Source organism: Aquidulcibacter paucihalophilus (assembly GCF_002105465.1).
Taxonomy (GTDB): Bacteria; Pseudomonadota; Alphaproteobacteria; order Caulobacterales; family Aquidulcibacteraceae; genus Aquidulcibacter; species Aquidulcibacter paucihalophilus.
On record NZ_NCSQ01000073.1, the window covers coordinates 1 to 41,281 of the forward strand.

Genomic DNA, 41,281 nt, shown 5'->3' on the forward strand with positions numbered 1-41,281 from the left:
AACTAACTGATTTGGGAATCCACTTTGTCCACACGGCCTAGCTGCCTTGCGAAACCATGCTTCAGCGGCCACATTATCCCTAGGTAAGCCGTCACCATTCTTATACATAGCACCTAGACTATACTGCGCCTCTGCGAAGCCTTTTTCAGCTGCCGACCTAAACAGAGATTCGGCTTTGGCAAAATTCTGCGTTACGCCGTTCCCACTATAATATGCTCCCCCCAAATTGGTTTGGGCGGCAGGGTAGCCTTGTGCGGCTGCATTTTGAAACCAAACCAACGCAATTGCGTAGTCCCGCTTCACACCAATGCCGCCTGCATACATAGCCCCTAAATTGTTTTGACCTCGTGGATTGCCCTGTTTGGCGGCTGCAGAATACCACTTAACAGCGGTTGTATAGTTCTGTGAAACGCCTTCACCTCTATCGTACAGCAGGCCCAATGCTGCTTGCGCCTCAGCGTTACCCTTCTCGGCCAACTCGTTGAGTGCTTTGTATGCTGTCTCGAAATCCGCATCTTCGTAAGCTTTTAATGCTTGCGCTAGGGACAGCGACCCTCTCATTTTGGCATTCGAGTTCTGTGTGTCTGGCGCTGCGACGGCAAACCCACTGCCGAGAGAAAGTGCAAAGAATAACATTAAGCAACGTATTGATTTCCAAAAAGACTTCATAACTCTAGGGATCATAAGTGAATCCTATTCGATTAGGAGCTCAAATCAAGGGAAGTAGCAAATGCTCAGATTGGAATGCCTGCAGCGTGTAGGAACAATTGCTAGCAACAGTTCTGGCTCCTTGCAAGTTAGGTGGTTCTTCGATTCAACCAATTCATCGGCGCGCCATCTCCGTCAAAACCCAATCAGCCGCAGCTTGGGCTTTACTTGCAGCCACCAAGAGCGACGATGGATTATCGCTGAGGGCTTTGAGCCAGCCATCGATATAGGCTGCGTGATCTTCAAGGTGGTCAGCGGGCAGGCCAATATGCGCGCCAATGAATGCGCTGGCAAGCTCTGCTACGAGCTCTTCCAAAGCATAGCCTGCATCACCAAAGCGGGTCTGACCAAAGTCACGATTGAGGCGTGTCTCATGACGCGAAGCATGGGCGGTCTCATGAGCGAGCGTTGCCCAATATTGGGTGCCATCGCGAAACGCCTCGCGGAGGGGCATTTGGATATAGTCAGCGGCCTTGGAATAGAAGGCCAGATTCCCACCATGGCGAAGGGTAACGGGGATGCGGGAAAAGAGAGACGCCCAACGGGTTTCATCTTCGCTGGTAGTGATTGGCGTGCGCGGAACAGGCAGTGTTTCAGGAGCCGGATAGAAAGTTTCTGGCAGACCTTCGATTTGCTCGGCATTGAAGACGGTATAGCCGCGCAAGATACGCCGAAATTCACCAGTCTCTTCGCCTTTGGCACCCTTGGCGTTGGGAGCCCGCGAGGGCGATCCATCACCATCTGACTTATCGCCTACTTCGGCATAATAGACCACAAAGGATCCACGCTCACCTTTGCGAACGCAGGCTTTCATGGCTAAGGCTTGCTTGAAGGTGAACCAATGGCGGGCTTTGAAGCCGCACTCCAACGACGCAGCCCAAAGCGCGACGATGTTCATCCCGCGGTAAGGCGTGCCGCATGACCGCAAGGGCAAGACCAAAACCTCAGACGGTGCAATATCATCCCAAGGCTTGATCCAAGGGCGTACGCCACGCTCCAGCAGCGCGGTGATCTGAGCCGTCACGCGCTCGTGCGGCGTCAGGCTGGCTTCATCTGAGGGAGATTTGTAACGATAAGAGCGGGCAGCATGTGCCATGGCGGAGGTCTCCGCCGATGGAAATGTGCGTCACGCGACACTCACCATAAGCTCGCGCCGCAACCATCGGCCGAGATCAACAAACCGCACCCACGCCAGCACGCCCGCACCCCGGTGGTCTCAACTTGTCCAAACCGGGGCGGAAGCGACAGCGGACGACCAAACGGTTGCGGGTGGGCTGGTGCGGGTGCAGGGATTTTGGGCCGATGGGGGCGCAGGCTTGCAGACAACTTCGCAAGTCCGCTAGATGCACCACACGCGCATCAGATGTAAGGTTTTTGGCCAATTGATCAACCTAGTCCAAAAAATCAATCAATAGTTGTAGAGGGGTTTCACAATCGAGTTTTGTGAATTTGATATTTAACGGGGAAACGAAACAATGACAAAAGCTAAGAAAAATCTACGAAAGAAAATATGTCAATTTCTTATTATTTTATCGGGGCTGACACTGTGGGCTTTCCATCTCTACTATACTAATTTCTTAGCAAATTTATCGTGGCCCCTGTATGATAACTCGAAAGCAAACGTCGCTATGTTTGGAACATTGCAAATGGCAATAATCAGTTATTACCTTGCAGGTGTACCGCACAAAGGCAAGGCTGCCTCAATAGATGGGCATTTTTGGGCTCAAGTTGCGCTTGCCGGCATTTCGATATTTTTTGTATTTCAAAGCACGGTTGCTTTTTTCAGAGGGCCGCTCGGAATTGAGCCTATCAACTGGGAGTCGAAAATCGCACAGGAACGTTTTGAGGTTGAGAATAGCTTGAGTGATGCTAGGTCTAAGCTGGCATATGCCTCGAATCCGCAATCAAAGGCTACAAATGATATCCGGGAAGATATAGTGTACTTACAAGTTCAAGCTGAACGCCTCAATCGTATTGAGCAAATTGAAAGCCGATTTATTTCTGATCGGCTTGTTGATAGGTCCGAGAAAGGTTTTCGGGTGAGCAGTCAGGAGCGCTATTCGCCATTAATGTTATTAGCGAGTTTCCATTTGTGCTTGTTGCTTTACCGACGCCTTAGATTTGATGAGATTAAATTTGGATCCTCAGAAAGTCAGTCGCCATCGCCCAATTGAAGGGGATTAGCCCAAGGGGATCGCACACTTAACTCCAAGCTCGCAAAAGCTTCGCGCCAGTCGCCCAGCGCGCAGCCATATTGATCAAATCGCGGCAAACCCGACTACTTCGCCGCAATCCCCGCAACGCCCAAATCGGGCGCAACAGCCTCAGCCGCAACAAGCGCCTCCAGCCCTTCCTCGGTCACCTCATAGGCAGGGTCACCCTCTGGATCGGTCACGTCCACCAATCCAGTCATGGCAATCACGCTGGGCAACCAGCCAGCCCCATCGAGCGTCTGCGCCGCCATCAGCGCCAGCTCATCCTTGCGCTTAGATCCAAGCATCGCCTCAAACGCCGCACGATCCTTAGCCGTTGGCAGTTCCGAAACCGCAGGACTTTCCATGATCGCACCTGCGATCTGAGGTTTGTTTAGCCCCATGAAGAAATCCGAGGTTGGTGCCCACCATTTGGTCATGTCGACTTGGAGGCGCGTGGCGAGGGTATCGGCAACTTCTTGCTTGCGACGACAAATGGGTGTGTTGCCGCTGTGACTGAGATCGAGCGTCGAAGCGACTAGGAGTGCTTGGGTTTGAAGCAAAACCTCTGGTCCTCGGGCCAAGCACCATTCAAACCAACTTTCTTCGTAGAGGTCCAATGCTTTCAAGGTTTCACGCTTGGAGGCGAGGGTTTCTGCATCTGAGTAGGTATGACACACAAAGGCATGAATGCTCATACCGACAGGGCCTGTCATCGCCATGAAGTGACACCCCAATGCATAGACCGACAAAGCCAAGGCCACATCGGGTGCTTGGGACAAATGTGCCCGAATGGCGCGGGTGCGGGCGGCAGTCAGCTCGTTCAGCGTCTTTTGGGTGAAGCCTGAGACGCTGCTGGCGGGCAGAGGATCATCATCTTCCCAAGGTGGACGTTCATCGGTGCTGGCCGTTGGGGCAGGCACTTCTGAGCCAGTTTCGTCTTCCGGGCTGATGTCCTCTACAGGCGTGGCCTCATCATCACTTTGACCTGCTACACGCACACTGCCTGCTGAAGGATCAATGACGATAACTGTTACACCATCGGGTAAGGGTTGGATTGTGCAGGGTGCTGCTGTTGGTGAAGTGCCTTCAACGGTCTCTGCCTCCAGCCGCTCTTTTTCGCGACGGCGATCAGCTTCGGCTTTGGCCTTGTCTTGGGCGCGGCGGGCGTCAATGCGATTGATCTTGCGCTGATCGGCAGGTGTGACCACGCCAATGGTGGTGACGGCTTTACCATCATGATCGACACTGATCACACAGCCCGCCAAGGGCAATTTCTCGGGGTCCCAGGCCTGACAGGCGCTGACCAAGGCGGCGATGCTGGCTTGCAGATTTGGGATGTCTTCATGATCGGGCTTCTCGGTGCGCAATCCTTCCAGCCGACTGGTCAACTCAGCATGTTCAACCCGTTCTGCGTCCGTGGGTTCACGCCAGTCGGGGCGCAGGCGGTTGATATGCCCACCATCCATCCGGCCATGACCTAGATTGACATTAACCCAACCCCAGCCAAACTCGATCAACGGGCGTTGCAGCTCTTCAAGCTTTTCAGTCGCCAAGCGATTGAGCAAATCAGGGCTATCGAGGAATACCAATTCATCTTCAAACAGATCACGCCGCACAATCCCGCCAGCGGCCTCATAGGGGGCAATCCCGACAAACTTGGCCAATCGGTCATTGGCACGCACAGCCCCTTGGGTGAGGTATGACCGCACGGCATAGGCATTCATCACCGGCTTGGGCATGATGTTAAAGACACTGTCCTGGCGATCATGCTCGCCGACCAAACAGAAGGCGCGTGCAGCATCGAGTGACAATTCGCCTTTTCGGAAGGCTGTCTTCAACAAAGGGGATAAAGCCGACAAAGCCAAGCGTTGCTGTACATGCCGGATGCTGGTGCCAAAGCGGGCCGCAATCGCGTCTTCCAGAAGGCCAGAGGCGGCCAAACGGCCGAAGGCTTCGACTTCATCAAGAGGATGCATGGCCACACGCTGGACATTCTCAGCCAACGAGGTTTCCTCCGCAATTTCGGCGGGGACAATAGAGCAGGGAACCGCAAAGTCAGCGGGGATAACTTTGCGCTTGGCGAGCAGCTTCAAGGCAGCCAACCTGCGACCACCAGCCGACACCTGATATTTGCCATCGCCAACTTCAACGACGGCGAGGCCCTGCAACAGGCCATGGGTCTCAATGGAAGCGGCAAGCTCTTCAACGGCTACTTTCTTGTCAATACGACGTGCATTGAGGGGGGAGGGAGCCAACTTGGAAAGGGGTATGGATTGAACGTGAGACATGATGATACTCCAATAAAATGGAGGTTCTGGTGTGGACCATCCAACACCAGAGCCGCCTGCGCGGCATCGTCTCACCCGCCCACGCCGCACCCAGCCCGCAAGGGCGCAGAGGCGTCAGCCGTCCCTTGCTGGCGCATGGCGGACGGGGGCATTTGCGTTGGGCGCGCAGGCGGGGTGGGAGGCAATGGGGGCCTGCCTCGATTAGATGGAGAGCGGCTTTCCGGACTAGCCCTGAACGGACATTCCTGTGTCTTGGAAAGAACCTCGGAATCTACGATTGGTGGTGAATCAGGAAGATTGCGGAAAGAGGATAGTCCGCTTTTGGTGTTTTCTTTCGGAAAGCTGCCTTTAATAGTCTTAAAAAACATCGCAGTCGGACTTGCCATGACAACTGACCTGAGCCCCGATTGGTCCGTCATTGCAAAGGAGAGTCCATCGAGCTGTGCTCTGCTAGCTGAAACTTGGACCATTTGAATTAGAGTTTTTAGCGTAATTTTCCTTGGCTGGACGAGGAGGTTTGGCATGAAAGCATCGAAGTTCACGGACGCCCAGAAAGGGTTCGTTGTGAAGCAAGGCGAGGACGGAACGGCCGTCGCGGAGATCTGACGCAAAGCAGGGATCAGCTAGGCAACATACTTCAACTGGAAGAAGTGTTTTGCGGGTCTTATGCCGTCTGAAATACGTAAGGTGCGAGAGCTGGAAGATGAAGATAATCGGCTGAAGATGAACGTAAACGATGGTCCAAATTGACAAAAGATATATACTCGCAAAGGTCTACTGCTGCCCATCAAGGAGCGCTTAAGCCACCAAAAACTGAGACTGAAGCCGCAAAACGGGCAGTTGTTCGTTTACAAGCTGAAGACATGATAGTTCAGCTGATTGGAATTTTGTCAGAAAGGTTTCCGGATTGGACTGAACTTGAGCTCGGCATGAGCAGTGCGAGCACCATCAGGGCTGACAATGAACATTGGGCAGTGTTTAGGTGCACCCTGGGCGGACCGGGAAATGCGCAAACGCGCGCAGGCGGTGACGCAGACAAAATACTAATATCGTAATTGATTGATAACATGTTTGATGTTAGTGAATGAAAATGACGTTATCGAATGATCCCGATACCCAGATGAGGGGCCCGAACTTGCCATTGGTCGCCGCCGTCAATGACTATGTTCAATCTGTTCTCAAAGCGGACTTGCAACTTCGCCCGCTGAACGATGGTGAAAAACTGCCGCTCTTTCTGAAGCAGCAGTTTGAATTGGTTGAAGGTTTTTATGTAGATCGACCGCTCATCTTGGCGGTTCAGCAAGGCGTGGGGTCGTCAGCGCCTTCGGCTCTACGCAAGCACCTCGCCCAAATCGAGCGGCTCCTTGGAAGGTCGGTCGTCCTTGTTCAGTCGAATATGACGGCCTTCCAGCGCGCAGCACATATTGAAGCCGGACAACCTTTCATCGTGCCTGGAAAGCAATTGTTCATGCCCCACCTTGGCGTAGCCTTGACCGAACGGTTTTCGAGGAAAGCTATTCGACAGTTGGATACACTGACACCTGCTGCGCAATTGACATTGTTCACTTTATTGACTGGTGCGGACCATCAAGAAGCAACACCGAGCCAACTCGCCAAGGGCTTAGGCTACACGGCCATGAGTATGGGTCGTGCGGTTGATGAATTGGCGATCTTGGGTTTGGTGGAGACCAAACGGCAGGGCCGCGAGAAACGCGTCAATCTTGCCGGTCAAAAGCAAGAGATATGGGAGAATGCTCAAGCGCTTCTTGTCTCACCTGTCCGTTCATCCCATTTCGTGCGCTGGCTTTGCCCGCCCCCAAGGCTCAATCTCGGCGGTCTATCGGCTTTGGCAGCCCATAGTGATCTGATGGATGCAAGGCTCCAGACTTTTGCGATCGACGGCCGGCATTGGGCAGTTTTCAAGTCTAATGGCACCGTCGAGACCGTCGCGACGGATTATGAAGCTGACGCCCAACTGGATGTTTGGCACTATTCGCCCGCAAAGATCGAGCGAGAGGATCACAGCTTCCTTTTGTCGATCTATGCCCAATTCAAGGATGACCCAGATGAACGCGTCTCATTGGCTGCACAGTCTTTGATCGAAGGGCTTTGGGCATGAGAGGGTTAGACCTATTTCAGGAGCGGTTTGCGGCATTTGGGGATTCCTATGCCCTGATTGGTGGGGCCGCCTGTCACTTGATATTCGAGGATCTTGGCTTGGCTTTTCGTGCCACAAAGGATCTTGATATCGTGCTGTGTGCTCAGGTGGTCGATGCAGAATTTGCTAAAGCCTTATGGGCGTTTATTCAAGACGGCGGCTATGAGATCAGGCAGCGCGCGGACGGAAAGCCGACCTATTATCGGTTCGCAAAGCCAGCCAACGCCGACTTTCCCTACATGTTGGAGATTTTTGCGCGTCCGCCAGCGACTTTGGACTTAGTCCCAAATCAAACAATCATCCCTGTACCCATAGAAGACGGGCAATACAGCCTTTCAGCCATCCTGCTTGATGAAGATTATTTTGGTTTATTGCGCGGCATGATCCGTCGGATCGATGGAGTCTCTGTTCTGGATGAGTATGCCCTGATCCCATTCAAAGCGAAGGCTTGGATGGAATTGGCTGATCGTCGCGATGCAGGTGAAGCCATCGACAATCGTAATATTGTCAAACACCTACACGACGTGTTTCGCTTAATGGCAGTGCTTGTTCCGGGGCGCAGATTGATCCTGCCAGAGCAAATCAGAAACGACATCGCTGTCTTCTGTGATCGGATAAACCGCCAAGCGGCTATGAACCCTCGTGATTTTGGTTTGGCGCTGAATCTTCAAGATTCGGTAGCTTTGCTTGAGCAAGTCTATTCCATCCGTACTTAGAAACTCCGCCCTACACTCAAGCCCCGCCGACCCATCTTCGGTGTCGGCGAGAGCGGTTGGGGCGGCGGATAAAGGACGCGCGTAGGAGAAGGCCGATTGGCCTTAGGGACCGAGGGGCCGCGCCGCGCCAAGTCCCATGGCTTCCAGTGAGAGTGCGCGTGTTAGAAAGTCCGTCGTGACAGACTTACCAATCGACTGCCGCCGAGTGCTTTATGCTGAGAACTTGTGTCCAAAAATGCAGTGCATCGGTGGCGATTGATGGGTGCCCCATGATTGGGGCTTTCTGGGACTGCATGTCTGCAAGCATCTAAATGCAACCTTTTTGACGCGCGAGTTTGGCAATTGCGCTGATAGGTCGCTTCTCAACAAAATGCTGATCCCGCTCAACAGGCAAACCCAAGCGCCCGCGTACTGATAATATCTCAGATAGCGACACACTACCCAACTCAGGGCAACCTAAGCCCAAATCGCATAGCCCGAAGGCTATATCCTCATTGTCAGGATCGATCTCTGTAAGAAGCCAAGTTGCATTGGCATCGGGTGTAAACAGCTTGACGACTGGGACTGGATCAATGTCCTCACCCGCACCAGACCTTGCGCCATTTGCCAAGAGTTTTGCGCGAAGATGAGCGGGAAAAAGTGTACTTGGCATGACAGCCTCCTTGAGGAACGCCACGCACCATGCGGGCGAACCTGAAAGCTGCCGCCAGACGCAAGAGTGCCGCTGTCAACGCCACGAGCGAAGCGAGGGCTTGACGGCAAACTGCGTCTGGCACCCTCAAACCCATCGTCCGCAATGGGCGGGGCAAAAGCGATACGTCGTCCCGGTCTCCGACAAGCGCAACCGCTAGTATATGAGCGCGCATAAGTTGGTTAACTGGACATTGTCAGATCGACAAGGAACAAGTTCGCTCTCAAACTTCAAGCATGAATTCTGTGTCATTTTGCTTCAGTCAGTGGCTCTGTCCTGAATACCATGGTTAGTGCCAAAGCAAGCGACACAATCATAAGTTATTGATTTATAACATTAAATATGCTAATCTTGTGCCGCCTATCTCAGGCTGCAGGCCAATATTCTGAATGGCACGATCTATGCTGGAGATCATTTACTGCGGTGAGTCCGCGTCAAGCGGTCCTGCCGCGTCATCCTTACGACGGTCACTTTGTGTGCGCGTCGGTATTGGGGGACAGGGGTATGGGAATTCGCACGCGGATTGCATGTCTTGGGGTTGGAGCCTTGGTTGGCCTGTCAGCCGGGACCCAGTTTGTCGCCGCCCATTACGATTATCACCGCGCTCTGGGCTGGGGCCTAGAGATTGGCGGTGGTGTCAAATTGTATCCAGTCTGGGACATCTTGCTCTGGTCGAAACAATGGTCCGCGAGCCCAAATCATGGCCCAGTCATGCGGGCAGGGGCAGCACTCATACTATTAGGTATAGCGCTTGGTGGCATGCTGGTACGGTTGTTCGATCAGGGCAACGGTGCGCTCGGGCAGACCAACGATGCCATCGGCGTGAAGGTCAATTACCGCCATCGCGCACGCGGATGGGGCGATCCCAAAGCGCTAATCAAGGCAGGGCTAACGGGCTTGGAAGGCGTTGTCCTTGGCCGCATCAATCGGCCAGGCCTGCGCGATTTCTTTCTTGCACCAAGACTTCTTACCAGCCCCGATATGCGCCCTGCTCTGGTGACGGGAGGCACACGCTCGGGCAAAGGGCGTGGGATCGTCGTGCCAACTCTGCTGACCTGGAATTGGTCGACGATTGTGTTTGATCCCAAGGGCGAACTCTGGGCGACAACGGCGGGGTTTCGCAGCCGATTGGGACCAGCGCTTTTTTTCAATCCGCTGCATCCGGCCACCGCGAGGTTTAACCCCCTGGCCGAAATTGGTACCGGGGATCGCGCCATCTCCGACGTGCAAAAGCTTGTCGCCATCCTTGCCGAACCGGGGAGTGCGTCTGGCCATCAAGATTTCTGGGACAAGCAGGGTTCCGAGATGCTCTCGGCGCTCATCCTCCACACGCTTTACACTGAGATACCGGAGAATAAGTCGTTGATCGGCGTCAAGCGCCTGAGCGCTGACCTTGATGCAACTGCCAAGGCCATGGCGACCACGCTGCATCGGCGCGACCACGCAGGGACTGCAATCACGGACCCCTATATTGCCGATGTGGCGAGCGCCTATCTTTCAGCCCATGAGCGTGGCCGCAAGAGCGTCCAGATGACCGTGAGGTCCTATTTGTCGTGGGTTGCGGGCACAGAGGTCGAGCGAGCACTATCAGCCAGCGACTTTCGTCTTAGCGATCTTATGTGTGCACGCGCACCAGTCAGTCTTTATGTGCAGATTGCACCGTCTGATCTCAAAGCACTTCAGCCTCTGGTGCGGATGTTCTTCCATCTGGCATCGAGTGCGTTCACAACGCATCTAGAGACCGATAGCGACGGTCGGCCCAAGGAAAATGCGCTTCTGCTGGCACTCGATGAGTTTCCACTTCTGGGTAAGGTCAGCTTCTTTGAAGATGTGGTGCGCCTATCGGCGGGCTATGGCATCAAATGCCTGTTTGTAGCCCAAAGCTTGAACGACATCGCCCGGATTTATGGGCAGTTGAACGGCTTTCTGGATAACACGCACATCTATGTGGCCTTTGCTGCACTTGACCCGCTAACGCGCGAGAAGGTCTCCAAGTTGACCGGGCTTGTGACGGATACGCGTGTGAGTGCCAGCTTACCCCATCATTTCGCTGAAAAAGGTGGCAGCCGCACGATTGCTGAAGTCGAGCGTTCCCTGATGGACCCATCGGAAGTGGGCGCACTACCCGACAACGAACAACTGGTCTTCATTGCTGGTCACCGGCCTTACCGCCTGACCAAGCTTCAATATGACAAGGTCGAGTGGATGGCAGAGCGTGCGGCCAGTAAACCGCATAATCAGGCCCAACAGCTTCAAACCCCCGAACGGCCAGTTCATCCTTGGATGGACATAAAGCCTGCTGGCTTTGGCGATCCGCAAGTGGCGATGACTTTTGAAGAGCGCGCTGAGGCCCGCCGTGTTGAAGTTCAGGGCGAACATGAAGCCGCCATGAAGCGCGCCAAGGCCGAAAAATCCTGGCTACGCCAAACTGAACTCAATCTAGAAGCGAGGTTGGATGAAGGGTCAGTCTCGACACCCCAGCAGGAACCGGCACCTGATGTGATCGTCCAATTGCCTGTGGCTGAGGCAGAACCAAAGCCCGAGGCTGAAGCCGCGAATGCTGACCCGGTAGTGCCTGAAGAGAGCGCTGCCAACACCAATGCCCGCAACATCTTGAAACTCTTGCACGAGGGGGATTTCTGACATGGGAGCCAAACCAAGGCCAATTGCCAAACCTAAGCCCGGCCCGACACGCATCCAAATTTATCTGGCGCGTGAAGAGGTTGGAGCCGCACTCGAACGCGAAGCCAAAGCGCGAAATATGAGCTTAAGCCAGGCGGCGTCAGCCATCCTTGAACGGGGACTGCGTGGGAAGGTCGAGGCCGATGCCGACAACCGTTTGCTGGCATTGGAGCGGCGGGTGGCAGAGCAGGGGCGCACAACAGGGCGCGACCTGATTATCATTGAAGAAATGCTATTCATCGCACTGCGTACATTGTTCTCGCGTATTCCTGAAAGTCCTGAAGAGCGTGATCCTGCTTACAGGGGATCGGTGGATGTGCTGATGAGCCATGCCATCAATGAAGTTGCCGAACGCTTGCGCCTGACGCGGCTGGGTCGGGAAATCACCAATACCGGCGAACCAGCCAGTATCAGGGCAGCGGCAGACGCTAAGGAATTGGAAAGTACCAAAGCTCACCCCGCCAATGATCTGACCGACGAACGTGTCGTCCCAAACTCAGATAGTGAAGGGGTCTAAACCATGGCCAAGCTCGGTGATCATCCCATCATCGCCGAGCGTCGTCTTGAAGCGCTGCGCCATGCACTCGGTGCCACCGCTTTGGCGGCCTTGGTCGATCCTGATGTGGTGGAAATTCTCGCCAATCCCGATGGGCAATTGATCCTCGACACAATTGGCGGCGGACGCCAGCTAACCGGCGAGACCCTGAGCCCCGAAGCCCGCGACCGAGTCATTCGCCTGATTGCCGATTATGTCGGTGAACCGGTGCTACCCGAAGACCCAAGACTCTCTGGTGTTTTGCCGCAAACCGGCGAGCGTTTCCAAGGTGTGCTGCCGCCAGTCAGTCGTGCCCCAGCCTTTTCGATTCGCAAAAGGCCTGCCCGCATCTTCACCTTGGACGATTATCAAGCCCAAGGCATTCTTAGCCAAGAGCAGAAGCAACTGATTGAAACTGCGGCAACAGAACGCAAGAACATCCTGATTTCAGGCGGCACATCGTCCGGCAAAACGACATTGGCCAATGCCATTCTAGCGTTGCCCGCCTTTGCCGACACCCGCACGATCTTGATCGAAGATACGCCCGAGCTGCAATGCTCGGCCTGGGATCAAGTTGCACTTCTAACCCGTCGGACGCCCAAACTGATCGGCGTGGTTGATCTAGTGCGTGATAGTCTGCGCCTTCGCCCGGACCGGATCGTTGTCGGTGAAATGCGCGATGGGGCCGCAGCGCTTGAAACGCTCAAAGCCTGGAACACCGGCCATCCAGGGGGCCTTTCCACCATTCATGCCAATAGCGCGCACGATGCCCTTTTGCGCCTTGAAGACCTGACCTGTGAGGTTGCGACGAATATTCCCCGGCGCGCCATTGGTCAGGCAATTGATCTTGTAATCCATATCGCCCGAACCCGCGAAGGTCGGCGTGTGGAGGACCTCATACATGTTACTGGAGACAAGGATGGTGGCTATCTAACACGCGCTTATGGGTAAATCTGACCATATCTTGCGCACTTGAAACCGCACTGGCGCCACTACGCGCCCGCCCAACCGGACCCTGATTTCAGAGGCCCGGCGAGGCCATGTGGGCCAAAGCGATTAACCATCTAAGTAACTAATATAATACATTTTTCTTCCTTAAGTTGGCATGCCATCTGCATACTTATCCACAGGGGCACTTAGAGTCCCAGAATGGAGCAAACCGATGCAGAGAGGCACTTTTTCCCGTCAGACCATCCTGACCTCACTTGCAACTGGCGCTGCTTTGGCGCTGGCATCTACCCCGGCCTTTGCTGGTGGGTCTGGCATGCCGTGGGAGGGACCACTCCAACAAATCGTCGACAGTTTTACTGGTCCTGTGGCCCAGGCAGGCGGGGTGATCGCCGTGACCATCTTTGGGCTCGGCGTTGCGTTTTCTGAATCAGGTTCAGGCCTGCGACGCGGCGTCTCGATCCTGTTCGGGGTGGCGATCGCCTTTGCAGCCGCGAGCTTCTTCATGGGCTTCTTTGGCTTTGGCGGTGGAGCAACCATCGGCTGAGACCATGATTTGAGACAAAAGGGGGCAGCACCATGAGTGCTTTTCATCCCGATCGGCCCGAAGGCTTTGAACTGCCCTTGGCCGGATCACTCACCCAACCTATCCTGATGGCAGGTCTGCCGCGGGAGTATGCGATACTGATGGGTACACTCGCTCTGGTGCTGGGACTTGCACTCAAGCTTTGGTGGCTCGGCCTCATCTGGTGGGGTGTGGCGCACGCGCTTGGTCTTTGGTTTGCCAAAGCCGACGCCCAGTTTTTGGATGTCCTCCGGCGTCATCTGAGCTTGCCCGGACATCTTGGGGCCTGAGCCCTCATCCATCCAACTCATTTGCAAATCCAACAGCCACGTGGGCCGTGCCCTCAGGAGTGAAATCCCATGCGCTTTCTTGACGAGTTCCGCACCAAACCCATCACACTGGCCGATCATCTGCCGTGGGCGGCACTGGTTGCCCCCGGCGTGATCCTGAACAAAGATGGCAGCTTCAGTGCTTGCGTGAAGTTTCGTGGGCCGGATCTGGAAAGCTCGACTCCTGAAGAGCTGATGGCTGTGCGCGCCCGGCTCAACAATATGTTGAAGCGCTTGGGAACCGGCTGGTGCCTGCATATGGAAGCCCGCCGCAGAGTGGCTGACTCCTATCCGGATCAACAGCCTGAGAACGCCGTCGGCTGGCTTGTGGATCAGGAACGCAAGGCGCTGTTCGAACAGGCCGGTGCTGCCTTCGAGACCGATCATGTCGCGACGTTGACCTGGCTGCCACCAGCCGATGATACCCGTAAGGCCGAGACCTTCCTGTTTGAGAACCGCGTCGCCAATAATCGCGACTGGCGCGAGACTTTGGCACTCTTTCAGCGCGAGATCGGCATTTTGGTCGATCTGATGGCCGACGCATTGCCGGAAGCGCGATTGATGTCGGATCAAGATACGCTGACCTATCTGCATCAATGCATCAGCCCCAAGCAACATCAAATCAAGGTCCCAGAAACCCCGGTATTTCTCGATGCCCAATTGGCTGATTGCCCGCTTGAAGGCGGGATCGCCCCTAAGCTTGGCGATCAGCATCTTCGTGTCGTCGGTATCCGCAGCTTTCCAGCCAAGACCTTGCCGGGGCTTCTCGATGCGCTGGGCCAGTTGCCCTTCACCTATCGCTGGGTTGGTCGCTGGATTGCGCTCGACAAGGCAGGCGCTGAGAGCGAGCTCTTGCGCTTGCGCAAGCGCTGGTTTGCCAAGCGCAAAGGCATTGGTACGCTCATGCGCGAAGCTATCACCAAGGAAGATGTGCCGCTGGTTGATACTGATGCAGCCGCCAAGACCGATGAATGCGACGGCGCACTAGAAGCCCTTGGCGCTGAAGTCTGCGCTTTTGGCTGGCTGACGTTGACCGTGACCGTCATGGACGCCACCGAAGGACGCGCATACGAGAAAGCCCGTGCGGTGGAAGCCGCGCTTAATGCGCAAGGGTTCGTCGCGCGTACCGAGGATCTGAATGCCGTCGAAGCCTGGCTCGGATCGATCCCCGGCGAACCCTATGCCGATGTGCGCCGCCCCATGCTCTCAACACTAAACTTGTGCGATCTTCTGCCCATCTCGGCTGTCTGGGCAGGCCCCACGCGCGACACACATCTGGATGGTCCGCCATTGCTGATCGCAGAGACATCCGGTGCGACGCCGTTTCGCTTGAACATACATGTCGGCGACGTCGGCCACACGATGATTGTAGGGCCAACCGGGGCAGGCAAGTCGGCACTTTTGGCTTTCATGGCGCTGCAATGGCTGCGCTACCCCAATGCCCGGATCATCTTTTTCGACAAGGGCCGCTCTGCGCGTGCCGTGACCCATTGCGCCGGTGGGCGCTGGCATGCGCTCGGACCTGACGGGGCTTTTGCGCTTCAACCGCTGGCCCGGATCGACGAGACTGCCGAACGGGCGTGGGCTGCTGAATGGATCGCTGAAACCGTCGCTGCTGCTGGCGTCCAAATCACACCCAAGCACCGCGAAGAAATCTGGGCTGCCCTTGGAAGCCTTGGCGAGGCGCCGCGTAATCAGCGTACGCTCTCGATCTTCTCAGCGCTGTGCCAAGCCCGCGATATCACAGCTGCGCTTGAGCCCTTCACGCTCAAGGGCCCACACGGCTGTTTGCTGGATGCCGATCAGGCTCCGAGCACATTGAGTTTCTTTGAGACCTTCGAGACCGAAGAGCTGATGGCAACACCTAGTGCCATTGGGCCGGTTCTGACCGCACTCTTCCATGAGATTGAGCGTGGCTTTGATGGATCGCCCACCATGCTGGTGCTGGATGAAGCCTGGCTGTTCCTAGGCGAGACAGGCTTTGCCGCCAAGATCCGTGAATGGCTGAAGACCCTGCGCAAGAAGAATGTGGCTGTGGTGTTTGCGACCCAGAGCCTTGATGATGTGGTGCGCTCACCCATTGCCACCACGCTCATTGAGAGCTGCCCGACACAGATTTTCCTGCCCAACCCGCGCGCGCTCGAACCAGCTTCGGCTGATCTCTATCGTCTGTTCGGTCTCAACAAGCGCCAACTCGAACTTTTGGCATTCGCCGCACCCAAGCGCTCCTACTACATTCGCCAGTCCCGTGGCCGACGCATGTTTCATCTGCGTCTCATGGGCGCGGCTTTGGCGGTGTGCGGAGCGTCCAGTCCAGAGGATCAGAAGCTGATCGAGCAGGTGCTGGCAACATTGCCACCTCATCACGATCCTGATGCTTTTGCCCGCGCATTCCTTGAAACCAAAGGCCTCGCGGGCGTGGGTGATCTCTTCGATGCGCTGTCTGATGTCGCGCATGCGGCCAATGACCAGAGCGCCCCTCCGTCCAATGATTTCACTTCACCCTTGCTGGAAGGACTGTATCATGCCGGCCAATAATCTGAAATCTCGCCTCGTTTGTGCCGTCTCGGCGCTGACCTTATTGACGCTTGGCACAGCACTTGTCGTGCCAAAAGAGGCTGCGGCCATCGTGGTCTATGACCCCACCAACCACATCCAGAATGTGCTGACGGCTGCTCGCGCGCTGGAGCAAATCCACATCCAGACCGAGCAATTGACTGCACAAATCCGGTCACTCGCGCAAAGCCCCTATGATCATGCCGCTCAAATTGGCGATGCCATGCGGGCGCTCAACGAGCTTAACGCCCAAGCCCGCGGGCTGGCATCCACGGTGCGCGGTTTGGACCGTCAGTTTGAGGATTTGTATCCAGGAAATCTGAATGCCCGCACGGCCATGCGACGTTTGGAAGCCGCGTCTCGCCGGATCGAAATGTCACGCCAGACAGCGCAGGATTTGGCACGCACGGCGGCTTCGGTTGAATCGGCAAGAAACGGGCGAAGCGCTCGGATGGCTGGAGCCATTGCGGCATCGCGTGCCGCTGAAGGCGAGACTGGTGCCATTCAGTCGTCGGTTCAAGCCTTGGGTGTCTTGTCGGAACAGCTGGAAGGCCTGCAAACCCTGATGGCCGCGCAATCACGATTGGCCGCCCAGGAAGCAGCCCAGCGTGCCCAAGACCGCGAAGAGGCGATCGCCGCGCGACGCCGAAACTGGGGCCGCACCGCAGCTCCGCCGCCACCTCCTCGCTTCAATCCCTTACCCAACGCCCGCAATTAGCCGCGCGCCTAAAGGAGCCTTGCCATGGCTGTCTCATCGGAAACTGCAAATGATCTGATGTCGGTGTTTTCCAACACTGTTACGGCAGGCTTTGCGAGCCTAGTCGGTCCCGTGAACGGCATCTTTGGCCTGATGATTGCGCTTGTTGTAGCGCTGACAGGCATTCAATGGGCGGTCAGTTCCAACCGCGATGCACTAGCAGGGGCCTTTTCTAAGATCCTGCTGATCGGGGCTTTTGCCTATATCATCAATGATTGGCAGGGCCTGAGCGAGACGATCTTTGCTGGCTTCATGCAGATTGGCTTGCAAGCTGGTGGCGGGGCCATTGGAGCTGACGACTTCCTCAATCCCGGCGCGGTGATGGAGACCGGCTGGGGCATTGTCAAAGCCATTGGCGATGCGCCCACTGTCACCGAAAACCCGATGGATGTGATCGGCAATCTGGTCGATGCGATCATCATCGGCATCTCTATGCTCGGCATCATGATCGCGTTTACGATCCTCGCCCTCCAGATCATTTTGACTTTGCTTGAGTTCAAAATCGTCACCTTGGGCGGCTTTATTCTGCTGCCATTCGGCATCTTCTCCAAAACCAGCTTCATGGCCGAGCGCCCACTTGGTTATGTGGTCGCGGCAGGCTTGAAGGTTCTGGCCCTCGCAATTGTGGTGTCTGGCGCTCAAACGGTGTTCGCTCAGCTGATCCCAAGCCCAGAGCCTGACATCTATGAAGCGCTGACCATCCTAACCGCTTCGATCATTCTGGCTATGTTGGCTATCTTCGCCCCCAATCTGGCCGCAGCCCTTGTTTCTGGTGGTCCAGCTCTGGGCGCAGGTGCCCTCAGTGTCGGTGGCCTCGCCGTTGGTGCAGCGGGTGGTGCGGCCATTGCTGGAACGATGGCAGCAGGCGGTGCCGCCGCTGGTGCCGCCGTAAAGATTGCATCATCCTCCAGAGCGGCTGCGGGCGCGGGTACTGGGAGGCAGCCAAGCGGGCCTGGACCTTCTGGGTCTGGACCTTCTGGCTCTGCGGCTGGGGCAAGTGTTGGACCGCGCGGTCCTTCGAGTGGTGGCGGTTCGTCCAATCAAAGCGCCTCTTCACAGAACAACGCATCATCAAATTTTGCGGCTCAAACAGCGAACAAAAGCGGGACTAAGGCTTCCACTTCAAATTCCGGCTCAACCTCCAGCCAAATGACGACCAATGAAGGATTGGCTTCGCAAAAGTCGGCTGGACAATCTGAATTATCCGGAAACACCGGACAGTTGGGCATGGGCGGGAATGCGTCGCCAAGCCAATCGTCTGCTCAAAGCTCAACAAGCGCTTCCAAAGCCGCCATGCCGAATGAGACTGGCTCTCTAAGTGGCGGAACCTCTGGAGGAAGCGGAAGCGAAGGGGCAGCCCCTGCGTCTGGCGCGTCACAATCAAACGGTTCGGGAATCACCACTCCAAGTACCGCTTTGGGCGACGCCCCGCGTTACTACCGTTTCCCAGCCTACAGCCCGCAACAAAAGGCAGCCAAAGCCCGCGCCTTCAACGCGTATTTCGCGGCCAATACCGCCCGCCAACTCATGCCGGCCAATGAAAACACCGGCACGCTCAACCCATCCATTCGTGAGGAGGACTGATATTCATGCATCCATTCTTCAAACCTAAGCCTGCTGGCAAACAAGCGCTCTCGGCCACACCGATTGCCACGCCCTATCATCGCGCTGGTCAAGTCTGGGATGACCGTATGGGCCTCACCCTGTCTCATGCCCGCCACTGGCGCAATATGGCATTTGGAACGCTTCTTTTTGCGGGCTTCCTCGGAGCAGGCTGGTGGGCACAAGCCCAGCGCTCGGTGGTCAAGCCCTTCATCGTCGAGGTTTCGACTTGGGGTCAGACCCAGAAGATTACGGCACTTGATCAGAGATATCGCCCAAATGAGGCCCAAGTTTCTTTCGCTTTGTCGCGTTGGATCGCAGACGTGCGCGGCAAAAGCATTGATCCGGTTCTGATCCGTCAGAACTTCATGCGGGCCTATGATTTTACAACACCGAAAAGTGCTGCCTACCTCAATAGCTGGGCGCAGGAAAATGATCCCTTCGCCAATGCAGGCCGCGAGGCTGTAGCTGTCTCGGTGCTCAATGTTGTGCCACGCTCGGAGAAGACCTTCGACATCCAGTGGCGCGAAGAGAAATTCACCAATGGCATGAGTTCAGGTGCGCAGCGTTGGCGCGCACTTGTCACTGTTCGCTTTGAGCCACCGCGCTCTGAAGCCGATCTTATGAAAAACCCACTTGGCATCAAAATTGAGGATTTATCATGGACGCTCGACGCACAATGATCGCGCCCAAGGCTGCTTGCATGGCAGGCAGTCTGGCGCTTCTCCTGACTACGGCCATTCCTGTGATGGTCTTCCCAAATGCCGCTGACGCACAAGTGCGCCAAACTCAAGCACGCCAGACCCAAGCGTCAGCTTCGACCCGCACATCTTCAGCGCGCCGGGCAAATTCGCCAACACGGCGCGCGGCAAGCCAAACTAGACGGGCGACTACACCGGCTCGCGCGGTCTCACCATCCGGAAATGATGGGGCGACCAGTCCAGCAAGCGGTCCAGCCGCCATTCGTGTGGCCAACGCCGAGGCGCTGGCACCCTCCCGCGCGGATGGTTTCGTCAATGCAGCCCAAGTGTTTAGCTTTGAGCAAGGCCGGGTTTATGAAGTTTGGACAGCGCCGATGCGGATTACCGCGCTGACCCTTGAGCCCGGTGAACGCATCATCAACAAGGCTGCCGGTGATACCGAACGCTGGATGATTGGCGATACGACATCTGGTGAAGGCAATACCCAACAAAGTCAGATCCTGATCAAGCCGTTCCGGGCTGGAATCGCCACCAATATGGTAATTGCGACCAACCGGCGCATGTATCTGTTGTCGCTGCGGTCAGGCGAGAGCACTGACGCGTTTAATGCGGTCGTAACCTGGACCTACGCCAATACATTGCCCAATGGATCAACGCAGGCCGGGAAGACTGACGGCACTACAAATCTGCCAGTACTGCCCGCCGCACAAACAGTCGATATCGCGAAGCTGAACCAGAATTACCGTATTCGGGCGGGATGGAGCAGGCCTGCCTGGACGCCCGTTTCAGTGAGCGATGATGGTCGCCAGACCTTTATTACCTTCCCCGATAGCCTTGGCTCTACAGAAGCCCCACCTTTGTTCGTAATGGGCGAGAATGGCGAGGCGCAACTCACCAACTGGCGCAAGCAAGGGTCGGTCTATGTCGTTGATCGTCTGTTTGATCGCGCTGAATTGCGTCTTGGTGGCGATCATCCCCGCGTCGTCCGCATTGAACGCAAAGGGGATCGCTCATGACGATGGCTGATACCCCAGAAGTGAGCCCCGAGGCACTGCCGCCGCCGCTCACTGGCGGCCGTGCACTCAATGCGCGCACGGCACCCAAGCCTGCGCAGCAGATCAATAAGAAATCGGTCCGCACGGTCTTTATAGTTAGTGCCGGTGTGCTGTCTCTGGCCTTTGTTTATGCTTTCGTCGTCTCGCCAGCGGTGCGTGCAGAGGCCCGCGCCAAACAGGCTGAACAGAACCAGCGCACACCGCCAGGGTCTGTTCGACCCGCCGATGTGCTTTCCGAGGGGCCAGTCAGTTACGCTGAGCTTACCAAGGCATCCGAGGATCTGCCGGAAGAGGCGTTACCTACAAACACACCTCCACCCGGCCCCATTGCCTCAGGGCGTGCCCATGCACCACGTGTAATGGTGCAAAGCGCGCCGCGCGAACCGCGCGGCCGATCTGAACTGGAAAAAGCCCAACGCTCAGGCCTGTTCTTTGAAGGTGGCGCATCGGGGCAAATGGCGGCAACTGTAACACCAGCACCAGCGTCGACTGGCCCAGCACGCATTCAAAGGCGCGAGGATTATGAGGCAGTTTATGGTGATCGCGTCGTTCTCGCCCCTCTGTCGGCTTATGAACTCAAGGCAGGCACGGTTATTCCAGCGGCTTTGCTGACAGCGGTTGATACCGAACGCGAAGGCCGGGTCTTGGCCAGTGTCACCGAGAATGTCTTTGATACGGTCACAGGCCGATATCTCTTGATCCCCCAAGGTGCCAGGTTGATCGGACGTTTTGATGGTGAGCAGACTTACGGCGAACGACGCGCTTTCCTGACCTGGGAGCGCCTGCTTTTCCCTGATGGTCGGTCCATCACCTTGAACCGTGAGCCCGGTATCGACAGCCAAGGCGCAGGCGGCGTTCAAGGCCGAGTTGACCGGCGTATTCCCCAAGTACTAACCGCAACACTGTTTGCCGGGGCAATAACCACTTTGGGCGAAGTTGCCCGCCGTGATGGAAAAGACAGAAACAACAACAGCATAGTTGGCGATATCGGCGACGCTGCTGCCGCTGAGGCTGCCCGTGTCGGAGGCCGCATGATTGACCGCGAACTCGACGTCAAACCAACCATCCGGGTCCGCCAAGGCACGCGCGTGCAGGTCTTGCTGACCCGTGATCTCATTTTGGAGCCAGCCCAATGAATACGAGTGCTCTCCTTCACCTTGTGATCGCCAATGCGCTTTTAGCGTCAGCACCAGCCTTGCCAGAATTGGTGGCTAACCCGCCTGCCATCGTCAATGAGACGATCTCGATGCAGAAAGGGCTTTATGTCCGTACTGGCGGGGTTGGCGATCTCAAGCACGGCGACATTGTCGCGATGCCGATGAACCAGAATGCGAAAGATTATCTGGCCGGGCGGCTTGGCTATCCAGCCGACATCATGCTCCTCAAACGCGTGGCGGCTTTGCCCGGCGAGACCGTTTGCCGAGAGGCAGATACAGTCACCGTGCCTGGTCGCACAGTCCATGCTGACCGACGCGACGGCCAGGGCACCTTGCTGCCGTTCTGGGTCGGCTGCCACACCCTTTTGCCGACCGAAGTTTTTCTTCTAGGCGATCACCCGTCCAGCTTTGATAGCCGCTATTTCGGCCCTGTGCTGAAACGCGACCTGACTGGAACCTATCAGGAGGTTATCTCATGGTAAGCCGAAACGTCATTCTCGCGATAAGTCTACTCGCCACTCCCGCACTAGCAACGAAAGCATTCGCCGATCCGCCTGACTGGACCCAAGCAGGGGGCGGTCTTTTCATCGAACCCGGTATGGCTGTTGATCGCGCGCCGATGGTTCAACAGGCCAGCATGCCGCCTCAAACTCTACCACGCGTCGTACAGCAAGCCGGGCCTGCCAGTCCGCGCCAAAGGCCAAATCCTGCTTCTCAACCAGAATTTGATCCAATCGTGATCGATACTGTTCTCGATTATGGCGAAGTCCGCCTTCTGCCATCTAAACAGCCCCTTGATGCACTGATCTCGCAAATTGCTGGTGAAACGGGCCTCGATCCAAAGCTTCTCCACGCGCTGGTGATCGTCGAAAGTGCCTATGATCCCGGTGCAGTCAGTCCTGTTGGTGCCCGTGGCCTCACCCAACTGATGCCGGGTACCGCCCGCGAACTGGGCGTCACCGACTCCTTTGATATCGTGCAAAACCTTCGTGGTGGAGCCCGTTATCTCGCCATCCAAATTGGTCGGTTCGGCGATCTGCGCTTGGCATTGGCCGCCTACAACAGCGGCCCAGGACGCGTTGCACGCCTTGGTCGCGTTCCTGATATCGCCGAAACACAAGGCTATGTCCGCGATGCCGTAGATTGCTATCTCGCACTTTCTGCGGGTCGCGGCATTCGCCATCGCCATCAGTGCCGCACATCAGGAGGGAGGTAAATCCATGGCCAAACGCAAACCCGAACCAGCCCACTCCGCCCAAATGGATATGTTTGGCGGTTGGACGACAGAAAGAACTGAACCGACGTTGTCGGTAGATCTGCCACCGCCCGAACCAGAGCCGGTTGAAGCGGCGAATGATCAGGTTGCTAACTCCGAACCGGCTGCCAACGACGGTTTGATTGCTGAAGTCGAGCTGAAAGACGAAGCATCGACAAATGAGCCCGCAGTGTCGCTTGCGCCGACAATTGTTCCTGTAACGCTTTCAAATGGTTGGGAAAACGACGAATGGTGGACCACTGCTATGGTTTGCGCCTACTTGAAACTCGGACGAAAGGCCATTTGGGAGCGAACCCGAAACCCCGCAATTGGCTTCCCCCAACCCACACACTTTGGGAGCGCACGCCACCGTTGGCGGGCGGGAGAGGTGAAAGCTTGGGCGGATAGTCATTGAACAGCCGCTTTGACGAGTTTCCCCAAATAACTTTCCGCCCCATCATCCATAAACAGCACATTGCGAGCCTCCAGGTCGGCCTTGGAGGCTGCATCGGGCACATTGAGCAGGCTCTTGTATGGGGTTCGCGAGACGATGAAAGCATTCAAGGTCAGGAGCGGATCGGCCAGTTTTTCTTCAATGACTTTAATCTCCTTGTAGAGGCCAAGCTTCGGATCGTTCAGGTTCATGTGGAGGATGCCCTTTGGATCGACGAGCGAGAGCCACTGACGCCCAGAGGCTTCATCAATCAGCCACAAGAGAAAGTCCGGATAAAAATTGCCTGCCGTGGCAAAGCCAAGGCCCTTGGCTTTGGTGTCGGCGTTACGCAACAGGAATAAGGACTTGCCTGCCAAAGCAGCCTTGCCGTTTGGCGAGGCCGTGAACGCTTCTAGGTCGCGGACGAATTGCACTTCACTGTCCGCTCCTAAGCCAAGCGGACGCAATTTGAAGGGTAGATTGGCTTTCCCGTCTTCCAGCGCGAACAAAGGCTGAAATACATGGGCACCAAGGCAAACGGTAATCAAGCCATTTCCAGTCCCCTTTTTAGAGGCTTCAGTCAGCGCGCCCTTCGAAATCAGTGCCTGTAGGGTCCTTAGGCGTGTTTCGTACTCTCTTCCTGCATCGTCGGCAGGCAGCTCGAACTGGTAGACTGGAAGCATCGATCCATGATCGTCGCCGACATAGTCGACATCATAGAATTGCCCTTCATAGGCGGCCTTCAGCGCCGCATAGAAGCGGTCGGTATAGTCTTTGAGAAGCTGGATCAGCGTGGCCTGCTGGCCCAGAATTGAAGCAATCGATATCGCTTCGACTGCATCTGAAGGCGCATAAAGGGTGTACCAATCCTGGGATCCGGTCGCAAAAGCCATCAAGCGATCTTGCGTCAGGCGCAAATTGCTGAGGCTTTTGGTGATCTTGTGATCCTGAACAGCCAGAAAAATCCTGTCCCAATCGAACAGGGCCATTGCTGCGGGCTTCAACTTGGCCGTCTTGCGTGCATCAGGCTCCACTGAACCACTGCGGCCCGTCGTGCTGATTGCTTCGATTTTCGGATAGAGATCTAGCGTTACATGGATTGGCTTGATTTTGGCCACAACGTCAACTGGCACTTCAAACAGCCAAGGTGAGCGCTTGCGTTTGAAGCCCTCCTTCTGGCTGTCCTTGTAGCCGTCCTTGAGTTTGAGGGTCTTCAGCCGCAGGTTTTTGGGTAGGGTTGATGTCGTTTTGAAGTCCAGCTCGATGATCTCATCGCTGGGCGTGATGCCTTCCTCGATCAGGTATTCCCTGAACGTCGCCATATAATCGGCCTTCACGCCGAAGATATTGAGCGTTTCGAGACGTTCCAGATGGCATCCCGCCGGGCGTTCCCTTGGGAGGGAGCGTTTGAGCGACATACCCTGTCCCTTCAGGCGCACGCCGCGACCAAAGAGCTGTATGATCTGACTGCCTTCCCCTGAGCCCATGTTGAGCAAGCCCATGGTGGACACCCGCCAACTGGACCAGCCTTCAGTGAATTTGCGCGAGCCGATCAACACATTGAGCTTGCTGTCTTTGGCGTTGATCGTGCCAAACAGGCCAGCGCCAAATTCGTCGGTTTCAGTGTCGAAATCTTCGCCACCTTCGGCTTCTTTGAAGAAGCCTGCATCATCGCCAATATTGATCAGGCCGAACGCCTCTCCAGACCCTACGCGCAAGGCCAACTCGCCTTTGCTGGCGCGCATATTGACCAGTTTCAGGCGAGCGCGGTCTTGCACGTTAAACAAGCGCGAGAGGATGTCAGCATAGATCGCAGCCCCGGATCCCGCATTCATCAAGGGTGTGAAGCGGCCTTGGAACACATCGCGGCCCTTACCGTCCAACAAACGGGCTTCATCCTTCTGGAGCGATTCAATCCATGCAATGGCTTGATCGGGCTTGTTGAGGAACAGCGCAAGACGGCGGACGACTTCGAGTACGTCACTGCTTTCCCCAGACACGGTATTGCCGACAAACACCCAGAGTGGCTTTTCAATGCCAAACGGTGCGATCTTGTCCCCGCCGCGATCCCACAGCCAGAGTTGCTGGTAGAAGCTGAGCAGGCAAGCGGTGAAGTATAGGTCGCCATGGGTGTCGAAGCCTGCCTTGTCCATATTCAGGATCAGGCTTTCCTTGCCATAGCCATCAGCATAAAAATATTTGTAGCTATAGTCGATTAGAACGGCTTTGGCATAGGCTTCGCGGATCCCTTCAATTCGGGCGCGGTCGCGTTCAAGTGAGGTCAGGGCCAAAGTGCTACGTTCGTCCTGCGTCAATTGCTTCCATGAGCGTTGATACTTGCGCTTGGCCTTGGCGCTGAGAATTTCGGCTTCCGCTTTCTCGACGGTCGCGCCTTTAGCCACTGACTGCGAGAATGTCGCGCTATATTCAAAAGCGAAGCCACCTTTAACTAGCGCGGCGCGGCGGCTCATCCACTGGCCTCCGGCTGTACCAGCGCCGCGATGCCCTTCATCGACCAGCACGAGATTGTGGCCTTCAAAGGCGGCAGTGGCTACGGTTTTGTCGCCCATCTCATCGCCCAGCTTGGTGATCTCGATCACATCGACCACGCCTTTGAACAGCTTTCCCGAGTTCTTGTCGAAAGCGCGTGCGGCCATGCCAGACAGTGTGAGCTCCTCGATGTGCTGGCGTGAGAGACCTTCGTTGGGCGTGAGAAGGATGATGCGGTCTGGGAAGCGGTTAGGGTGGCCCGCTTGTAAATAGTGCAGATATTGCTTGATATTGACGTGTAACAACAAGGTCTTGCCGCTGCCCGTCGCGTTCCAGAAGGCCAGCTTGCCCAAATCGTCGCCAACATAGTCGCGGAAAGGTTCAGAACCATCTTCGGCGCGATAGAGCGCCATGGTGGCATTCAAGGCATCCAGCAGAGCCTGTTGCTTGTTGAAATACCAGTCCAGATAGATTTCGGTGAAGAGGAGCGAGAGGTATTGGAAGTATTTCATGGTCAGCACAGCGCCATCCTTGGCGTTGCGCTTCATAGTAATTGCGCTCCAGTGCTCGACGATATTGAGGTCATAGCGGCGCAGATCCTTGGCCTCAATCACATTGGGATCGAACAGGCCACGGGTGATCTCTTGGAAGAAGCGGGTCTGCCCGTCTTCATCAATGCCTTCGTGACGGTCTTCGCCCAATCGGTCCTTTAGCGCGCTCAGGCTTGTCACGTTGAATAGCGACAGCATCCAGCGGTTTAGCACCAATTCCTGATGGAAGGTGCGCTTCTTATTGGGCGGTTTACTTGCCGCAGCCATCAGACGTCCGCCACGTCGAACATAGCAGATAAGAAGGCGGGCTCAATCTGGCGGAGTTTGACGGTGAGGCTGTCGCCGCCTTCGCTCGCGTTGCGTTCGAGGACGCTGGGGAGGGTGTGATCGCCGTTGATATAGATCACGTCATATTCGCGGTCGCCGGGGTTGATGGCGAGGCGGTCGCAGAGCTTTTGCAGGCCTTCGTAATCCACCTTGTCGCAATCACGCCAGAGGATCAAAGCGCGCTCACCGCTGGGCAAGGTGCCTTCAACGGTCACGAAGCCTTGCTTCCATTGCATGTCGATGGATTTGACGGTCAGGCCGATCAGATAATTGAAGGTCTCGACCAGATCGACGTTTTGCTCGGCCCAGGCACCAGCGCTGTCCACCGCGATCTTCAGGCGATAGTCAAAGGGCTTTTTGAAGTCTTCGACGGAGAGGAGTGAGCCACGGCTTTCCACGTCCAGCATATAGGCCATCAGATAGGCGTCATGTTCCTTGGGCGGCAGCGCGTTTAACAGGTCGTTTTGGGCTGGCGCACGGGCCAGGTTGAGATTGTTGAGCGTATCCTCATAGCTTTCCAGCTTCAGGACTTTGAACGCATGGCTGATGCCGGTGGCAGGTGCAGTGGGTTTGCCTGCCTTCCAGTCGGCTGAGTAAACTACCTTCTGCATGCGTGGTTTAATGACGGTGTCGAAGTAGGGGCCTTGTTCAACCAACACATACTTACGCATACCGTTGTCAGCCCTATTCAGGTTGATGACAGCGTGACCTGTCGTTCCGGAACCGGCGAAAAAATCCAAAGAAACTGAGTAACGATTGGAGCCGCCACCAATGTAAACGGCGTCAGTTACCGCAAAAATGGATTTAGGGTACGAAAAGCTCTTGCCCTCAAAATACTGTTTCAGTAAGTTTGACCCGTGTTCCGTTGAGGAATGCTTGGCATCCGCCCAAGTCGATACGGAAACGACACCATCTTCATTCGGGCGCCGCCGATAATAAACGTAGTCTTTTCCTGAACGATCCTTACGAACTGCCAGCTGCTTCAAGGAGGTCATAACCGTATCCCCTTCCCACCGCCAAGTCTTCTGATCTCCTTCATCATTATCTGGGTAGACAACCAACTCGTCTGAGCTTGGCAACTCGAGAATGGACCAAGCGTTATCTTCTTCAGACCACTCCATCTTAGGAACCCGAATTTTATCTCCGGCCAGATAAATAGGGTAGTATAGCTTCGTACGATCCTTACGGTCTGAATTAGAGCCCTCTCTTCGCAAGTTACGCCATTCGAAAGGCCCAAGCTCATCCATTTGGTTGAAGCGCGCCTTTTGAGCATCTGTAGGGGGCAGGCGCCCGATAGAGGACCTTTCGGAGCGCCCAACCGCAATCATGTATTCGTGAGATACTGAGTAACCAGTCTTTGTTGGTCGTCCTGAGGGGTTTGAACGCACCGCAAACGTGCCTAATAATTTCTCGAAGACTTCCTCTGCAAGGAAACTCAACTCTCGGAATTGGGCGTCGTCTATAGCGGCTAGAAGAACGCCGTTGTCTTTCAACATCGACTTCCCGACCCGAAGTCTAGAATCTAATAGTGACACCCAACTAGATGATTTATAGCCGTTTTTGTAGTCGATGGAAGACGCTGAAGTATTATAAGGAGGATCGATATAAATGCAATCTACAGTATCCCGATACCTTTCCTCCAATAACATCAGCGCCTGAAAATTATCGCCATGCACCAGAAGCCCGTCCATCTGGGCATCCAGATTGTCGATGCTCTTTAACAAGTCCGCACGGAACGTGTCGTCAAATAGGCTGGTGTCTACCATCATGAAGCGACCGGCTTTCAAGTCCTCTGCACTACCTGGCTTGGCGCTATCGCGTAGACCAAGATCATGCCAGGCGGCCCATTGGGCCGGATTGGCGGCGATGGCGGGATAAAGCGCCTCTGGCACGCGGTCCAAGGTCACGCACCAGTGCGATGACACCACAAACTTCTTTTTCAGCCACAGCTTCTTCAGAAAATCCTCGATGCTGGCCAGAAAAGTGATCAGATCCTGCGCAATGGCGCGCAAGGTCTGGATCATCACCAGATTTTTTTCGATTGCGGCAAACGCTGTGACATCTTGGATATCATCAAGGTTCATCACCTCATTCTTGATGTAAAAATCCAGTTCGCGCCTTAGGAATGTGCCCAAATCCTTGTGGATGAAATAATCCGCGCTGTTCTTCTGGGTGTAGGTTGCCAGATGCTTTTCCAGCAAGGTGCGGGTGGGGTTCTTGTCGGTCGGCATCCGGGCTTTCAAGTCCAGCCAGCGGGCTTGCACGGCTTCATCACCAAGCACTTCGGTGACGGCCTCACTCACCAGCACATCCTGCTTGGTTTTGGCTGGCACGACCACATAATCAAACCGGATCACCAAATCGCCATTTTCCTCGGCGACAGGAAGGATGGTCTCCTCAATGGTCTCACCATCCTCATCAGTGCGGGAAACTGTGCGTGTCTCAGCCAATTTGAACATCCGCGCCTTGTCGTTGTCCTTGCGGTTGTCCTTGGCAGTGTCAGCGGCAACCAGTCGGAAATGCACCGTCCGGCCATCGTCTAGTTTGAAGCTGTAGTTTGAAAACGCCTCCCCACTTTTGGTGTAATACTGGTCCCGATTTGCCCAATGCAGCATCACCTCCTCACCCGCATAGGGGATGGCATAGGTCTCGCCTTTATAGCGGCGCTGGGAAATGAAATCGCCTTTGTCGTAGTAGCGCGAGAAGAAGGTCAGCAAATGGCTGAACACCTGCGCCTCATGTTCGGCAGCACCCGCGCTGGCCCCCGCCAGCTGGGCGCGCAGCTCTTTGACCTTTGGGCTGTCATCAGGATTGAAGCCTGCATCACCGGCGGCCTTGATGGCTGCTTGCAGTGCTGAATTTACGCCCTCATTGCCTTGCGCGGTGCCTTTGTTCAGCGCCTCCACAACACGCTCTTTCAAGCGCTTGGTCAGATAAGTGTCGATCTCAGCCGCACGCGCGTTCAGGATCCGATAGACCCCAAAATCAAGGTCAGCACGGTCAATCTGGAAAATCTCACGGAGTTTGCTGACAAGGGCTTCAAAATTGCTCATTCTCTGTAGTCCTCAAACGTTTCCGAGCTGCATGTGGGAGATGTGGAGATACTAACTCACACGCCACGCGACCCTGAAAAGGGTCTGCGTTGATTGGCCTTGTTGCAACTTCTTTTGCAAGCCCGCAATCAGTAGGTCACGGCGTTCCGCAATTTCATCTTCTTTAGAAAAAATCTCTTGGCGTTGCTTTCGCTGTTTACGTTCCAATTCCTGCAGTTTCAATTGGATAGCGTGCTCTTCTTCCAGAGTGGCTGCTGTACGCGCCAGCCTACGAGCGGCCTTTATCTGCTCCTTTGTGTCCTTCAACTGCCGCTCAGCAACAGCAACCATATCGTCCGCCCAGCGTTCGAGCTTTTCACGCGCGATCGTAAAATGGGCGTTATTGGCTTCAATCGCTCGTGCAAATGCAGATTTGATCGCCCGTTTAGCGCCGGCGTCAATCCGCTCGCTGGCATCAGCAGGTGGAGACGATACGACTTCTAGGGTTGCACCAGCTTGGAATAGGCGCTCACAGGTTTCCTGATCCAAGGATTTTCCTTGATCATCGACACCGGAAAACACCAAATACTCCTCACTTTCGAATGACTGGACAGTTAGCAAGTCTAATTGAAGCCAGCCGTGCCGTCCTGCCAAGCCCTCAAGAGTTGCATTGCGCGTTTTGTGAGCAGCCACCTCAAAATTAAGCTGGGCCATCGGTGTCGGCAGGCTTTTGGCCTCATTCAGCACCCACTCGCCTAAGGGGTGGGACAGCCGGTAAAGATGGCCGTGCAAGGTGGTCGTGACAGGCTCTGGTGTCTGGCGCGACACCAGATGATACCGGCCTGTATCGATATCGGGCTGTGGCGCTTCCAGCAGATTGAAGGCGGCATGCTTGGGCTCAAACTGGGCGCGACCGGACAGGATATTGGTTGTCACATCCCAAAACCGCTGGCCCACACGGTCCAGCTGGGCGCGCGTATCTTCCAGCCGGATTTTCAGGCGGGCATGAACATCTTCATCAAAGTGTTCCAGAAGGGCGCGGCGGGTGTCGTCCATGCGAGCGGCGATGCTATCTTCCAACTCCTTTTGAAGGGCATCGAACGCGGCAGTGATCTCCTCTGGCGTGCGGCACTCCTGATAGATGGCGTTGACGCGCTTTTCGAAATCTACCCCAGATTCCAAAGTGCCCAGCACTTCGTCAGACGCACCGAACATGCCGCTGAACAAGTTGAGCTTGTCGCGCAGCAGCTCGTGTACGCGAATGTCTGCTGCATTGGTCTCGTTCAGGAAATTGATGACGATCACATCGTGCTTCTGTCCATAGCGGTGGCAGCGGCCAATGCGTTGCTCAATCCGCTGAGGGTTCCATGGCAGGTCATAATTGATCACCATGGAACAGAATTGCAGGTTCACGCCTTCTGCCGCCGCTTCTGTGGCGATCATGATCTTGGCGTCGTTGCGGAAGGCGTCGATCAATGCGGTCCGCATGTCCAGCACGCGTGACCCTGTCACCTTGTCTTCGCCTGCATTGGCCTTCAGCCATTTTTCATGGATGGCTTTTGCTTCGGGTCCATTATTGGTGCCGCTGAAGCAAACGATCTGGCCTGCATAGCCATTGGCTTCTAAGAAACGACGCAGATAATCCTGCGTCCGCTTGCTCTCAGTGAAGATCAGCGCCTTTGGCTCTGCACCCATCTGGGCCTGGTTTTCAAAGCCGATGGAGAGGCCCTTAAGGAGTGCGTGGGACTTGCTGTCTGTTTCGATGCCACGCGCCAATTCGCTGAGCCGGGCAACAGTTTCCATTTCAGTGCGCAGAAGACCAGACCGAACTGGTTCGACTCCTTCGGGTGCAGTATCTTCATCCTCGCCAGCCGCCTCCAGCTCATCAAGCAATTCAGTATCGAGTTCTTCGTCCTCCAGCAGGTCCTCCAGCCAATCTTCATTGGTGGGCGTACCGTTGCGGATTTGGGTCAACCTGTTGGCCAGGACATCCATCGTGCCCGCGATGGCATAAGATGATGATGCCAATAGCTTACGCATGATCAGGGTTGTCAAATGGCGCTGTCGCTGCGGGATCGCATAGCCTGCTTCCGATTGCAGGAAGGCCGACATGTCACGGTAAAGCGCTTCTTCCGCATCGGTTGGCTTGAATGGCTGGGTGATTGCACGCCGTGCGGTATAGCGCACATACTCAAGAACCTGTCGCCGCAGGGTCCGCTTGCAAAAGTCCGCCAGCCGCAGACGCAGCTCATCCAAATTGCCGCCGCCCGACATGAAGCGTGAGCGAAATGCGTTGGGATCGCCGAACATGTCAGGATCAATGAAGCTCGACAGGCCATAAAGCTCCATCAGGCTGTTCTGCAATGGTGTAGCGGTGAGCAATACTTTGCGTCGGCCCTCAAGCGCCCAGCGAAGGGACTGGCCTGTCTTGTTGCTGGGGCGGTAAGCGTTACGCAGCTTGTGGGCTTCATCGATCACTACAAGGTCCCAATCAATCTGGCGCACCTCTTCCTTGAGGCGGGCGGCAAACTGATAAGATACGACAACGATACTGGGCTGATCGAATGGCCAGGCGTTACCGTGTGACTTGGCTTGTTTGTAGCTCTTCGTGTCTAACACGGCTGCAGGCAGATTGAATTTCTCTTTAAGTTCAGTCACCCATTGCTGGCGGATTGAAGCAGGCGCGACAATTAAAAGTCTCCTTCGCCGCTCGGCCCAGCGCTGGCACAAGATGATGCCCGCTTCGATGGTCTTTCCTAAGCCAACTTCATCGGCGAGTATAACACCTTCAGACAATGGTGACTGGGTTGCAAAAATTGCCGCCTCAATCTGGTGGGGATTCAAGTCTACCGAGGCGTCAAACAATGCCATGGACAATTGCTCTGCAGCACCGGAAGGCGCTCGCCTAGTCAGATCGTAGGCAAAATATTTTGCGTGGTAATTGGTGATCATGAATCTGGTTTCGCCTGAGCCATTCTAACTTGCGTCGAATTCAACTTAAACGGTTAACTCACGAATGGTCGCGGAGCAAGTTTGTGCCTCTCGAGCTGAAACGAGCAACTCAACTAAGTGCGTACTCTCGGGTAGCGAAAGGCAACATGTGTTAGGTCTTTGGCTCTTGTACCACGCAAATCTAATTTGAGGGCCACTCTTCGGGAAATGGTTGATGCGCAAAAACTGGCAACCAAAATTTTATCCTTAGATATTCTAGATCTTGCTCCCAGTCTGAAATTGAAACACTCAAATCGACACTGAGATTGCGCTTGGCGTTTTTGGTCAACGACGCCAACACATTCGCTAGCTTTAAGATTCGACCCCTTGCTTTTGGAATCCCCCATTCTTTCATGGCCATTAGTGGCAAAACTGGCGGCAACTCTTCCAGGAAGATAGAATCCAAAATGATTAAGCGAAGCTGTCGCGGAGTTGGAGCAGTTCTGCCCACATGATAACCCATAAACGAGAGCATTCCATGTTCAAGCCAATCGGGCTTTGAAAGAGCCTTCTGACTTTGGGTTATGTCGGTTGTTGGCCATTCATCTGCAGCCAGATGGCTCGCAATAATTCGTCGTCTTTCCCACTCTGCGTGGATCCCGGCCAAAATTGCGCGGACGTCGGAAGGCCGGGGTAAGCCTGCCTTGCGCAGCAATTGATCATGACAATTCAGCCATTGTCGCTGCAACTGTTCTGCATCCAACTTTGGTAGCCTTTCCAAAATTCTATCTAAGTCGAGTTTTGGTTTGGGAACCCGCTTGCGGACTCGAACTCGCTTTGGTGGGCTATCTATGACAGGTGTATCCGTGCACTTTCCAAGCGTCTTTTGCGCTTCAGCAGCAGCAACCCGAGCCCGCTCTCGTTTATCGGGCCGCAACCTCCCAGTCGATGGTCTAGGCATTGTTTCAACCACAGTTGATTGTGCGCTTGCTTTGATCGGCTGAGATCGGGAAACGTGGCCAGTGCGAAGAAGCGATAGCAACTCTGTCGCCAAGTGTATTGTCCATTGACCGCCGCAAGCTGTTTTAATGTTCAGTCTGTTAAGCCTCGCCGCAACTTCCCTCGGCCGCCGAGTATCTTTTTGCCAGTAGCCAGCAAGGCAGGAACTAATTTCGCTCAAAAAATCATCAGAGCATCTTTGACCGTATTCGAAATGCCGGCGGTCTGCGTCACCTAACCCGGACAAGTCATAATTGCGCAACATATTGAGCCCACTGGATCGCCTACTTGAAAGCATAAGACCAGCACATTTTGTTACGATTGGCCAATCGAAATCAATAACAAGCGACCTAGGCTGCCAGGCGGGTTAAATCGTAGGCATCGTATTTTGCAGGGTAATCTGTGACCATTTAACGGTATTTGCCTCAAGCACCGATTGTTGGTCGGTAGTTCCACAACTCAGGATCAAAGCAAACCCGAGAGCGCAACAAAGTGGCTAACCTTAATTGTGGGAATTAGAGAAGTCACTTCCTTTCGATAGCTGCTTTGGTTCACTAGGTTTGGCCTATGACATCCCAAACACCGCCCAAGCCTCCATCAAAGCCCGCCGCTTTTCAAATAAGTCGCCCCTTCGATAGGCTGCCTCTGCCTGATTTGAGATCACGTGGGCCAAAGCCGCCTCTGCGACTTCATTCTGGAAGTCAGTTCGCTCAGCCGCCCAATCGCGGAATGTGGACCTGAAACCGTGGGCGGTCAGGTCGTCACGCTTCATGCGGCGTAAGGTCATAAGGAAAGCCATATTGGATATGGGCTTGCCACATTTGAGGCCCGGGAAGACATAGACAGGATCAAGGCCGCGCACTGCTTTCAAGACTGCCATAGCCGCGGTCGAAAGTGGTACCCGGTGGACGCGGCCCGCTTTCATCCGTTCGGCTGGAACTGTCCAGGACTTGTCGTTGAAGTCGATCTCATCCCAGCGTGCGGCAATGGCCTCACTGGTGCGAGCGGCTGTAAGAATAGCAAATTGAAAGGCGAGGGGACCTACACCGGTTTGCTCCCGCAGCTTCGACATGAAGGCCGGATACTCGTCGATAGGCAATGCGGCGTAATGCTTTACCGTCTTGGCTTTGTTTCGGGCAGGGAGCGCCTTCTCCAAATGCCCGCGCCATCGGGCCGGATTCTCGCCGGTGCGATATTCCCGCACCCTTGCCCAATCTAGGATGTTCTCAAGTCGTCCGCGAAGGCGGCTGGCGGTTTCGGTCTTGGTTTGCCAAATCGGATCAAGCACCTTCATGATCATGCTAACGTTAATGTCCTGCACGGCGACCTTACCGAGAACTGGGTTGGCATACATCTTGATGGTGTTCGTCCATTGCGTCTTGTGCTTATCGTTTTTCCAACTACTTTCATGTGCTTTGATATAGGCTTCAGCGCATTGAGCGAACGTCATGCTCGCCGCTCGTTGCCGCACGGCCTCTTGGCGAACTTCAGCTTTAGCGACGACCACATCAGCACCGGACTTGGCGTTCTTTCGGATTTCCAATGTCTTCTCGCGTGCTTGCGCCAGCGTGACCAGATCAACGCTGCCAACTCCGGTTTCGCGCACCTTGCCATTCAAGGGGGTAAATCGAACCAGCCAAGATTTGCGGAGTTCACGAGTTTTGGGATTGGCAGTGACTTGAAGGAATAGGCCATTGCCATCGGCGTGCTTGCCTACTGAGTTGATCGACTTCACGGCCAAAGCTGTTAGTTTGTTGCGCACATGTGGCATGGCTATTCATCCAACTTATGAGGCTTTACCCAAGTAATACTCACGATTTCGTACCCACGAAATACCCACGAAATGGAGGCCCTAGAACGAAACAATTCGAAACGCTTCGAAACAGGGTGTATCCAATAAACTGAATTATATCATAATTTTAGGAACAAATCTACTCTCTTTGAAACGATTGGGCGGACACTTTTGGCCGACTCCGTCTCCGCCAGTTCATTGCGTCTCACGCTGCAAAGTCACGCCGATTTTTTTCTTCCTGTTGGGGTAAGTAGCGCTTGGCAAAGCCAGCGCGTGCTGATACCTTTCAGGTAGATGGTGCCTCAGGAAACTGGGGTGAAAAGGGAATGCTGTGCGGGGGTTAGCCTTCAAATCAGCAGCCGTGCCTGCGACCGTAAGCGGATAGCCGCGTTTCTCTTGGCCAAAGCCAAGATGTGCCACTGGGCCCCATTGGGTTCGGGAAGGCCGAAACAAAGCCATGACCCGTAAGTCGGGAGACCTGCCATCGCCGTCGTTCGTCCGTCCTGCCAGGGTCAGCGGGAAGGCCGGAGTTTACCTCCGATGCAACGACTGCAGGACGTGGGGCGCATGGTGCGCACCCGCCACTCTTGCATGCCAGGAGGATTGGCCGTGCATCAGCGGCCAACGAAAATCGATGAAACGCAAACTTTGCCTGTTGGCAAAAGCCCTAATCGTGCCCGTCAGTGTGGCACTTTCGCCCTTCGTCTCGGTGACATCTGCAGCGGCACAAAGCGCCGCCGGCATATCGGCGAAGGACCAAGCTGAGACCATCATTGTCACCGCTACCCGCGCCCCAACCCGGGCATCGCGTGTGGGGTCTTCTGTCACCGTTATCGATGCGCCCGCCATTGCCCGTGCCCAATCTATTCCGGTGATTGATCTGTTGCGCGACGTGCCCGGCGTTGCCTTTAGCCGGACGGGCGGGGTTGGCAGTCTGACGACGGTGCGCATTCGGGGTGCTGAAAGCGACCAGACCGTGCTGTTGATTGACGGGGTGAAGCTGAATGACCCGTCTGGCCCGGGCGGCGGGTTCAATTTCGCCAATCTGTTGGTCGGCAATCTAGAGCGGATTGAAGTATTGCGGGGGCCGCAATCAACCCTGTATGGCAGCCAAGCCATGGGCGGTGTGGTGCAGATCATCACCCGCGCGGGAGATGTGCCGTTTGCCGCCAGCGTCACCTTAGAAGGTGGCGATTTGAACACGCGACGCGCCCGGGGATCTGTCCGTGGGCAAGTGGGGGGCCTCTCCTATGTGCTGGCTGCGGGGCAATTTGAGACTGATGGCATCAGTTCTGCTGCAGCCGGTAAAGAACGCGACGGCTATAAAAACACGCTCCTTCAGAGCCGACTTGATTATGCGATGACTGATCAGCTGAGCTTGGAAGCGCGCGTTTTTTGGTCGGATAGCGATGTTGGCATTGATGGTTTCCCCGCGCCAAGCTTTGTCTTGTCCGATACCCTCGAGCGGTCCAAGACCGAGGAATTGATCGTCTATACGGGTGCTAATCTAACCTTCTTGGATGGGCGGTCACGCACGCGCTTGGGTTTCAGCGAAACACAAACCGACCGCACCAATCTAAACCCCACTTTGGCGGTTCAAAACACCTTTGTCGGCACGGGCACCAATCGACGGGCGGAATTCCAAACCAGTCTGGATGTCACGCCCCAGTTTCAACTCCTGGGAGGGGGCGAGTTTGAGCAATCGCAGCTGCGCACGGCAAGCCCATCTGTGACTACCCCTAATCCCACCCCTCTTAGAGCCAAGAGTGAGTTGAGCGCGCTCTATTTGCAGGGGCAAGCCTCTCCCACTGCGTGGCTCACGGCAACGGTGGGCGTGCGTTGGACCGATCATGACAGTTTTGGCGAGGCTTTGAACACGCGGGCCACGGTCGCGGCGTCGTTCAATGAGGGCAATACAATTGTGCGGGCAGCCCTTGCGGATGGTTTTAAGTCACCGACGCCGTTTCAACTCTTTTCCAACTTTGGCAATGCCAAGCTGCAACCCGAAGAAGCCAGTTCAGCCGAAATTGGGCTCGAGCAAGCGTGGTTTTCGCGTCGCCTGATCGGGTCGCTCACGTATTTCGAGCGCGACACCATCAACCAGATCGACTTTGTCTCTTGCTTTGGCAATGCGGCGGCCATCTGCGTTGGTCGGCCAAGCGGGACCTATGACAATATCGCCCGCACCAAGGCCGAAGGCACTGAGTTTACCCTAGAGGCAAAACCGACCAAGCATCTGAGCCTTTCGGCGGGCTTTGCGACGTTGGACGCGCGCAATAAGGTGCGGGGAACAACCAATTTCAATCGCCTTCTACCCCGCCGCGCAAAGGAAACCGGCTTTGCCACAATCGGCTATGTTTTCAGTTTTGGTCTGGATGTCTCCGCTACCTATTCCCGCGTCGGAGACAGCTTCAACAATGCGGGCAATAGTGTGGTGATCAAGGGCTATGATCTGGTGACCCTGCGCGCGAGCCAAAAAATCAATAGCCACTGGACCGTCTTTGCGCGCGTCGAAAATGCGGGCGATGAGGTTTATGAAACGGTGACTGGCTATGGCTCACCACGGCGGCAAACATTGGTAGGCTTACGTGCGAGCTTCTAGGCTGGCTCTTTTACTTCTTATAGGGGGTGCGGCGGGGTGTTCCTCGCCGCAGCCACCCAGTGCTTTGGCTGCCCAAACTGGCGGCAAAGCGTCATTGCGGGTCGTCTCGCTGGATTTTTGTGCCGATCAGTTTGTGGTCAAACTGGCGGATCGGGCCGATATTCTTGCCGTCTCACCCGATGCCACGCGCGATTTTTCCTTCATGCGGCGTGAAGCCAAGGGCTTGCGACAAGTTCGCCCTGATGCGGAAGCTATCCTCGCCCTAAAGCCCGATGTGGTCATCCGTTCCTATGGGGGAGGGCCGCAAATGGGGCCATTTCTGGAGCGCGCTGGCATTAAGGTGCATCAAATTGGCTGGGGGGAGAATTTTGCTGCTGTCCGCAATAATGTGCGTGAAGCGGCTGCCGCCTTGGGGCAGCCGGCACGCGGGGAAGCGGTTGTCGCTGAGTTTGATCGCAGGCTGGCAAACTTAAAGCCCGCGGCGCAGGTTTCAGCCCTTTATGTCACGCCAGGCGGCGTGACCACAGGCCCCGGATCTTTGGTGGATCGCATGATGGGGCAAGCCGGCCTTGTCAATTTTCAGACGCAAAAGGGCTGGAACCCACTACCGCTGGAGCGGCTGGTAACAGAGCGGCCCGCTATGCTGGTTACCGCTTTTTTCACAGCCCAAAGCCCACACCAAGATTATTGGAGCCAAGCACGCCATCCCTTGGTGCGAACGATGCTGGCGGATTTGCCGGTTGCCCGCCTTGATGGTGGGGCCACAGCCTGTAGCGGGTGGTTTATGGTAGACGCGATGGAGGCGATGGCCGCCACAGGGCGCCGTAGCCAGACTCAGACAGGGCCGCTGTCGGGAGAGGTGCGGCCATGAAGGTACAAAGCCACGCCACGGCCCTGACCCTCCTCCTTGTGGCCTTAAGCGGTCTTGCTCTGATCGCCTCAAGCCTGATTGGCGCAACATCTTTGCCTTTGGGCCGATTACTGGCGGCCTTGGTGGGGGTAGGGGACACGCAAGCCGAGCTGATCATCTGGGAGATTCGCTTGCCCCGCGCCTTTGCAGCCTTTTTGGTGGGTATGGCCTTGGCTGGCAGTGGGGCAGCCCTGCAAGGCCTGTTACGTAATCCGTTGGCAGAACCTGGCGTGCTGGGTGTTTCGGCCATGTCGAGCCTTTTTGCCACCATCACAATCTATTGGGGCTTTGTACAGCTTTCGCCCTGGATGCTACCTTTGGCCTCCATTTTCGGTGCGTTGCTGGCCACAGGGCTTGTCGCCCTGCTCGCACCACGGGTTCAATCGGTGGTAACGCTGGTGCTGGTGGGGGTGGGTATTTCCAGCCTTGCTGGGGGATTCATGTCGCTGCTGCTCAATCTGGCCCCAAACCCATTCACTTTGTCTGACATGATGAATTGGATGATGGGCTCTGTCGCCAATCGGTCGATGGAGGACCTCCTCCTCGCAGCCCCATTCCTGCTTGTCGGTACCTTTGCTCTGGGTGTCGCTGCCCCTGGCCTGCAGGCTTTGACTTTGGGCGAAGAGGCAGCCAGCGCCATTGGCTTGGATGTCGGCCGCTCGCGGCTTTGGGTGGTGCTGGGGGCCGGGCTTTTGACGGGAGCGGCCGTATCGGTCGCAGGCGCAGTCGGCTTTGTCGGCATCATTGCGCCACATGTCGTGCGCCCATTTGTCGGCCATGATCCGACGCGCACCCTGTTACCAGCGGCGCTGCTTGGCGGCCTTGTCCTTGTCCTTGCAGACCTGATCGCAAGGCTTGCCCCGACAAGCCAAGAACTCAAGCTCGGCGTCGTCGCCGCCCTGATCGGCGCGCCCATCTTCATCTGGATTGCGGTCCGGCGCCGCGCGTTGGAGGCCGACCAATGAGTTTGAAGCTGCAATACGCGACGGTCACCTTAGAAGGCGCGCACCTCCTCCAGGCCGTTTCGTTCGAAGTGCTAAAGGGCAAGCTGGTCGGCCTCTTGGGGCCGAATGGTGCGGGCAAGACCACCGCCGTGCGCGCCTTACTCGGCCTGCAACCACTAAGTTCAGGTTCTGCCCAGTTAGATGGCCAGGCTGCTGACAGCCTAAGCGCCAAGCAGCGGGCCTTGCGTGTCTCCTATCTCCCCCAAGCCCGCAAATTGGCATGGCCGATTGCCGTGCGTGAGGCCGTCGCCTTGGGACGCTATGCTTATGGTGGACCCATGGGCCGCCTTGCACCAACCGATGCCGCTGCCGTTGAAAAGGCTCTGGAGCGTTGTTCGCTTTTAGGCTTTGAAGACCGCGCCGTCACCAGCCTATCGGGTGGGGAGCTCGCGCGTGTACATTTGGCCCGTGCGTTGGCCAGTCATGCGCCGGCCCTGATTGCCGACGAGCCTACTGCCGCCCTCGACCCGGGGCATAGTTTTGATGTTTTGGCGACCCTGCAGGCGCAGGCCCGGTCTGGGCACGCAGTGCTGGTCGTGCTCCATGATTTGGCGCTGGCTGCCCGTTTTTGTGACGAGATTATTTTGCTGAACCAGGGCAAACTTGTCGTGCAAGCGCCTCCAGTTCAAGCCCTAACATCGCAGACTTTGGCCGATGTTTATGGGGTAAGCGCTACGTGGAACGCGGGGCATTTAACGATTTCAGGCCGTATCGCCTCTTCGGAACCATAGCGCGCGTATGAGCCCAAGTAATCTCCGCCTTAATCTGTGGATAGTTTTGCGATCCAAGACCAGATGTCTGATTTTTGGCGACAAATTAGACGTCAAATATAATTGACACGTTGTCTGCCCTATTTTATCGTCTCCGCCAGTTTTACGACACTATCTTGCGCATTTGATTTGGTGTTTAAAGTAAATCTATTGATATATGACAGTATTACATGCTCATGCGGACGGCAGGCCCTTGTAGCCCAATTGTAATAGAATGGCTGTTTTTTCCAAATAAGGGAAATTTCATACCTTTAGTAACCAAATCAAGGTGGTAAAATTAACTGTATTAATTTCAAGTTTACCATATTTTTGCGATTGCCAGCCGGTTACCTGTAAGTTAATAAAAGCTTAAGCGGCTCGATTCTCCGCGAGAGCCTTGTTTTGGCACTCTGCTTCGAGCGCGTATTTCCAGTGTGTGTATTCCAGAAAACAAATGACCTCATTGGTGGGGGGGCATGATGGCATATTTTTCGACGCTGGCGTCGCGGCCTGTTCGCACGCTTTAGAGCGTTTCCCGAGTTTTGTGAATCGAAAGGATTCCC

Annotated in this window: 30 protein-coding genes, 1 pseudogene and 1 riboswitch; of the genes and pseudogenes, 22 read left to right on the plus strand and 9 right to left on the minus strand. The window is 55.5% G+C overall.

Annotated elements, in window-relative coordinates; genetic code table 11:
* Both B7364_RS06635 and B7364_RS06640 read right to left on the minus strand, forming a co-directional pair.
* Positions 1-669 (minus strand): tetratricopeptide repeat protein (locus B7364_RS06635; RefSeq protein WP_198534075.1); only part of this gene is annotated, 669 nt, incomplete at its 3' end.
* Positions 670-823: 154 nt separating this feature from the next.
* Positions 824-1,804, minus strand: a complete 981-nt coding sequence (locus B7364_RS06640) for an ArdC family protein (protein WP_085339215.1) — start codon at positions 1,802-1,804, stop codon at positions 824-826.
* A 379-nt stretch (positions 1,805-2,183) separates the two neighbouring features.
* On the opposite strand from B7364_RS06640, the gene B7364_RS06650 reads away from it, so the two are divergent.
* Complete coding sequence (locus tag B7364_RS06650) at positions 2,184-2,882, plus strand: hypothetical protein (RefSeq protein WP_085339219.1); 699 nt, start codon at positions 2,184-2,186, stop codon at positions 2,880-2,882.
* 104 nt (positions 2,883-2,986) lie between these two features.
* Here B7364_RS06650 and B7364_RS06655 read toward each other — a convergent pair whose 3' ends face one another.
* Positions 2,987-5,191 (minus strand): ParB/RepB/Spo0J family partition protein, encoded by a 2,205-nt coding sequence (locus B7364_RS06655; protein ID WP_085339221.1) that lies wholly within the window; start codon positions 5,189-5,191, stop codon positions 2,987-2,989.
* 522 nt (positions 5,192-5,713) lie between these two features.
* Here B7364_RS06655 and B7364_RS17695 point away from each other — a divergent pair.
* The 3 genes and pseudogenes from B7364_RS17695 to B7364_RS06670 all read left to right on the plus strand — a co-directional run.
* Positions 5,714-5,929, plus strand: a pseudogene (locus tag B7364_RS17695) (transposase); the annotation flags it as partial.
* A 352-nt stretch (positions 5,930-6,281) separates the two neighbouring features.
* Positions 6,282-7,310, plus strand: a complete 1,029-nt coding sequence (locus B7364_RS06665) for a MarR family transcriptional regulator (protein ID WP_157893546.1) — start codon at positions 6,282-6,284, stop codon at positions 7,308-7,310.
* Complete coding sequence (locus B7364_RS06670) at positions 7,307-8,065, plus strand: hypothetical protein (protein WP_085339227.1); 759 nt, start codon at positions 7,307-7,309, stop codon at positions 8,063-8,065. Before B7364_RS06665 ends, B7364_RS06670 begins: the two co-directional genes overlap by 4 nt.
* 307 nt (positions 8,066-8,372) lie before the next feature.
* Here B7364_RS06670 and B7364_RS06675 read toward each other — a convergent pair whose 3' ends face one another.
* Entirely contained in the window at positions 8,373-8,717 is a 345-nt protein-coding gene (locus B7364_RS06675) for a DUF2958 domain-containing protein (RefSeq protein ID WP_085339267.1), read from the minus strand.
* 543 nt (positions 8,718-9,260) lie between these two features.
* Here B7364_RS06675 and B7364_RS06680 point away from each other — a divergent pair.
* The 14 genes from B7364_RS06680 (at position 9,261) to B7364_RS06745 (ending at position 23,313) form a co-directional block, all read left to right on the plus strand.
* Positions 9,261-11,399: a type IV secretory system conjugative DNA transfer family protein gene (locus tag B7364_RS06680; RefSeq protein ID WP_232780832.1), complete on the plus strand. Its 2,139-nt coding sequence runs from the start codon at positions 9,261-9,263 to the stop codon at positions 11,397-11,399.
* A 1-nt stretch (position 11,400) separates the two neighbouring features.
* Positions 11,401-11,955, plus strand: coding sequence for a hypothetical protein (locus B7364_RS06685; protein ID WP_085339229.1), 555 nt, complete (start codon positions 11,401-11,403; stop codon positions 11,953-11,955).
* A gap of 3 nt (positions 11,956-11,958) precedes the next feature.
* On the plus strand, positions 11,959-12,924 hold the full coding sequence (gene trbB, locus B7364_RS06690) for a P-type conjugative transfer ATPase TrbB (protein WP_085339231.1): 966 nt from the start codon (positions 11,959-11,961) through the stop codon (positions 12,922-12,924).
* A gap of 211 nt (positions 12,925-13,135) precedes the next feature.
* Positions 13,136-13,468, plus strand: a complete 333-nt coding sequence (locus B7364_RS06695) for a TrbC/VirB2 family protein (RefSeq protein WP_085339232.1) — start codon at positions 13,136-13,138, stop codon at positions 13,466-13,468.
* 32 nt (positions 13,469-13,500) lie between these two features.
* A complete protein-coding gene (locus B7364_RS06700; protein WP_085339234.1) occupies positions 13,501-13,776 on the plus strand; it encodes a VirB3 family type IV secretion system protein in 276 nt (91 codons plus the stop codon).
* Positions 13,777-13,845: 69 nt separating this feature from the next.
* Positions 13,846-16,353, plus strand: coding sequence for a conjugal transfer protein TrbE (gene trbE, locus B7364_RS06705; protein WP_085339236.1), 2,508 nt, complete (start codon positions 13,846-13,848; stop codon positions 16,351-16,353).
* Complete coding sequence (locus tag B7364_RS06710; RefSeq protein WP_085339238.1) at positions 16,340-17,089, plus strand: hypothetical protein; 750 nt, start codon at positions 16,340-16,342, stop codon at positions 17,087-17,089. Before trbE ends, B7364_RS06710 begins: the two co-directional genes overlap by 14 nt.
* Before the next feature lie 24 nt (positions 17,090-17,113).
* Positions 17,114-18,712 (plus strand): P-type conjugative transfer protein TrbL, encoded by a 1,599-nt coding sequence (gene trbL / locus B7364_RS06715; protein ID WP_085339240.1) that lies wholly within the window; start codon positions 17,114-17,116, stop codon positions 18,710-18,712.
* Between the two features lie 5 nt (positions 18,713-18,717).
* Positions 18,718-19,413, plus strand: a complete 696-nt coding sequence (gene trbF / locus B7364_RS06720) for a conjugal transfer protein TrbF (protein ID WP_085339242.1) — start codon at positions 18,718-18,720, stop codon at positions 19,411-19,413.
* The gene (gene trbG / locus B7364_RS06725; RefSeq protein ID WP_085339243.1) at positions 19,392-20,447 is read left to right on the plus strand and encodes a P-type conjugative transfer protein TrbG; all 1,056 of its coding nucleotides are present in this window, start codon (positions 19,392-19,394) and stop codon (positions 20,445-20,447) included. Before trbF ends, trbG begins: the two co-directional genes overlap by 22 nt.
* On the plus strand, positions 20,444-21,622 hold the full coding sequence (locus B7364_RS06730) for a TrbI/VirB10 family protein (protein WP_085339245.1): 1,179 nt from the start codon (positions 20,444-20,446) through the stop codon (positions 21,620-21,622). Before trbG ends, B7364_RS06730 begins: the two co-directional genes overlap by 4 nt.
* Positions 21,619-22,125: a S26 family signal peptidase gene (locus tag B7364_RS06735; protein ID WP_085339247.1), complete on the plus strand. Its 507-nt coding sequence runs from the start codon at positions 21,619-21,621 to the stop codon at positions 22,123-22,125. Before B7364_RS06730 ends, B7364_RS06735 begins: the two co-directional genes overlap by 4 nt.
* Positions 22,119-22,859, plus strand: a complete 741-nt coding sequence (locus B7364_RS06740) for a lytic transglycosylase domain-containing protein (RefSeq protein WP_085339249.1) — start codon at positions 22,119-22,121, stop codon at positions 22,857-22,859. The genes B7364_RS06735 and B7364_RS06740 overlap by 7 nt, the downstream gene beginning before the upstream one ends.
* A gap of 4 nt (positions 22,860-22,863) precedes the next feature.
* The gene (locus B7364_RS06745; protein ID WP_085339250.1) at positions 22,864-23,313 is read left to right on the plus strand and encodes a helix-turn-helix transcriptional regulator; all 450 of its coding nucleotides are present in this window, start codon (positions 22,864-22,866) and stop codon (positions 23,311-23,313) included.
* On the opposite strand, the gene B7364_RS06750 is transcribed toward B7364_RS06745, so the two are convergent.
* The 5 genes from B7364_RS06750 to B7364_RS06770 all read right to left on the minus strand — a co-directional run bounded on the left by B7364_RS06750 (position 23,307) and on the right by B7364_RS06770 (position 35,432).
* Positions 23,307-26,639 carry a DEAD/DEAH box helicase family protein gene (locus B7364_RS06750; protein ID WP_085339252.1) on the minus strand — a complete coding sequence of 1,111 codons (3,333 nt, stop codon included), beginning with the start codon at positions 26,637-26,639 and terminating at the stop codon, positions 23,307-23,309. The two genes, B7364_RS06745 and B7364_RS06750, sit on opposite strands and share 7 nt — an antisense overlap.
* Complete coding sequence (locus B7364_RS06755; RefSeq protein ID WP_085339253.1) at positions 26,639-29,752, minus strand: site-specific DNA-methyltransferase; 3,114 nt, start codon at positions 29,750-29,752, stop codon at positions 26,639-26,641. Before B7364_RS06755 ends, B7364_RS06750 begins: the two co-directional genes overlap by 1 nt.
* A 51-nt stretch (positions 29,753-29,803) precedes the next feature.
* Entirely contained in the window at positions 29,804-32,683 is a 2,880-nt protein-coding gene (locus B7364_RS06760; RefSeq protein ID WP_085339255.1) for an SNF2-related protein, read from the minus strand.
* 181 nt (positions 32,684-32,864) lie between these two features.
* A complete protein-coding gene (locus tag B7364_RS06765) occupies positions 32,865-33,425 on the minus strand; it encodes a hypothetical protein (protein WP_085339257.1) in 561 nt (186 codons plus the stop codon).
* An 801-nt stretch (positions 33,426-34,226) separates the two neighbouring features.
* Positions 34,227-35,432, minus strand: a complete 1,206-nt coding sequence (locus tag B7364_RS06770; RefSeq protein WP_085339258.1) for a tyrosine-type recombinase/integrase — start codon at positions 35,430-35,432, stop codon at positions 34,227-34,229.
* A gap of 299 nt (positions 35,433-35,731) precedes the next feature.
* Positions 35,732-35,953: riboswitch (cobalamin riboswitch) on the plus strand.
* Between the two features lie 134 nt (positions 35,954-36,087).
* Here B7364_RS06770 and B7364_RS06775 point away from each other — a divergent pair.
* The 4 genes from B7364_RS06775 (at position 36,088) to B7364_RS06790 (ending at position 40,700) form a co-directional block, all read left to right on the plus strand.
* Positions 36,088-38,055, plus strand: a complete 1,968-nt coding sequence (locus B7364_RS06775) for a TonB-dependent receptor plug domain-containing protein (RefSeq protein WP_085339259.1) — start codon at positions 36,088-36,090, stop codon at positions 38,053-38,055.
* Between the two features lie 64 nt (positions 38,056-38,119).
* Positions 38,120-38,926, plus strand: a complete 807-nt coding sequence (locus tag B7364_RS06780) for an ABC transporter substrate-binding protein (protein ID WP_106407579.1) — start codon at positions 38,120-38,122, stop codon at positions 38,924-38,926.
* Positions 38,923-39,930 (plus strand): FecCD family ABC transporter permease, encoded by a 1,008-nt coding sequence (locus tag B7364_RS06785; protein ID WP_085339263.1) that lies wholly within the window; start codon positions 38,923-38,925, stop codon positions 39,928-39,930. Before B7364_RS06780 ends, B7364_RS06785 begins: the two co-directional genes overlap by 4 nt.
* Positions 39,927-40,700 carry an ABC transporter ATP-binding protein gene (locus B7364_RS06790; protein ID WP_085339265.1) on the plus strand — a complete coding sequence of 258 codons (774 nt, stop codon included), beginning with the start codon at positions 39,927-39,929 and terminating at the stop codon, positions 40,698-40,700. Before B7364_RS06785 ends, B7364_RS06790 begins: the two co-directional genes overlap by 4 nt.
* Positions 40,701-41,281: the final 581 nt, after the last annotated feature.

What these genes read in the sequence shown, in the direction of transcription:
- B7364_RS06640 (WP_085339215.1), bottom strand. Translation starts at nt 1,804, where the DNA reads ATGGCACATGCTGCCCGCTCTTATCGTTACAAATCTCCCTCAGATGAA.
- B7364_RS06650 (WP_085339219.1), top strand. Translation starts at nt 2,184, where the DNA reads ATGACAAAAGCTAAGAAAAATCTACGAAAGAAAATATGTCAATTTCTT.
- B7364_RS06655 (WP_085339221.1), bottom strand. Translation starts at nt 5,191, where the DNA reads ATGTCTCACGTTCAATCCATACCCCTTTCCAAGTTGGCTCCCTCCCCC.
- B7364_RS06665 (WP_157893546.1), top strand. Translation starts at nt 6,282, where the DNA reads ATGACGTTATCGAATGATCCCGATACCCAGATGAGGGGCCCGAACTTG.
- B7364_RS06670 (WP_085339227.1), top strand. Translation starts at nt 7,307, where the DNA reads ATGAGAGGGTTAGACCTATTTCAGGAGCGGTTTGCGGCATTTGGGGAT.
- B7364_RS06675 (WP_085339267.1), bottom strand. Translation starts at nt 8,717, where the DNA reads ATGCCAAGTACACTTTTTCCCGCTCATCTTCGCGCAAAACTCTTGGCA.
- B7364_RS06680 (WP_232780832.1), top strand. Translation starts at nt 9,261, where the DNA reads ATGGGAATTCGCACGCGGATTGCATGTCTTGGGGTTGGAGCCTTGGTT.
- B7364_RS06685 (WP_085339229.1), top strand. Translation starts at nt 11,401, where the DNA reads ATGGGAGCCAAACCAAGGCCAATTGCCAAACCTAAGCCCGGCCCGACA.
- trbB (WP_085339231.1), top strand. Translation starts at nt 11,959, where the DNA reads ATGGCCAAGCTCGGTGATCATCCCATCATCGCCGAGCGTCGTCTTGAA.
- B7364_RS06695 (WP_085339232.1), top strand. Translation starts at nt 13,136, where the DNA reads ATGCAGAGAGGCACTTTTTCCCGTCAGACCATCCTGACCTCACTTGCA.
- B7364_RS06700 (WP_085339234.1), top strand. Translation starts at nt 13,501, where the DNA reads ATGAGTGCTTTTCATCCCGATCGGCCCGAAGGCTTTGAACTGCCCTTG.
- trbE (WP_085339236.1), top strand. Translation starts at nt 13,846, where the DNA reads ATGCGCTTTCTTGACGAGTTCCGCACCAAACCCATCACACTGGCCGAT.
- B7364_RS06710 (WP_085339238.1), top strand. Translation starts at nt 16,340, where the DNA reads ATGCCGGCCAATAATCTGAAATCTCGCCTCGTTTGTGCCGTCTCGGCG.
- trbL (WP_085339240.1), top strand. Translation starts at nt 17,114, where the DNA reads ATGGCTGTCTCATCGGAAACTGCAAATGATCTGATGTCGGTGTTTTCC.
- trbF (WP_085339242.1), top strand. Translation starts at nt 18,718, where the DNA reads ATGCATCCATTCTTCAAACCTAAGCCTGCTGGCAAACAAGCGCTCTCG.
- trbG (WP_085339243.1), top strand. Translation starts at nt 19,392, where the DNA reads ATGGACGCTCGACGCACAATGATCGCGCCCAAGGCTGCTTGCATGGCA.
- B7364_RS06730 (WP_085339245.1), top strand. Translation starts at nt 20,444, where the DNA reads ATGACGATGGCTGATACCCCAGAAGTGAGCCCCGAGGCACTGCCGCCG.
- B7364_RS06735 (WP_085339247.1), top strand. Translation starts at nt 21,619, where the DNA reads ATGAATACGAGTGCTCTCCTTCACCTTGTGATCGCCAATGCGCTTTTA.
- B7364_RS06740 (WP_085339249.1), top strand. Translation starts at nt 22,119, where the DNA reads ATGGTAAGCCGAAACGTCATTCTCGCGATAAGTCTACTCGCCACTCCC.
- B7364_RS06745 (WP_085339250.1), top strand. Translation starts at nt 22,864, where the DNA reads ATGGCCAAACGCAAACCCGAACCAGCCCACTCCGCCCAAATGGATATG.
- B7364_RS06750 (WP_085339252.1), bottom strand. Translation starts at nt 26,639, where the DNA reads ATGGCTGCGGCAAGTAAACCGCCCAATAAGAAGCGCACCTTCCATCAG.
- B7364_RS06755 (WP_085339253.1), bottom strand. Translation starts at nt 29,752, where the DNA reads ATGAGCAATTTTGAAGCCCTTGTCAGCAAACTCCGTGAGATTTTCCAG.
- B7364_RS06760 (WP_085339255.1), bottom strand. Translation starts at nt 32,683, where the DNA reads ATGATCACCAATTACCACGCAAAATATTTTGCCTACGATCTGACTAGG.
- B7364_RS06770 (WP_085339258.1), bottom strand. Translation starts at nt 35,432, where the DNA reads ATGCCACATGTGCGCAACAAACTAACAGCTTTGGCCGTGAAGTCGATC.
- B7364_RS06775 (WP_085339259.1), top strand. Translation starts at nt 36,088, where the DNA reads ATGAAACGCAAACTTTGCCTGTTGGCAAAAGCCCTAATCGTGCCCGTC.
- B7364_RS06785 (WP_085339263.1), top strand. Translation starts at nt 38,923, where the DNA reads ATGAAGGTACAAAGCCACGCCACGGCCCTGACCCTCCTCCTTGTGGCC.
- B7364_RS06790 (WP_085339265.1), top strand. Translation starts at nt 39,927, where the DNA reads ATGAGTTTGAAGCTGCAATACGCGACGGTCACCTTAGAAGGCGCGCAC.